Raw genomic sequence first — 57,671 nt, forward strand, 5'->3', positions numbered from 1 at the left:
TTCGGGCTGTCCCAGCATTGTCATTGGTGGTGCGGACTCTCAAGCGTGAGGTAAGGGCAATTCGTGGATGCCTTGGCGCATACAGGCGATGAAGGACGTGGCACGCTGCGATAAGCTGCGGTGAGGTGTGAGCAACCTTTGACCCGCAGATTTCCGAATGGGGAAACCCACCTATCCCGTTTAACTTCGTATCGAGGCAACTCGGTACGACGCTAAATGGGGCTAGGTATCACATAGCTGAATACATAGGCTTCGTGAAGCGAACCCGGCGAACTGAAACATCTCAGTAGCTGGAGGAAAAGACATCAACCGAGATTCCGTTAGTAGTGGCGAGCGAACGCGGACCAGGCCAGTGCCTGAATTTCAACTAGCAGAAGCCTTTGGAAAGAGGTGCCATAGCGGGTGACAGCCCCGTATGCGAAAGTGAGAATTCAGGACTTGAGTAGGGCGGGACACGTGTAATCCTGTCTGAACATAGGGGGACCACCCTCTAAGCCTAAATACTCGTATGCGACCGATAGTGAACTAGTACCGTGAGGGAAAGGTGAAAAGCACCCCGATGAGGGGAGTGAAACAGTACCTGAAACGGATTGCCTACAAGCAGTTGGAGGGTCCTTGAGGCCTGACAGCGTACCTCTTGCATAATGGGTCTGTGACTTAATGTATCAAGCAAGCTTAAGCCGTTAGGTGTAGGCGCAGCGAAAGCGAGTCTGAATAGGGCGCCAGAGTTTGATGTATTAGACCCGAAACCCGGCGATCTAGGCATGACCAGGATGAAGGTGCGGTAACACGCACTGGAGGTCCGAACCGATTAACGTTGAAAAGTTACCGGATGAGTTGTGTTTAGGGGTGAAAGGCCAATCAAGCCGGGAAATAGCTGGTTCTCCGCGAAAACTATTGAGGTAGTGCCTCGAGCGAATACCGTAGGGGGTAGAGCACTGGATGGATGCGGGGGTCGCGAGACCTACCAACTCTAACCAAACTCCGAATACCTACGAGTACTACTCGGGAGACAGACGGCGGGTGCTAAGGTCCGTCGTCAAAAGGGAAACAGCCCTGACCTACAGCTAAGGTCCCCAAGTCATCACTAAGTGGGAAAGCATGTGGAACTTCCAAAACAACCAGGAGGTTGGCTTAGAAGCAGCCATCCTTTAAAGAAAGCGTAACAGCTCACTGGTCTAAATAAGAGGTTCTGCGGCGAAGATGTAACGGGGCTAAAGTGATGCACCGAAGCTTAGGGTGTGGCGTAAGCCACGCGGTAGCGGAGCGTTCCGTAAGCCTGTGAAGCGATCTGGTAATGGGTCGTGGAGGTATCGGAAGTGCGAATGCAGACATGAGTAGCGATAAAAAGGGTGAGATGCCCTTTCGCCGAAAGACCAAGGGTTCCTGCGCAAGGCTAATCCGCGCAGGGTGAGCCGGCCCCTAAGACGAGCCCGAAGGGGGTAGTCGATGGGAACCACGTTAATATTCGTGGGCCTGGTGGTGTGTGACGGATCTCGTGTGTTGTTCTCCCTTATTGGATTGGGAGGGCTTCGAAGAGGTTCCAGGAAATAGCCCCACCGTATAGACCGTACCCGAAACCGACACAGGTGGTCAGGTAGAGTATACCAAGGCGCTTGAGAGAAGTGTCCTGAAGGAACTCGGCAAATTGCCTCCGTACCTTCGGAAGAAGGAGGCCCTCATCGTGCGCAAGCATTTTGAGGGGGCACAGGCCAGGGGGTAGCGACTGTTTAGCAAAAACACAGGGCTCTGCTAAGTCGGCTTCAAGACGACGTATAGGGCCTGACGCCTGCCCGGTGCCTGAAGGTTAAGTGGAGGGGTGCAAGCTCTGAAATGAAGCCCAGGTAAACGGCGGCCGTAACTATAACGGTCCTAAGGTAGCGAAATTCCTTGTCGGGTAAGTTCCGACCTGCACGAATGGCGTAACGACTTCCCCACTGTCTCCAGGACATGCTCAGCGAAATTGAATTCCCCGTGAAGATGCGGGGTTCCCGCGGTTAGACGGAAAGACCCCGTGCACCTTTACTGCAGCTTCAGAGTGGCATTAGGAAAGAACTGTGTAGCATAGGTGGGAGGCTTTGAAGCGTTGGCGCCAGCTGACGTGGAGCCATAGGTGAAATACCACCCTGTTGTTTTCTGATGTCTAACCTCGATCCATGAAACTGGATCAGGGACCCTCTGTGGCGGGTAGTTTGACTGGGGCGGTCGCCTCCTAAAGAGTAACGGAGGCGCGCAATGGTGGGCTCAGGACGGTTGGAAACCGTCTGTTAGAGTGCAATGGCATAAGCCCGCCTGACTGCGAGACTGACAAGTCGAGCAGAGACGAAAGTCGGTCATAGTGATCCGGTGGTCCCTCGTGGAAGGGCCATCGCTCAACGGATAAAAGGTACGCCGGGGATAACAGGCTGATAACCCCCAAGAGCTCATATCGACGGGGTTGTTTGGCACCTCGATGTCGGCTCATCACATCCTGGGGCTGGAGCAGGTCCCAAGGGTTTGGCTGTTCGCCAATTAAAGTGGTACGTGAGCTGGGTTCAGAACGTCGCGAGACAGTTTGGTCCCTATCTGCCGTGGGCGTCGAAATTTGAGAGGAGTTGACCCTAGTACGAGAGGACCGGGTTGAACATACCTCTGGTGTACCTGTCGTTCTGCCAAGAGCGCAGCAGGGTAGCTATGTATGGACGGGATAACCGCTGAAAGCATCTAAGCGGGAAGCCTCCCTCGAGATAAGATTTCATAGAGCCGTCAGAGACCATGACGTTGATAGATCGGATGTAGAAGCGCGGTAACGCGTGGAGCTAACCGATACTAATTGCTCTATTCGCGCTTGAGAGTCCCACCATCAATGACAATCCTGGGTAAACCAGCATGTCGCAGATGGCGGATGATCAATTGCAACGCCTGATTGAACAAACACCATCATCACACAGGTAAAGCGTGCACCGATTTTAAGATCATAGAACCCCTTTGCTGTTCACCGGCTCCATTGCTTGGTGGCTATAGCGTCAGTGCCCCACCCGATCCCATCCCGAACTCGGCCGTGAAACCTGACTGCGCCGATGGTACTATCACTTAAGTGATGGAAGAGTAGGTCGTCGCCAGGCATTGAAGCCGGTGAGCAGCGTAGCGGTCCCCTGATCCACAAGAACCCATTCACATGTCACCTACCCTTTCGTTCCGCGACCCTGCGGAACTGGCGCGGGGTGGAGCAGCCCGGTAGCTCGTCAGGCTCATAACCTGAAGGTCACAGGTTCAAATCCTGTCCCCGCAACCAAACCCACATACACCAAACCGTCTCAGGTCCGCCCGAGGCGGTTTTCTGTGCCCTTTTTTTGGGGTTGGCGCTCGAGTCGCGAGTGACGTGCCCTCCGTCTTTCATCGAATTGAACTCACCCGTGAACTCGTCGCAGAACTGTGCAAAGAGCGCTGGGTCTATGAGATGAGTGTGCAGGCTTGTGAGCACGCGCTGCTCGAGCACATCGCGGCGAATGTTCACACGATTGGCGCACGTTCCCTTGTTCCGCGCCGTCGAGCAGCCGAGCATATCGGCCGAGATCATCGCATAGCCGCCGCAATACCCGCACCGGGTCAAACCCGACAGCAGGTAGCGTGCGCGCCGCCGCTCATCGATCCGCGGCTTGCCGCCTTGACCGTGCTCGAAAGGCGCGATGCGCTGGGTGTGCTGGCGCTTCTTCGCTGCCACTCACAACGTGTCATCGACTAGGGCTGCGGTTCCGCCGGGGTCGCTTGCTTATCTTGCCTTCTCCTTGCGGCCAGTATGGTCGCTCAAAAGATCGGCAATCCACTTATCCCCTGCTGGTCAAGTTCCTCGAGCCACCTCTGTCACGGCTTGCCGCCTTCGAAGGACCGCTCAGCGCAGGTGTGGACCATGGCCCGTGAACAGCGTCAGCGTCTTGCCGCCGACCCAGACCTGGCCCTGCTCATCCTGCGTCACGGTAATGCGACCGGTCCGGTCCAGGCGCGTTCCCTGGGTGGCGATGTACCTGCCGTGCGCGCGGCCCGTCGCGAACAGCCATTGCCCGACCGAGGCATTGAGGCTGCCGGTCACCGGATCCTCGGACAGCCCACCACCGGGCACGCTGTGGATCGCGCGGAGCTCGAAGGCCGCGTCAGCGCCGCTAGGGTGCGGCCCGACGATGCCGATATTGATGTGGCGATGGTGGGAATGCGTGGGTTCGACGGCGAGTACCGCCGCCGCGGAATCGAGCAGGATGGCGATCCAGCCCGGCCCATTATCAGCCCATGCCGCATCAATGATCGCGGCGCGATCGATGCGCAGCACCGCGGCGACCTCCGCGAGTTCGTGCTCGCTTGGGGGACCGCTGCGGATCAGCGGCGGTGCGGCAAAGGCGAGACCGGCGCCATCCTGTCGCACGGTGACCAGACCCGCCCCGCACTCCTGCACGACGCTGCCGCTGCGCTTCGGCGTGCCACCGGCTTCGAGCCACGCATGGCATGTCCCAAGCGTCGGATGTCCGGCGAACGGTAATTCGTGGCTTCGCGAGAAGATGCGCACGCGGTAATCGGCATGGGGATGCGTCGGCGCGAGCAGGAACGTGGTCTCTGCCAGATTGAGCCAGCGGGTGATGCGCTGCATCTCTTCGGTGGACAAAGGCTCGGCCTGCGCGATGACCGCGAGCGGATTGCCGGTGAACGGATCGGTGCCGAACACGTCGACCAGGGTAAAGGGATGGCTCATGGCAAGACCTCGCGGTTGGTATGACGATGATAGAGCTGCCGCAGCAGCGGATTTTCAGCCTGGGCCAGCGCCCCTGCCATGGCATCGCGCCAGCAGGCCGAACGGCGTTCGGCTTCGATCGCGTCGCGCACGCTGAATTCCGATGCACCACACACCGCAAGGGCGGCGGCATCCAGCCGTTTGAAAACGCGCCGCGCCGCGCCCGGCGTTGCCGGGTTTAGATCGACCGAGCGGACTGTCACCGCGTAGCGGTCTGGGGCGAGTTGAATATCTTGCCCCACGCACGGTGTGGCGAACAGCGCACACGCTGTGGCGGAGAGCGCATAGGGTCGTGTCTTCATCTTTACCTCTTGGGGGAGGGGATGCGCGCTCCGGGCTGGCCATCACAGGAACAGATAGATACGATTGTGAAAAACCGTACTGATAAGGTGAGCATTACAGTGGCGACCATCGATCTTGAACGCACGCGGACCGGACAGGTCGTGCAATTGATCCGCGATCGCATCGACCGGCGCGTGCTCCCGCCCGGCGCACGGCTGCCGTCGGTGCGCGCGATGGCAGAGAGCACCGGCTTTTCGAAGTCGACGGTGGTCGAGGCCTATGATCGGCTCGCGGCGGACGGGGCGATCCGGTCGCGGCCTGGCTCGGGATTCTATGTCGCGGCACCGCTCTCGCCGCTGTCGCTCGACCGGATCGGCGCGAAGAGCGAGCGTGAAGTTGATCCCTTGTGGATGCTGCGCCAATCGCTCAACGAACGCCCGGATGCGGTCCGGCCCGGCTGCGGCTGGTTGCCCGACAGTTGGATGGCGAGCGATTCGATCCGCAAGGCGCTGCGCAGTGCTGCGCGCGGCCAAGGCGATGGGGCGCTGACCGGTTATGCGTCGCTGCTCGGCTCGCCGCCGCTGCGCCTGTTGCTCGCGCGGCGGTTGGAGGAACAAGGCGTCTCGGTCTCGCCCGACCAGATTCTGTTGACCGAAAGCAGCACGCAGGCGCTCGACCTGATCGCGCGCTTCCTGATCGAGCCGGGCGACACCGTGCTGGTCGACGATCCGTGCTACTTCAATTTCCTGGCGCTGCTGCGCGCGCATCGCGCCCGCGTGGTCGGCATTCCGATGACGCCGCACGGCCCCGATATGGCGGCCTTTGCCGCTGCCGTCGCCGAGCATCGTCCGCGCTTCTATCTGACCAATTCGGCGGTGCATAATCCGACCGGCGCCACGCTGACCGCCACGACCGTGCATCGGCTGCTCAAGATCGCCGAGGCGCACGATCTGGTGATCGTCGAGGACGATGTGTTTGGCGATTTCGAGCATGCGCCGTCCCCGCGTCTTGCAGCGTTCGACGGGCTCGATCGAGTGATCCGCATCGGGAGCTTTTCCAAATCGATCAGCGCGGCGATCCGGTGCGGGCATATTGCGGCCCGGCCCGACTGGATCGACGCGCTGGGCGACCTGCGCATCGCCACCTCGATGTCGGGCAATCCGCTCTCGGCGCAGATCCTGCACAGTGTGCTGACCGATGGCAGCTATCGTCGGCAGATCGAAGCGATGCGCGCGCGGATTGCGCGCGCCACCGTGCGGACGTTGCGGCGGTTGCGCGACGCGGGGCTGGAACCGTGGATCGAACCGACCGCCGGCTTGTTCGTGTGGGCGCGCTTGCCCGGTGGCCTGGATGCGGCGGCGCTGGCGCGCACCGCGCTGTCCGACAATATCGTGCTCGCGCCGGGCAATGTGTTCAGCACCAGCGGCATGTGGGGCGATTATGTGCGCTTCAACGTGGTGACCAGCGATGACGACCGCCTGAGCGCGTTTCTCGCCACTGCCTGCCAGGCGCGCGCCGAAGGGTTATGACACTTTGGGGCGGTACGTGCGGCTGCGCGCATCGATCGCCGCTTGCCAGACGCGCAGCACATTGCCGCTCCACAGCGCGGCGATCTGCGGCGGGGTGTAGCCGCGCTTGCGCAGCTCGGCGGTGACGCCGCCGGTCTCGCCGACATGGGACCAGCCGACCACGCCGCCGCCATGGTTGAAATCGGACGAGATGGCGACATGCGCGATGCCGATCCGCTTGACCGCATAGTCGATCGCATCGACCAGTTCGGCGACCGTCGCGCGTTGCTCGGGCGGCGCAGCACCGTCGGCAGCGGCGGGGGCGGCGTTATGGAGATAATGGCTGAAAGCGTTGATCGCGATCACGCCGCCTTTGGCCTTGAGCGCGTCGAGTTGCGCGTCTGAGAGGTTGCGGCCGTTGGGCACGATCGCGCGGATATCGGAATGGCTTGCGATCACTGGCGCGCGACTGAGCGCCAGGACTTGGTCGAACGCCGCGTCCGACAATTGCGATACGTCGATCAGCACGCCGAGATCGTTGAGCCGCGCTACCGCTTTTTTGCCGAGCGGGGTAAGCCCGCCATTCTCGTCCGGCCGATCGCCGCGTTTGAGCGCGGGGCGTGAGGAATCGGCCCATTGATTGTTGCCGGCGTGGACGAAGCCGACGATGCGCACGCCGCGTCCATACCAATGGTCGAGCGCATCGACGTTGTCGCCCAGCGGCCAGGTGTTGAGCAAGCTTTCGACCACCGAAAAGCGATGCGTCGCGGCATTGTGCAGCACGTCGGCGGGCGACAAAGCGCGCGCGGCAATGGTCGGGTTCTGTTCGTAAATCGCGTGGATCGCGGCATCGCGGGCAACGATCTCGCTCTGGGCGCGGGCGAAGGACGCGGCGTCGCGCGTGCCCTGGGGCACGAACAGGGCGATCGCCGCCGCGGAAAGGCCGCCGCCGCGTGCGCGATCGAGGTCGAAAAGCGAACTTGGGTCGCTCTTGCCGGTCCATCCCGGCGTCAGCGCGTCGCTCGGCAGATCGAGGTGCGGGTCGAAGGTGATCTGCGCGGACAGCGGCGTGGCGATCAGGCTTGCGGTCACGGCAAGCAGGATATGGCGCATGGTCATGCAGAACTGTCCTTTCGGGATGGATGCCCGGCATTCGGCCGTCCGCCAGCATCGGGCGCTATTTCCCATTAATCGAGTATGGATTACTTCAGGCGTCAAAAGATAATCCATACTCGACGAGTAGGATATGCGCGTCCTAGGCCCATGACAGGGTTGGGGGGCAGCGGAGTTCGCACCAAGTGCTGATCGTTCGAGAGCGTATTACATCGGAACGCCGCCCTGCGCTTGCGATCGTGGGACTGGTGCTATGGTTGCTGAGCGCGGCCGTCCTCATCGGCGTGCTTCTTGTGGAAACCGCATCTGCGGCGGACAAGCCGACCCGCAGCATCCAGACGGTGATGGACTCGGTCGTCGATCCCTCGGCCGACGCGCTGTGGGCCGCGGTCGGCACGGTCGAAACGCAGCGCGGCGAAGTGCGCCGTGCCCCGCGCTCGGCTGTCGACTGGAGCAAACTCCAGGCGCATGCGCAGAGGCTGATCGCCGGCGCGCGCCAATTGCAGCAACCCGGCCTCGCGGTCGGCGGCGATGGGCATAGCGCGCTCGCCGACGCGTCGGTGCCAGGGACCCGCACGGCGGCGCAGATCCGCGCCGATATCGATCGCGACCCCGCCCGGTTTCACCGCGCGGCGCAGCGGCTGGGGCTTGGTGCCCAGCAGGCTTTGGCCGCGATTACCGCGCGCAGTCCGGATCGTTTGATCGCGGCTGGCGCTGCGATCGATGCGGCCTGTGAGGCCTGTCATGCCGCGTATTGGTATCCGCGCGGCAAGCCGCTGGCCTTGCCGCCGGTCGATCGCTTCGCCGCGACCGCGCATCGCCCCTAAACCCATTTTTCCCGGAGGCTTCCATGATCCTGTCGAAGACACGCTTCTCTCTCGCCACGGCGCTGCTGCTCGCAGCGGTGCCGGTGAGCGCACACCATTCCTTCTCGGCGGAGTTTGACGGTGCCAAGCCGGTGCGCCTGACCGGCAAGATCACCAAGATCGAGTGGACCAATCCGCATTCCTATTTCTATCTCGAAGTGAAGGGCCGCAACGGCGTGGTGTCGACCTGGGCCTGTGAGGGCGGCGGGCCTGGCGCGCTGTCGCGGCGCGGGTGGAAGAAGGGTGATGTCAAGATCGGCGATACGCTGGTCGTTGACGGCTATCTCGCCAAGGACGGGTCGCACACGATCGACGCGCGGCGCGTGCTGCTGCCGAGCGGGCGCTCGATTTATGGCGGCACGCCGGGAGATGGCGGCCCCGGCGACGGCGATCCGCGCAACGGCTGAAGCGATGCCCTTTGTTATCGCGTTTTGCCAATGGCTCAACGATCTCCCCTTTTCGCAAGCGTTGAGCGAGTCCGACTGGGCGTTCCCGATCGTCGAGAGCGTGCATGTACTCGCGCTCACGCTGATGGTCGGGACGGTCGCCTTGGTCGATTTGCGGCTGCTCGGTGTCGCCTTCACGCGCATACGCGTCTCGGACGTCACCGGGCAGTTGTTGCCGCTGACCTGGATCGGTTTTGCCGTCATGGCGGCAAGCGGGCTCGCACTGTTCGCATCGGAAGCGGTGCGGCTCGCCGGCAATGCGGCGTTTCAGGTGAAGCTGGTGCTGCTGGTGCTGGCGGGGCTCAACCCGCTGATCTTCCATGTCGCGATCTACCGCCATGTCGCTACGTGGGAGGACGCGCCGGTGATCCCCTTGCGCGCGAAAATCTCGGCCCTTGCGTCCCTGGTCTTGTGGGCCGGGATCATCGTGTGCGGTCGCATGATCGCCTACTTCCATTGAGCGGGGCAGCGCGATGATTCACGGTCTTTTCCAGTGGCTCGGCCAGACCGGCCTGGGCGTGTTCATGCGCGAATCGACCTGGGCGTTTGCGATCGTCGAGACGATCCATCTGCTCGGGCTCGCGGTGCTGGGTGGTGTCGTGCTGGTGGTCAACCTCACGGCTGGCCGTGTTCTGTTTCGCCGCAACGATGGTGCGGCGATCATCGCCGCCGCGCGCCCGGCCTGGCTGGCATCGCTCGCGGTGATGCTGCTGTCGGGGGGCTTGCTCGTCGCGTCCAAGCCGATCCGCTATTATCTCGACGGGACGTTCCGTACGAAAATCGCGCTGCTGGCGCTCGCCATCGTCGCGTCGTTCCTCGTCCAGCATATCGCGACGCAGCCGCGCCAATCGCCCGCGCTGATCCGCACGCTCGCCGTCCTGGCCCTGCTGCTGTGGCTCGGCGTCGGTGTCTGCGGCCGCATCATCGGCTTTCTCTAATTGCGTTGTCTTACAGGGGGTAATCCATGAACCGTATCGTTCGCAGCCTGCCGTATCTGGCGCTGCTCGCCAGTCTCGCCTCGCCGTTGCTCGCGCAGGATGCCAGGCGCAGCGCGCCGTCGCCTGAAGTCGAAGGGGACGGCGCATCGTTGCGCGGCGAGGAACCGACTGGGGCACCGCAGCCGACGCCGCGCGATGCAGCGGGCCATCCCGACCTGACCGGTTATTGGAAACCGGTCCGCGAACCGGGCAAGCCCGGCGGCAATATCGGCAAGGACTTGCCCGGCTTCAAACTGCCGCTGACCGCAGCCGGACAGGCGGCGTTGCAGCACAACCTGACCAAGACGATCGATCCCGAGGCGCTGTGCATCCTTGGCGGCATCCCGCGCCACGATGCGAGCGGCCTGCCATTCGAGATCCTGCAGACGCCCAAGCGCCTTGCCTTCCTCTATCTCTATTCGACGCATCGTTTCATTCCGACCGACGGGCGCACCCACGACCCCGATCCTGAGCCACGCTTCTTCGGCAATCCGGTGGGCACGTGGCAAGGCGACACGCTCGTCATCGATTCGATCGGCTTCAAGGACGAGAAGATCTGGATCGACGAAAACGCCAATCCGGCCAGCGGTGAGATGCACGCGGTCGAAAAATGGACCCGGCCCGACCTGCACCATATCCACCTCGAACTGCTCGTCGATGACAAGAAATATTACACGCGCCCCTTCACCTTCAGCCGCACCTGGGTGCTCGGCAAGCCGGGCGAGGGGCTGACCGAATATTCGTGCGCCGAGAACAATGTCGATGCGGCGCATATCGGGCCGGGGCCGGGGGCGATCGGTGCGGATGGTAATCGCGGCGCAGATATCCCAAAACAGTTGCCGGATAACCCGCCGCCACCGGAATTTTACGAGGATCACAAAAAATGACCATCGCTCGACGCTGGCTGGACGGGACGATCGCAGGGCTCGCCCTGACATTGCTGGCGACCAGCGCGCTCGCTGCCCCGAAGCACGCCGCGTCGGCCAAAGACACCGCGCGGGCGGTGCATGAGAAACTGGTCGTGCTCGACACGCATTTCGACACGCCCGCCAATCTCGGCCGTCCCGGGTGGAGCATCATGGATCGCCACAGCGCCCGCGTGGACGGCGACCAGGTCGATTATCCGCGGATGGTGGAAGGCGGGGTCGATGGCGGCTTTTTCGCGATCTACACCCCCTCGGGGCCCGCCACCCCCGAGGGCGACCGCGCGGCGCGCGACTTCGGCATCACCCGCGCGGTGCAGATCCGCGAGATGGTGGCCAAGCATGCCGACGTGTTCACGCTCGCGCTGACCGCCGACGATGCGCTCAGCGCCGTCGCGCACGGCAAGCGCTTCGTCTTTCTCAGCATGGAGAATGGCTACCCGTTCGAGGGCGACCTTTCGCTGATGAAGACCTTTCGCGCGCTCGGCGTGACGATGATGGGGATCACCCATTTCAAGAACAATGCGCTCGGCGACAGCGCGACCGATACGCCGAAATGGCACGGCCTGTCCCCGCTCGGCCGCGAGGCGGTCGCCGAGGCAAACCGGCTGGGGGTGGTGATCGACTGTTCGCACGCGTCGGACGAGGTGCTGCGCCAGACCGTCGCGCTGTCAAAGGCACCGATCATCCTGTCGCATTCGGGGATGCGCGCGGTGCATGATCATCCGCGCAACGTTTCCGATGCCGATGCCCTGCTCGTCGCGTCGAAGGGCGGTGTGATCCAGATCAACGCCTACAGCGGCTATATGGTTGCGGCTCCCGCCCCCAACCCGGCACGCGAGGCAGCAACCAAGGAGCTCATGTCCGGCTATATGCGGATGGACGCGATGACCGGTGCCGAAAAGCGCGCGCTCGTCGCCAAACGCAAGGCGATCGAGGCGCAATTCCCCGCACCGCGCGCGAATTTCGATATGTTCATGGCGCATTTGCTGCACGCGATCAAACTCGTCGGGATCGACCATGTCGGCATCAGTGGCGATTTCGACGGTGGCGGCGGGGTCGATGGCCTGGACGACGTTACCGCTTATCCCAAGGTGACGGCGGCCTTGCTCAAGGCGGGATACTCGCCGGCTGACATCGGCAAGGTGTGGGGCGGCAATGCGCTGCGCGTGCTGCGCGAAGCGCAAGCGCTGGGCGATGCGAACACTGTGCCGAAGGTGCCGTTTACGCGCTAGATCGCCGTAGGCGGGGCCGACATCAGGTCCACTGGGCCAGCCAGTCGGCGAGCGCTTGTGGGGTCATGTGGCGTGCGTCGCGCAGGGCCAGCGTGTGTCCCGCATTGATCAGCTTTCCGCTCTTGGGATCGACCACCAGCACAGCGGGCGCGCCCTTATCATAATGCGCGCCGAAGCGATCGGCGATGTCGAGATTCTTGTCGTAATGCCCGATATCGACCTCGACGGTGACGAAGTGGCGTTCGAGGAACGGCTTCAGTTCGGGCAAAGCGAAGATGCCCGCCAATACCCGGCAATCCGGGCACCAATTGCCCCCCATGTCGATCAGCACGCGCTTATGTTCGCGTTTGGCACGCTTGATGGCGGCGGCGACCTCGGCGTGCGCGTCGGCCTTCTCGTCATAGGGCAGCGGTAGCGGCTTGGCCAAGGCGTCGATCGAGTCGACCGCAACGCGCGGTGCCGGCGACGACGCTAACGCCCCGCCAGCGGTGGCAAAGGTCGCCAGGGCGATGAGTGCGAGGTTTTTCATCGGGTGCTCCAATCGATTGATTTTCTGGGGAATGGGGACGCTTATTCGCCGGAGGCGCGCGGGCGGATGACCGGCACGGCCGCTTCGACCACACTGTCGGGCGGAACGTCGCTGCGCAGCCACACATTGCCCGCGATCCGTGCGCCTGCGCCGACCGTAATCGGGCCGAGCAAAACGGCTCCTGCAAAAATGACGACATCATCGGCGATCGCAGGATGACGGCGAGTCTTGCTTCGCGTTCCGCCGGCATAGGCACCGCCTGCCAGCAAGGGCTCGCCCCCCAGCGTTACGCCTTGGTAGAGCCGCACGCGGTTGCCGATCGTCGCGGTTTCGCCGATCACGATCCCGGTGCCGTGATCGATGAAGAAGCTGTGGCCGATCTGTGCGCCCGGATGGATGTCGATCCCGGTATCGGCATGAGCAATTTCGGCGATCACGCGCGCGACAAGCGGCGCGCCGAGCTCATACAGCCGATGCGCGATCCGGTAATGGATGATCGCCGACAGCGACGGATAGGATAACAGGACCTCGTCGACGCTGCGCGCGGCGGGATCGTTGGCATAGCCCGCTTCGACATCGGCATCGAGCGCACGCCGTATGTCGGGCAGGCTCGCTGCAAACGCACCGATAATTCGGTCGATCTCGACCGCCTCCGCCGCGCTGTCGATGCCGGGCTGCGCGACGCGCAACCCGATCGCGATTTGTGCCGCCAGTTGCGACACGGTCGATTCGAGCGTGGCCTCGACCCACGCATTTTCGTTGGCGGCCGTGAGTTCAGGCGGACCGAGCCGGAGCGGGAAGAGCGCAGTGCCGAGTTCTCTGAGGATTCGCCGAAGCGCCTGCTGCGACGGGAATTGGATGCCGCGCTCGGCATGGCGCGCATGGCTGGCACGCCAGTCGAGCCGCGCTTTTCTCAGCCCCTCGACGACGATGCCCAACTCGCGTGGAAAGTCGATCGTTGTGGAGGGCGTTGGTTCGGCCATTTCAGCTCCTGCTGGGTGAGCACCGCTGGTCATATGGAGCCAGCGATCGTCTGCGTCAGAAATGGTCACGCCGAGCGCCCATTCTGATCGGGCTCAATCGGGGGCTGCCCATTGCCATGTCCTCGGGTCTGTGCGGCGATCCGTTCGGCCAGCACAGCGCGACTGCAATCACTGCGAATGTCGCCGGTGAGGATCGACAGCAAATGCTGGCCCTGTTCCCAGCTACCAAGACGAGAGGCGGCGTTGATATGGCCGAGATCGCCGACATCGACGAGCAGCGCCCCCCACAGATCGGCCATCGCTTTCGCCCGTTCGAACGTCGCATAATGGTCGCTACGGCTGGCCACCAGCAAAGCGGGGAAGGGGAGCGGGGTCGTCGGCGTCGGCTGGAAGCGCGCAAGCCGGGGGGCCACTTCGGGCAGGTCAACGTCCGGCGGCGCGACCAGCAGTGCGCCTTTTACGCGCCCGACACCCGCCGGGCCGACCAGATTGGCCCACCAGGCGACGGCGTGGCAGCCGAGGCTATGCGCCACCAAAACGACATCCCCGCGCGCTTCATGGACGGCTTGATCGACGCGGCTGATCCACACGTTGCGGATCGGATCGTCCCAGCAACCGAGCTCGACGCGGCGACAATCCTGGCGTTCGCGTTCCCACAGGCTTTGCCAATGATCGGGGCCTGAATTCCAAAGGCCGGGAATAGTGAGGACGAGCGGGCGGGGCTGGTCAGACATGGGTCAAGCCTCGCGATGTGGCGAAAATGGCGATTCGGACGGCTGCGCGGCATCCGCCAATCGGCTTCCGCGCGCGACCATCCGTCCTGAGCCCGCAACTCGAAGCTTTCGCACGCCAGTTCCTTTCCGCCGAATGCACACTTCGATACCCTATTTGAACAATGGGAATTTGGAAGAAAAGGTGTCACGGCGCAAAATCTGCCTTGCCCGGACTGGCTCCAGACGCCGGGAGCTGAGGGTCTGACTCTGCCGTTTCTTCCATAACAATATATAAAATAGTCATTTTGTGAGGCGCTGTAGCGATATGGCGCAGGGGCAAGGCATGGCCGCATGGCGCATAGAGTGAAGAAAACTTTTGCGCGTTGAAAGGCAGGACGCGCTTGTCGCAGGCTTTTTCCCTATCATTCTAGTAGGAGATAAGGGGGCCGACATGAAGGCATGGGTACGACAAGGATTTCACTCGAGCGCGGCGCTTGCCGCTTTGGTGGCGGGGCTTTCGCGGGCGGACGCGCAGGTTGTGGCGGTCGCGGCGAACACAACGGTGGAGTCGCCCGCGCCAGGTGCGGAGGCACCGGAGCAAGACACTTCGCAAGACATTCTGATCACCGCGCGGCGGCGGAGCGAGCGGCTGCAGGACGTGCCGGCCGCGATCACCGCAGTATCGGGCGACACGCTGCAAACACAGCATCTCGACCGGATCGCCGATTATGCCGCCAAGCTGCCCAATTTCGCCGCAGTCCAGCAGAATACGCGCGTTTCCGGCCTCTATGTGCGCGGGCTTGGCGGCAACGCCAACAATGATGGCGCGGAGGGCGGGGTTGGCCTGATCGTCGACAATGTGTTCTTCACCCATGTCGGTTTCAGCTGGCTCGATTTCGTCGATCTCGACCATATCGAACTGGTGCGCGGGCCGCAGGGCACGCTGCTCGGCAAGAACACCACGATCGGCGCGCTGATCGTCACCACCAAGCGACCGAGCTTTACGCCTGAGCTGAACCTGGAGGCGGGTTACGCCAATTACGGGCGCTACCAGATCCGCGCCAATGCGACGGGGCCGGTGATTGGCGATACGCTGGCCTATCGCCTGACCTATTATCGCGATGCGTCGAATGGCTGGGCGCGCAACGCCTATGACGGGCAGAAATATCTCGATGTCGATCGCTGGGCGGTGCGCGGGCAGTTGCTGTTCAACAGCGGGCCGGTGACCAGCCGCCTGATCGCCGAACATTATGAGACCAGCGAGTTCAACAATTATTATCCGAACTTCGCCGACGCCAAGACCTTTGCCAATGGCGCTGTGCGCGCCGCCAGTTGGGACACGAAGGTGCGCGGGCTGTTCGGCTATACGCCCAACTACGATGTCGGGCGCAATGCGGATGCCAACACGCAGGAGCGCATCGACAGCCGCGTCACCGGCCTTTCCAACGAACTGACCGTCAAGCTCGGCACGCATACGCTGACGGCGGTGTCGGCGTGGCGGCGACTGTGGTTTCGCCCGAAGAACGACAGCGACGGATCGCCCTTTTCGATCCTGCGGGCGGGGTATGATGTCGATGTCGACCAATATTCGCAGGAGGTGCGGCTGGCGTCGCCGACCGGCGGCGCGCTCGACTATCAGGTCGGCGGCTATTTCCTGCGCGAGGATCTGATCAGCAACAACCGTTCGATCTTCCAGTCGGATTCGACCAAATGGTTCCTGACCGGGGCGCTGCCTGCGTCGGCGTTGCTGCCCGCGATCCTCAACGGGGTCGAATATGATCAACTCGGCAAGCTGCAAGTCACCAGCGGCGCGGCCTTCGGACAGGCGACCTGGCATGTCGATGATCGGCTCAGCCTGACGGGTGGCGTGCGCTTCACGCGCGAGACCAAGCGCGCCTCCAATACCGGGCTGAGCTTTGGAGGGGCGGCGTTGCCGGCCGCGCTTGCCCCGGCGCGGGCCGCGATCGTGTCGGCCTTTGGCGGAATCTTTCCGACCTATGCCGATAGCCGCACCACCGACAGTTGGTCGTGGCTGATCAACCCGTCCTACAAGATCAGCGACGCTGTGCTGCTTTATGCTTCGGTCAGCTATGGCGAGAAATCGGGGGCGGCCAATCTGAGCGCGACCCCCAATTTGAGCGCTACGCCGGGGCCGGGCAAACCTCTCATCATCAACCCCGAAAAATCGACCGATTATGAGATTGGGGTGAAGACCAAGCTGTTCGGTGGCCGCGCGATGCTGAACGGCAACCTCTACTGGAACGATATTCGGGACTATCAGGCCGCGCAGATCGATCTGACCCGGCCGACGCTCGGCAACTTCCTGGGCAATGCCGCCAGGGTCCGGCTGCGCGGTGTCGAGCTTGAAGGCGAAGCGAAGCTAGGCGGTGGGTTCAGCGCGTCGCTCAACGGATCGTTCAACGACGCGACCTATCGATCGTACACCAATGCTCCGGCACCGATCGAGTTTAGCAACGTCGTCTCCACGGTCGATCTGTCGGGCAAGCGGGTCATCGGCTCATCGAAATGGACGGGGCAGGCGAGCCTGAATTATGATGCGCCGATCAGCAGTCGCGTCGCGCTCAATGCCTATGTCAACCAGACCTATCGCAGCGCGACCAACCTGCTCAACCCCTACTCGGCCTATGGCAATCAGGGGGCCTATGGCCTGACCAATGGCGGGATCGGCCTGCACGGCACGGACGGGCGCTATTCGCTGCTGTTCTGGGCGCGCAACATTTTCGACAAGCGCTATGCGGTCGGGATAGGGGCGGCAAATGCGGTCAGCCCCTTCATCAAGGTGCTCGGCGACCCGCGCACCTTTGGTGTGACGCTCAAGGGCAAGTTTTGAGCATGGCCGCGCGGCAGATGAAATTGGGTGCCTTTCTCATGGGCGTGGGGCACCACCTCGCCGCGTGGTTGCATCCGGCGGTACATCCGCAGGATTTGACCGAGCTGGCGCATTATACCCGGCTCGCCCAGACGGCGGAGGCGGCGAAGTTCGATGCGCTGTTCCTGGCCGACAATGTCGCGGCCCTTGGTGAGGGGCCGCTCGCCGAGCAGATCGCGCCGGTCTATTATCTTGAACCCTTGACGCTTCTGGCGGCGCTTGCGCCGGTGACGCAGCAGATCGGCCTGGTTGCGACGGTGTCGGCGACCTATTTCCCGCCTTACCATCTCGCCCGCAAATTCGCCTCGCTCGACCAGATCAGCGGCGGGCGTGCCGGATGGAATTGCGTGACCTCCGCGTCCGATCGCGAGGCGCGCAATTTCGGGCTGGACGCGCAGCTCGACCATGCCGACCGCTATGCGCGGGCACATGAATATCTCGATGTCGTGCGCGCGCTGTGGGATAGCTGGGACGACGATGCCCTGCTGTTCGACCAAGGCGGGCGGCGCTTTTTCGATGCGGCAAAGGTGCGCCCGATCGACCATGTCGGCGCGCATTTCCGGGTCGCCGGGCCATCGCAGAGCGGACGACCGGTGCAGGGGCATCCAGTCATCGCCCAGGCTGGCTCGTCGGCGGACGGGATCAAGCTGGCAGGGGCTACCGCCGAAATCGTGTTCACCGCGCAGCAATCGCTGGACGATGCGCTGACCTTTGCCGAAGCTGTCCGCGCGGCAGCGGTCGCGGCGGGCCGCACGCGCGATGCGGTGGTGATCCTGCCCGGCATCATGCCGTTCGTCGCCGAAACGACGGAGCAGGCGCAGGCCCTGCACGACGAATTGCAGGATCTGGTCGATCCGCGCATTGGCCTTGGCCTGGTTTCGGCGCTGATGGGGTGGGACCTGTCGGGCTATCCGCTGGACGGGCCGGTGCCCGAAGCGCCCACCACCAATGGCTGGCAGAGCCGCCAGAAGCTGTTTGTCGATACGGCGCGTGCGGAAGGGCTGAGCATCCGCCAGCTTGTTGCGCGCGTGGCCAGCGCGCGCGGGCACAAGGTGGTGATCGGTACGCCCGCGCAAGTGGCCGACGAGCTGGAAGCGTGGTTCGTGGCCGGGGCGGCGGACGGCTTCAACATTCTGCCGCCGACCTTGCCCGCCGGACTCGACGCCTTTGCCCGGCTCGTCATCCCCGAGCTGCAGCGGCGCGGACTGTTCCGCACCGAATATGAAGGCAGCACGCTGCGCGAGCATCTTGGACTTGAGCGCCCGCCTGCACGGCTGGCCGCGTGACCCATTTCAAACGAGGAGACTTGCCATGACCACGTCTGCCAATGCCTATCTCAACGCACCCGACCCCGACGGTATTCTTGATGTCCATCCGGTCGGTGGCCGGATCGGCGCGGAGGTGCGCGGCCTGCGACTGAGCGCCGACCTCGACGACACCACGCTGGCAGCGGTGCGTGCGGCGCTGGTGCGCCACAAGGTGCTGTTCTTTCGCGGGCAAGACCATCTCGACGATGCGGGCCATGAGGCGTTTGGCAAGCGCTTCGGCAAGCCGGTCGCGCATCCGACGGTGCCGAGCCGGGGCGGCGAATTCCTGTTTGAACTCGATTCCCAGCTCGGTGGCCGCGCCAACCAATGGCATGCCGACGTGACCTTCGTTGATGGCTATCCCTTCGCTTCGATCCTGCGCGCGGTGACGATCCCGGCAGCGGGCGGCGACACGGTGTGGGCGAACACGGCGGCGGCCTATCAAAACCTGCCCGAGGAATTGCGCCTGCTCGCCGACCGGCTGCGCGCGATCCACAGCAATGCCTATGACTATGCCGCCCAGCGGCCCGAGGCGACCGAGCGCGAAATCAACCTGCACAAGCACATTTTCGCCTCGACCGTTTACGAGGTCGAACATCCCGTGGTGCGCGTGCATCCCGAAAGCGGCGAGCGCAATTTGCTGCTCGGTGGGTTCGTCAAGCGCATCCTGGGCGTGTCGGCGACCGAATCGCAGCGGATTTACGACATCCTGCAAAGCTATGTGACGCGGCTGGAAAACACCGTGCGCTGGCGCTGGAGCGAGGGCGATGTGGTGATCTGGGACAATCGCGCGACGCAGCATTATGCGATCGACGATTATGGCGACCAGCACCGCGTGGTGCGCCGCGTCACACTGGATGGCGAAATTCCACGCGGGGTCGATGGGCGTGAGAGCCGGCAGATCCTGCCCGAACCCGCGCCCCTGCTGGAAGCGGCGGAATGATCCGTCGTCAGATCCTGAGCCTGATCGGCGGCAGTGCCGCAACGCTTGCGTTGGGACTGGCGCTGGCGGGCTGTGGCGGTGGCACGAAGCACGACGCATCGCATAAGGGCGTCGTCTTCGCCACGCAGAAGGGCGGCGTTCCGTTTCTTGCCCAGGCGCGCGGCGAGTTTGAGAAGCGGCTCAAGGCGCGCGGGATCGGCCCGGTCAAATGGGTCGAATTCCCCTCCGGCCCGCCGATGATCGAGGCGATCCGCGCGGGCGCGGTCGACATCGGCATCGTTGGGGATACGCCGGTGGTTTATGCGCAGGCGGCAGGGACCGATCTCTATTATGTCGCCGCGCAAAGCCTGCCCGGCCTGGTTGGCAGCGGGCTGGTGGTGCCCAAGGGATCGCCGGTCAAAACCTTTGCCGATCTGAAGGGCAAAAAGGTCGCTTATACCAAGGGTTCGGCCTCGGAATATGCGATCGCCTCGGCGCTCGGTCGGATCGGGTTGACGCTGGCGGACATCGTGTCGGTCAACCTGACCCCCGGCGACGCGCAGACGGCGCTGGCCAATGGCTCGATCGATGCGTGGCTGACCTGGGACCCTTATTTCACGCTGGCGCTTGCCCGTAGCAGCGCCCGCGAGATTGCCCTGCCGCCGAGCGACCTGCGCACGGTTGCATTCTATGTCGCCTCCGGCACGTTTACGCGCGATCGGACCGATGTGTTGAAAGCGACGCTCGACGAATTGCGCACCGAAGCGGCGTGGGGCAACGCGCATCGCGACTTCTATCGCGAGACCTTTGCCAAAGCGACGCGCCTGCCACTGCCGGTGCTCGACGGGATGCTGGCCCGCTATAAGGGCGTGCTGTTCGCGGTGGACCCGATCACGCCCGCCGATATCGCGACGCAGCAACGTGTGGCCGACTATCTTCTGGCGGCCAAGGTCATTCCGCACAAAGTCGATGCCGCAAAGGCGGCGTGGACCGGTTGGACACCCGTGAAATGAGCAGGGTTCGGCGCTGGACTCTGGCGAACAGCGCCGTCACCCCGGTGATCGTGCCGGCGGGGTTGCTGCTTGCCTGGCAACTTGCCTCAAGCCTTGGGGTGCTGCCGTCCAACATCCTGCCCGCGCCCACGGCGGTGGTGGTGGCGGCGGGGGAATTGATCGCCAACGGGCAACTCGTCGCCAATCTCGCGGTCAGCACGGCGCGTGCGCTGACCGGGCTGGTGGCGGGCGGCGCGATCAGTTTCCTGCTCGGGCTGCTGTGCGGCGTATCGCCGACCGCGCGGCGGCTGCTCGACCCGACCTTGCAGATGGTGCGCACCATCCCGCATCTGGCGTTGTTGCCGCTGGTCATTCTGTGGTTCGGCATTGGCGAACAGGCCAAGGTACTGCTGGTCGCCTGGGGCATCTTCTTTCCGATCTACCTCAACACCTATCACGGTGTCGTTTCGACCGACCCGCAGTTGATCGAGATGGGGCGGATTTATGGGATGAGCCGCTGGGATCTGTTCCGCCGGGTGATCTTTCCGGGGGCCTTGCCGTCGATCCTGGTCGGTTTGCGCTTCGGCCTTGGCATCATGTGGCTGACGCTGATCGTCGCCGAGACGATCGCCGCCAATTCGGGCATTGGCTATATGGCGATGCAGGCGCGCGAGTTCAGCCAGACCGATATCATTGTGCTGTCGATCTTTGTTTATGCCGCGCTCGGCAAGCTGGCCGATAGTCTGACCCGCTTGCTTGAACGTCGCCTGCTGCGTTGGAACCCCGCTTATGCCTCGGCTTGATCGATGAACGCGCCCCTGCTTCGCGTCGTCCCCGCCACCGTCAGGCCGCGCACCGGTGCGCCGGTGGTGGTGCGCGGCCTGACGGTCGAATTCGGGGAGAACCGGGTGCTCGACCGGCTCGATCTCGATCTGGCGGCGGGCGAGTTCATCTCGATTGTCGGGCGATCCGGGTGCGGCAAAAGCACCTTGCTGCGCGCGATCCTCGGGCTGTTGAAGCCGAGCGCTGGCGGGATTGAGACCGATGTCGCCGCCGCGCGCGTGGTTTTTCAGGAGCCGCGTCTGCTCCCCTGGGCAAGCGTGCGCGACAATGTCGCGGTCGGCGCGCGTGGCATTGCCGATGGTGCCGATCAGGCCGAGCGCGACCGGTTGATCGATGCGCGGCTGGCGGAGGTGGGGCTGGCCGACAAGGCCAATGCCTGGCCCGCCACTCTGTCAGGTGGCCAGCGGCAGCGCGTGTCGCTGGCGCGCGCGCTGATCAGCCGACCGCGCCTGTTGGTGCTCGATGAGCCGCTCGGCGCGCTTGATGCGCTGACGCGGATCGAGATGCAGGGACTGTTGGAGCGCGTCTGGACGAGCGAGCGCTTTTCCGCGCTGCTGGTGACGCATGACGTGGCCGAAGCGGTGGCGCTGGGCGACCGGGTGATCGTGCTGGAAGGGGGGCGCATCGCGCTCGACATCCGCATCGACGTGCCGCGTCCGCGCCGACACGGTGATGCCGAGCTGGCGCGGGTGGAAGGGCTGATCCTGGATCGTCTGCTGGGGCGGTAGCGGGGCCTGCCGGTTACGTCACGCGCCCGGCGGCAGTCTGGCCTGCAATCGGTGCCCATAGCGGGCGAACCGGCGGCAGCGTCTCGACCGGGCGGTTGGGCAGGTTGAGCTTGGGGAAGAGCAGTTCGGCGACGCGGTAGGCTTCCTCGATATGCGGGTAGCCCGAGCCGATCACCGTATCGATCCCGATATCGGCATAGTCTTGCAAGCGCTCGGCGATGCTGGCGGGGCTGCCGACCAAAGCGGTGCCCGCGCCCGTGCGGATCGGCCCGATCCCCGCCCACAAATTGGGGGCTAGTTCGAGATTGTCGCGCCTGCCCTTGTACAACGCCTGCATCCGCGCCTGGCCGACCGAATCCGACCCCTTGCTCAGCAACGCCTGGAACTGTTCGATCTGGGTGTCGGAGACATGCCCGATAAGATCATGCGCGTTCCGCCCGCTGGAGCCGCGAACCGTACAACTCACCCTGTCGATCGGTATCTGATGTCACAGATCGGTCGGCCTACGGAGGCCTTTGAGCCAAGTTAAATGTCTAAAAATACGTGATTTAATTTAACGCCTATCAAATCAGTAGGATTTAAAAGATTTTCTATCCGGCATTGCGATGAAGCGTCCTGTAGCCTGCTCGCAGGAGCATCGGTGAGCCCGGACCTCGGCAGGGACCGAAGCACGTGTTTGTCTGACTGGAGGCGATTTGGGTGGCGGGGATGGAACAGAGTCTTTCAAGGGTGGGCCAAGGTTTTCGCCGGATGCGCGCATGGTCGCCTCGGGTCGGATTGGTTTTTCTGGCGCTGTCCGGGGCGGCAATCGTCCAGGCCCAAAACGCGCCGTCCAATGGCACCGGCGAGACGGTGACGTGGACGCTTGATCCTGTTGCAGCGCCCGGCAAAGGCAGTCGCGCGATTTTGAATGTGCGCGGCGTGATCCGCGAGGGGTGGCATGTCTATGCGTTGAAGCAGTCCGCCACCGGACCCACGCCGCTTGTGGTCTCGGTCGAGCAGAACGCGGTGGCAACGGTCGCTGGCCCCGTCGTCGGCAGCACGCCCATTGTCGCGCATGATCCGGCCTTTGGTTTCGTGACGCCCTATTACGCCCGCAATTTCAGTGTGACGGTGCCAGTGCGGTTGCGCTCGCCCCTGACGCCGGGGCGGCAGGTCGTTCCACTGAGCATCCGCTACCAATCCTGCGATGGCCGGATCTGCCTGCCGCCCAAAACGGTCCATCTGACCGTGCCGATCACCATTTCGGCGAAGGCCTGATCATGATCCGCCCGATCCGACCTCAATCCGACACCCCCACGGCGCGCGGCTTGGCGTTGCATGGGGCGGGGGGCTGGGCGCTTGGCCTGAGTGCGCTGGTCTTGGGCGGCGCGATCGTGTCGCGCTCCTTCGTGGACCCGGCCAGTGCGCAGATCGCGGTGCAGAACCAGGGCTATGTTCCGTATAGCGACGCGCCGATCCGGTATCGCGATCCGGTCAATGATCCGGTGGCGGTCGCGCAGCGTGCGCTGGACGAAGGCCGCGCCAAGCTCTCGTACGACAAGGATCGCGGCTATCTGCCATCGGTTCTGAAGTTGCTCAACATTCCGGTGAGTTCGCAGACCCTGGTCTTTTCGAAGACGAGCTTTCAGTTCACCAAGATCTCCGCGGATCACCCGCGGGCGCTTTATTATAACGATGACGTCTATGTCGGGTCGGTCCATCAGGGAAAGACCGTCGAACTGGTCTCGTTCGATCCGATGCAAGGCGCGATCTTCTATCTGCTCGACGATGTGCAGTCGGACAAACCGACCTTCAAGCGCGCCGAGCTTGATTGCACGCAATGCCATATCGCAGCCGGTACGCGCGGCGTGCCCGGCGTGTTGGTGCGCTCGGTCTACCCCTCGCAGACCGGCACTCTGACCCCGCGCGCGCCGCAATATATCACCGACCAGAAGAGCCCGCTCAAGGAGCGTTGGGGCGGCTGGTACGTCACCGGCGCGCTGGCCCCGGTAACGATGGCCAATGCCGCAACCGTTGCCCAGCCTGCCAGCCTCAGCGTGGCGGCGGATAAGCCGCTGCCGACGCTCGGGCCGCTGGAAAAGCCGCTGGATGCATCCGCGTATCTGACCCGTACCAGCGATCAGGTCGCGCTGCTCGTGCTCGGGCACCAGACGCAAATGCACAATCTGATCACGCTGACCAACTATCAGACGCGGATCGCGCTATATGCGCTTGCTCCGGGTGGTGGGGCAGCGACCGCATCGCTCGACGCATTGCCATCCCCCACTCAGGACAAGATCCGGCGCCCGGCCGAGCAACTCGTCCGGTATCTGCTCTTCGCCGGAGAAACGCCGCTGGGTGGACTCGATCGTCGCAAGGTGATCGCGTCCTCTGCCTTCGCGCGAGACTTTGCGGCGCAGGGCGCGCGCGATTCAAAGGGGCGCTCGCTGCGCGACTTCGATCTGCACGATCGGATCTTCCGTTACCCGTGCAGCTACCTGATCTATTCGTCGGCGTTCGACTCGATCCCTGAACCGGCCAAGGGCTATGTCTATCATCGCCTGTTCGAGGTGCTGACCGGTCAGGACCAGGGCGAAGATTTCGCGAACCTTTCCCAGCAGGATCGCCGCGAAACTCTCTCCATTCTTCTGGAAACCAAGCCGGGTCTGCCGGCTGAGTGGCAGGCCTATGCCAAATCCAACCGGCTGCGTGTGGCGCAAGCGGCGGTCCCCAAACGAAAATCCACGACCTGACCTAGCGTATCAATCCCTAACCAACAGCGGAGTGTGCCATGAAGAAGACGTTTAAGGCTGCAGCATTTGCGGCCACCTTTCTTGCCAGCGTCGCGGCGACGGCCGTAGCGGCCGATACCGGCAACGGTGCCATTGTCGGGCGTTGGGACGCCACGCTTTCGCGCGATGGCATCGACATTCCGTTCCGGCTCGACATCGCGGCCGATGGATCGGCGATCAAGGGCGTCTTCTATGACGGGTTCAAGCCCTATGACGGAACCACCAGCGCCACATTCCAGAACGGCAATCTCGTCCTGAACGTCGATCATTACCTTACCACCATCAACGCGAAGCTCGAAGGCGGACAGCTGAACGGCACGGTCGTGGCCCAGAATCGCGAGACCAGCAGCGATTACAGCTTCCGCGCCGTCCGGCATGTTGACACGCCGTCGCCCACCGCATCGGCGGTGCCGCAAGTCGCGGGGCTTTGGGAGATCCCGCTCGCCTCGCCCTCGTCCAAGGGAGAAAAGTCGTTCCGCTTTGTCGTCCAGCAGCGCGGTGACGAACTTGCCGCCTCGATCCTGCGCATCGACGGCGACACCGGTGCCTATACCGGCGCTTTCAAGGACGGAAAGTGGGTGCTCAGCCATTTCGACGGCAGCCGCCCGGGCGTGATCGTCGTGACGCCGAAGGCCGATGGGACGCTGGACGTCCAGCAGCAGATTGCCGGGGCCAAGGCCGTGGCGGCCACTGCGACCAAGTCCGTCGGCAATGACTATGCCGCCGACGCGGCACCCGATGGGCGCTATGCCAAGGCACTCGTCGCCTATCGGCCGGATATCGCGCGCGCGAAGGGCTTTGCTGAGCCCGACAGCTTCCTCACGCACACCACCGTCGTCAATCCGAACGAGACCTTCAAGTTCGCCTTCCCGGACAATGCCGGCAAGATCGTCACGCAGGACGATCCGCGCTTCAAGAACAAGGTCATCGTCGCGGTTGTGACCGGCACGTGGTGCCCGAACTGCCACGATGAGGCGCAATATCTCGTCAAGCTCGACAAGAAGTATCGCGACAAGGGCCTTGCCATCGTTGCGCTCAATTTCGAGGAGCCTGAACAGCAAGAGACGCTGAAGCGCCAGAAGGCGTTCGTGAAGCAATATGGCGTCAAATACACCTATCTCGAGGCCGGTTCGCCGGCGCAGATGTGGGAAAAGGTGCCGCAGCTCGCGCATCTCGACACCTGGCCCGCGACCGTCTTCATCGGACGTGACGGCAAGGTGCGGGCGGTCCATTCGGGCTTCGCCTCGCCCGCAAGCGGCGAATACCACACCCAGTTGCAGCAGGACTTCACCACCCGGATCGAGCAACTGCTGGCGGAGCAACCGGCGGCGGTTGCGCAGACCGACAGCACTCCGGCGCGTCAGGTGGCACTCCGCTAACCCCGATTTGGGGCGAAGCCTCGGGCTTCGCCCCAAATCGCCGATACGTTCGCCAGGGCAAATGCGGGGAGGGGGATGCGTCGGTGAGCGCTTGGAAGCACGGCGGTCGAATTCGGAGTGGGTGTGTGCGTTGGAGCGTTTTCGGTCTTGCTGGTGTCTCGACGCTTTTCCTGATCGCCGCGGCCGGTTCGGATCCGGTCGATACACGACTGCACGGGGCGGCGTTGTTCGAAAATCGGTGCGCGCGTTGCCATGGCCTGAACGGCGATGGCGATGGTGGGCTTGGTCCGTCGCTGGTCGGTGTGTTGGGCAAACCAGCGGCAAGCCGGTCGGATTTTCTCTATTCGGCTGCACTGAAGGCGAAAGGGGGCGTTTGGACGCCGGAGGTGCTGGACCGATACCTTGCCGATCCACAAGCGTTCGCACCCGGTGCCGATATGGACGTTCCTTCGCCCGACCCGGCGGAGCGAGCGGCTATCATCGAACATCTCAAGACACTGAAATAGTGGGGCGGAGCGCAATTTCGCGATGATATGGAAAGCAGAACAGGTGGCAAGCATCAGCGACGAGCCTTTTCCCGCATCGGACACGGTGGTGGTGTGGGATGGCTGGGTGCGCGGCGTGCACTGGTTGATCGCCATCCTCTTCGGTGTGTCCTGGTATACGCATCGCGCCAATCTGGAGTGGCATCGCTACGCCGGCTATGCGCTGCTAACGCTCGTCCTGTTTCGTATCTATTGGGGCTTCGCGGGCAGCACGACCGCGCGCTTCGCCCATTTCGTCAAAGGGCCCGCTGCGATCGTCCGCTATGGACGCACGCTCTTGGGCCATGGGCAAGCGTCGCCGGTCGGGCACAATCCGATCGGCGCGATTTCGGTTCTGCTCCTGCTCGGCCTGCTGCTGGCGCAATGCCTGCTCGGTCTGTTCGTCACCGATGTCGATGGGCTGGAATCGGGGCCGCTCTCGGGCCTGGTCAGTTTCGATACCAGCCGGTTGCTCGCCGAATGGCATGGACGCCTGTTCACCGCGTTACAGGTCCTCGTTGCGATCCATGTCGTCGCTGTGCTGTTTTACCTGTTCGCCAAGCGCGATAATCTGATCCGGCCGATGGTAACGGGCCGGAAACGCATTGTCGGAGCTTTGCCGCCGCTCCGGATCGGCAAAGGGTGGCACGCGGCCTCGGCGCTGATCGTCTTTGCCCTGCTGATCTGGGCGGTGGTGCGCAATGGCTAAGCCGTCTCACGCCTTCGCCGCGGAAACATTCGTCAGGTCTATCTGATTGCTAATTGGAGAAAGAATATGCGCTACACACGCCTTCCGCACCTCGTGCCGGCCCTTGCCCTGGCGCTCGCCGGCACCGCCGCGCTTGCCGCCACCGCCAGCGATGTGATCGCAGCACGCCAAGCGCATTACAAGGATATCGGCAGGGCCTTTAAAGGGATCAACGACCAGCTCAAATCGGCGACCCCCGATCTCGCCGTGATCAAAGCCAACGCCGCGATCGTGACCAGCCTCGGGCAGCAGCAGAACAAGGAGAATTGGTTCCCGGCGGGTACCCAGTCCGGTCAGGGCCTGCAGACAGCTGCGAAACCGGCGATCTGGCAAAACCCTGCCGACTTTACCGCCAAGCGCGCGGATTTTGCGAAAGCATCGTCACCCTACGCTGCGATCGCCGCAAAGGGTAATATCGATGCGATCAAGGCTGCGACGGCGGATGTCGGAAAGACTTGCAAAGGGTGTCATGAGACCTATCGCGACCAGGACAAGAGTTGACTGTTAAATCAGTCCGCCGTTGGCTGAAGTAATGGAAAAGAAGTAAACTCAGGCGGGCGGGACTCTGAGCCTGCCCGCGCACCGCGAACAGCTAGTCTTCGTCATTAGGTATTTTGACGATGTGATGGATCATGCCAACAATTGATTAAAAACTTTTGATTTTAAACAAGCAAGATTTGCTCCTTTATATCCCATCAAACGAGTAGGATATCGTCGCTGCTGCGGACCGAAGGTGCCGCACTCCCAGGAACGGGTCGCAACCCGAATGCCACGGTCGACGAACGGTCGAACAGAAGGCGCTCGCCAGAATGAGCTTGGGAGACAGTGAAAGGGAACAGATATGAAATCCGTCAAAGCTTTGCGTGCTGCTCTTTTGGTATCGGCATTCTCTCCCTTTACCGCTCATGCCGCAGACCCGGCCAGCGCGGTGCCGCCACCCGCGCAGTCCACCGATTCCGACCAGGACGTTATCGTCACGGGCACGCGCCTGACGGGAGTGCGGGCCGTCGACAGCGCCGCCCCGATCGAGGTGATCGACGCCAACAGCTTGGCGCGCACCGGCAAACCCGATCTCAACCAGGCCCTGAACACGACGGTCCCGTCCTACACTGCCCAATCCTTCGGTGGGGATGCCGGCAATCTGAAGCTGTCGGCGCGTTTGCGCGGGCTAAGCCCCAATCACGCGCTGATCCTCGTCAATGGAAAGCGGCGACATGGCTCGTCGAATCTCACGGTCGGGAGCACCGGTGGTTTCGGCGGGGCCGCATCCGCCGATTTGGCGTTCATTCCCACCGCTGCGATCGATCATGTCGAGGTCCTGACCGACGGGGCTGCTGCGCAATATGGCACCGATGCGATCGCCGGTGTTATCAACATCATCCTCAAGAGCACCTATAAGGGCGGGCAACTGGTCGCATCCGGTGGTGCCTATGGCGAAGGGGACGGGGCCACGGTTGCGGTGGCGGGCAATTACGGAATCGGGTCGAAGGACGCCTATCTGAACGTTTCGGCCGAATACCGGTATCACGACTATAGCGATCGCGGCGGCCCCGATCAGCGGGTGTTCTCGGCGGCCAATCGTGCAAACCCGGCCTTGCCGCTCCTGCCCGGTTACCCTCATCTCAATCTGATCTACGGCGACGCCAAATACAAATTGACCACCGTCTTCTACAATGCGGGCGTGAAGCTGGGCGGTGCCGAGGTTTATTCGTCGGGCAGCTATGGTCATCGCTACGGCCAGTCTAGGCAGAACTATCGGTTCCCCAGCATCGCGCCGACGATCTGGCCGCAGGGTTTCACCCCCGTGCTGACCGACGAGGAGGATGATTATGCGGTGACGGGCGGCATCAAGGGGGATCTGTCCGATTGGCATTGGGATCTGTCGTCCACCTACGGACGGGACATCAACCGCATCCATAACAACAATTCGGTGAACACGTCGCTGGTTGCCGATACCGGCACCAGCCCGACCAACTTTCACGTTGGGGATTTCGTCGGGAGCCAGTGGACCAACACGCTCGACATTGCCCGTGGGTTCGATGTCGGCCTCGCCAGCCCGCTCAACATCGCTTTTGGTGGGGAATTTCGGCGCGAAACCTATGAAATTCACGAAGGGGATCCCGCATCGCGTTACAAGGTCGGCGTCGCTGCCTATCCCGGTTTCGCGCTGACCGATGCGGGAAAGCATTCGCGCAATAACGTCGCCGGTTATGTCGATCTGGCGGTCAAGCCGGTCGAGAAACTCCAGCTCGATGCCGCCGGACGCTTCGAGCATTTCAACGATTTCGGCAATACCCTGGTCGGCAAGCTGACCGGACGCTATGATTTTTCTCCCGTTGTCGCGCTACGGGGGACGGTGTCGACCGGGTTCCGCGCGCCCACGCTGGCCGAGCAATATTATTCCGCCACGAGCGTATCGCCAACGACGGCGAGCGTTCGCTTGCCTGCGAACAGCGCGGCCGCGCGCCTGCTCGGTTTCACTGGCCTCAAGCCCGAAAAATCGACAAACTTGAGTGCGGGCATTGCCTTGCATCCAGCGGGCAGGCTGAGTGCCACGCTCGACGTCTATCAGATTTCGATCCGGGACCGGATCGTCAGCACCGGCAGCATCTTCGGGTTGCAAACGATCGGTGGCGTTCGCGTCATCAAATCGCAGGCGGTGACGGATGCGATCACGGCGAATGGCAACACGATCGATTCTACCGTAACCTCAACGTCGATCTCAACCTACGTCAACGGTGCCAATAGCCGCACGCGCGGTGTCGAACTGGTCGTGAACTACGGCGTAGCGCTGGCTGGGGGCGCGTCGCTCGACTGGACGCTGACCGGTAATTACAACGATACCAAGCTGACCAAGATTGCCGCAACCTCGACGCAGATCGCCGCTTCGGGGCAGAAATATCTCGATCAGGGCGCGATTTCCTATCTCGAAACGGTATCGCCCAAGCTGAAAGCCTCGCTCGATACGCTGTTCCGCAAGGACAAATGGACGATCGACTTGCGCGGCACGCTGTTCGGTCGCTCTTCGGTCTATGTCGATGGTGGAAGCACCGGTGCCTTTGTCAACAATGTGTTCGGCACGCGCGCGATCGTCGATCTCGATATCCATTATGATATCACGCCCCGGGTCGGTCTGTCGGTCGGCGGGAGCAACTTGCTCAACACCTATCCCGAAAAGATCAATCCGATCACCTATGCGGCGGGCCTGGCGGCGGGCGGCAACGGTGTTGCGACCACCGACAGTTGGTCACCCTACGGCATCAATGGCGGCTATTATTATAGCAGGTTCACGATCAAGCTCTGAAGGCCGCGCTTCAGCCGGGATACGCGTTCGCGAGTGGCGAAACGTGTATCCCGGCAATGGCAGAGGAGGGGGCATCGGGCGGGGTGTCGGGGATTATCTCTCCGGATCCATCCTGGCTCCTTCACAGTACGGTCATCGGCCAGGTAAGACCAAATAGGTCATTTTTGCGACCGAACCGGTCGACAGCGAGTGAGCGTATTTCAGGAAATCGTGGTCCGTTGCAACGACCGAGATTGAGAGCGCCTTGCTACCGACCTTGCATAAAATATCCTCGTATTTGATAGGATATTGGATGATACGAAAGCCACAGGGCGGTCACGAGTTGCGGTTTCGTGGGCATTGCGATTGGAACGACCTGCCAAAAGGATAGCTGCCGGCTTGGCCGCGAGATCGTGGCCTCCGTCCTAACCTTGTCGGCACGCCAGAGCAGTTACGCGAGCGGATCGCCGAATTTGAGGCCGCGGGTGTTGATTTGCTGCTGTTGCAGATGAGCCCGCAGGCCGAGGAAATGGAGCGCTTCGCTGCGCAGGTGATAGCGTTGTGATCGATTTCGCTGACGTTCGCAAAATTTTCACTGGGTCTGGGGGTGCGGCACTGGACGGCGTTTCGCTGACGGTGGCGCGCGGTGAAGTGTTTGGCGTGATCGGGCAGTCGGGCGCGGGAAAATCGACGCTGATCCGCGTGATCAATGCGCTGGAGACACCGAGTTCGGGACGCGTGAGCGTCGAGGGCGTCGATGTCGCGCATCTGTCGGCTGGGGATCTGCGCGCGCTGCGGCGACGCGTCGGCATGATCTTCCAGAACTTTGGCTTGCTGTCGTCGCGCACCGTTTCCGATAATGTCGCGTTTCCGATGAAACTTGCCGGCGTGGCGCGCGCAGAACGCCAAGCCAAAGTTACCGAACTGCTCGCGCGCGTCGGTCTTACCGACCATGCCGCCAAATACCCCGCGCAACTGTCCGGCGGGCAAAAGCAGCGCGTCGGTATCGCCCGTGCGCTCGCCAACGGGCCGGATGTGCTGCTGTGCGACGAAGCGACCAGCGCGCTCGATCCCGATACGACACGCAGCGTGCTCGCCCTGCTACGGGCGCTCAACCAGGAATTGGGGCTGACGATCGTGCTGATCACGCATGAAATGGACGTGGTGCGCGCGGTGTGTGACCGCGTTGCCGTGCTCGAACGCGGGCGGGTGGTGGAAACCGGCCGCGTTGCCGATGTCTTTGCCGGTGCCGCCCATGCCGCCACGCAACGGCTGCTCGCCGGGCTTTCCGCATGAGCGGCTGGTTTACCAATGTCGACTGGGCAGATATCGGGCGCGCCTGCCTTGATACGCTGGCGATGCTCGGCGGGTCGCTGCTGCTAACCATCCTGCTTGGCCTTCCGCTCGGTGTCTTGCTCTATCTCACGGCGGAACGGCAGATCGCACAGAACCGTCTGGTCAACGCTGTGGTCGGTGTGATCGTCAATATCCTGCGCTCGGTGCCGTTCGTCATTCTGCTGATCGTGATGATCCCGCTGACCGTTGCCCTGGTCGGGACGTCGCTTGGTGTCGTCGGCGCGATCCCGCCGCTGGTCGTCGGTGCAGCGCCATTCTACGCGCGACTGGTTGAGGGTGCCTTGCGCGAAGTCGATCGGACCACGATCGAGGCGACGCAGGCGCTTGGTGCCACGACGCGCCAGATCGTCACCGGCGCGCTGATCCCCGAGGCGCTGCCCGGGCTGATCTCCGGTGCGACCGTAACCGCCGTTGCGCTCGTGTCGTTCACCGCGATGGCGGGTGTCGTCGGGGCAGGGGGGCTGGGGGATCTGGCGATCCGCTTTGGCTATCAACGTTTTCAGACCGACGTAATGATCGTCACCGTCACGCTATTGGTGTTGCTCGTCCAGGCGATTCAGTTCGCGGGCGACCGCCTGACGCGCCATTTCACGCGCCGCTAATCCAAGGAATATCACCATGAACCGCCGCTTGCTCCTGTCCGCTTTGCCTCTCTTCGTGCTCGCCGCCTGCGCGCGCGGCGGTGCCTCGGGTGACGGCGGCAAAACCCTTACTGTCGCGGCGACGGCAGTGCCGCATGCCGAGATTCTTGAATCGGTCAAGCCGTTGCTGGCGCAAGAAGGCGTCGATCTGCAGATCCGCGTCTTCAACGATTATGTGCAGCCCAACCTCCAGGTCGACCAGAAGCAGATCGACGTGAACTACTTCCAGACCAAGCCATATCTTGACGAATTCAACGCCTCACGCAGCACCAAGCTGGTCGCATATGCGGGCATCCACGTCGAACCGCTCGGTGGCTATTCGCGCAAAACCAAAAGCCTGGCGGCCTTGCCGCAAGGGGCGACGGTCGCCATTCCGAACGAACCCAGCAATGGCGGACGCGCGCTGCTGCTGCTCCAGAAGGCGGGACTGATCCGCTTGCGCGATCCGGCCAATCCGCTTTCCACGCTGCGCGATGTGGTGGCCAACCCCAAGGCTTTGCAGTTCAAGGAACTGGAGGCGGCCACGCTGCCGCGCGTCCTCGATCAGGTCGATCTGGCGCTCATCAACACCAATTACGCGCTCGACGCCAAGCTCAATCCGGTGCGCGATGCGCTGGTGATCGAGGATGCGAACTCGCCTTATGTCAATTTCCTGGTCGGCCGCGCGGGTGGTGACAAGGACCCGCGCGTCGTCAAGCTGATCGCGGCTTTGCGCAGCCCGGCGACGCGGACCTTTATCAACAACAGATATCACGGTGCGGTGTTACCGGCTTTCTGAGGTCTCCGGTCCTGGACTCCGCTGCAACGCCATTGCGTCGCTTATCAACCAGCCGACCACCCGCCTTGGGAACAGGTCGATCACCGCAGCGGCGTACAGCCATCCTTTGGCGGTCCAGATGGAGAGCCTGCCCCCGCGCAGGCGGGGGTGAAGTCGGCCACCCACGTCTGGTTGGGCGCGTCGGCGCTGAACTGCCGATCGAGCACATTGCCGGCGATCACCGAACGCACACCATCGTCCTTGGGAAGGCCCCGGCGAACGGGGGCGTCTCGGTCGCTGACTAGGCTCGAACGCGATGCGTTCCCTGCGTTCAGGTGCCGCGATCTGCACGGAACCCAAACCAATTGTTGGACGATCGCGACGCATATTCGGACGCGACAGCATGGAGCATCGGCTGAGCGGACCTATAGGCGTCGATACCAAGCGGTTGGCCGACCTAAAGCCCATCCCCGCAACTGGAGTTTCGAATGATGCAGATCGCCGCTCCGACACGGTCCCCGCCGCTCCGCATTGTCGTTATCGGCGCGGGGCAGATCGGCAGCACCTTTGCGTCTCGGCTCGCGCGCAACGGCGGCCATGATGTTACCGTGGTGGCGCGTCCCGGCTCGCCTCGCCTGGCGCAACTGCACCGTGATGGGGCCATCGTTGATGTAGACGGCACGCGTGCAGACGTTCGTGTGCTCGACGAACTTGACGCAGACGCGGCTTACGATCTGGTCATTGTGACGCTGCTGGCCCATCAGGTCGATACCATATTGCCGGCCCTGTCCCGCAGTGCCGCGACCAGCATCCAGTTTATGTTCAACACGTTTGATCCGATGCGCCTCGAAGACGCCGTCGGTGCGACGCGCTGCACGTTTGGCATGCCGTTCGTGCAGGCGCGGCTCGACGCTGACGGAAGGCTCAAGGCGACGATCGGTGCCGGGGGACAAAGAACGTTGATGGGGTGCCAGCAGTGGGTCGATCTGTTCAACGCAGCTGGACTTCCAGCCGCGCTCGAGCCCGACATGCCGCTGTGGTTACGCTGCCACGCGCCTCTGTGCGTCGCCTTTGAAAGCGTGTCGATCGCGGCCATGGAGCGAGGCAACGGCGCATCGTGGAGAGAAGCCATCGTCCTTTCGAGAGGCGTTCGCGCCAGTTTCGATCTCATCAAGGCGATGGGATACCCGATTTATCCCCGCTCAAAGACAGTGCTCGACCGCACTCCGGTGACGGTGTTGGCCGGAACGCTGTGGTTCCTTTCGCGCATCCGCAGTTTTCGGGAGTTGTTGGCGACGGGCCGGACGGAATGCGAAGCCATCATCGACGCGATGCTTGACGCTGCGCGCCGAAATCAGTGTCACGTCGACGGCCGTATAGAGGCGATGCGCCCCTCCAACTATGGCACCCATGGTGCCAACCGCGATCAACAAGGATCCAAGACCAGCCTGCATAGCTGAGTCGAACACTGACAGATCGCCGGCAGCGACGATCTGTCAGTGTTCGTCAAACGGGACACCTCGAAAAAGTCCGGCCTTTGAGGGGCAGATTTGATTCACCTCGCCGCGGTTGCCACGGAGGCGGCGAACGCAGGGCAGCCGGGTTTTTTCGATCTTTCGGACCGTTATGAAGCGTTGAGTGCAGCGGGCGATCCCTCGAGCGGTTGTCGGCGGTGGTGGATTTCGACGTTTTGCGGGCCGCTGGTGGTGGCGCTCGGGTTCCGTGATCGCGGTAAGGGCAGGCGGCCGCGGTTCGACGCTGTGCTGATGGTTTCGAAGTGTCCAACTTCGAGCGGCAGGCGCAGATAGCGTAACCTTGTGTCCATCGGACCAGCCGCAGCTCAGGCCACTCTTTCTGAGGGTAAGAGCGCGGAGGCAGAAGGTTGCTACCTCCATCGAAAATCACGAAGGCGTGGTGGTCGAACGCTCAGAAGCCCGCCTCACGCCCGGTGTGTTCGCCCCGAGACGTTTCAGGCGCGCAGGATGGACTGATAGAGCACTGTGCCCCCGAAATCGCGGAACTCGAAGGACAGTGCATTCTCGCCAACGCTGACTGCGGCGAAACCCGATCGCGCCTGACAAAACTTTGTGCCCGCCACCGCCGATACCGGGCGCACCTCGGATCCCGCACCGCAGCCAACATAATGCAGCCCGTCCCGCTCAATATGCTGCAGGTCGTGATCATGACCGAACAGATAGGCCGCCACGCCGCGCCGTTTCAGGATCGGCATCACCATCTCGACCATCTCGCGGGTCTCGCCATGTCCGCTGCCGCCGGAGCGGATCGTGTGGTGCCCCGCGACTACTTTCCAGCGTGCAGTCGACGCCGCAAGCCCCTGGTCAAGCCAGGCCAGTTGCGCCGCCACGTCCTGCGATGCAACATTGTGCGCGATCACGCTTTCCACCTTGTCGCGATATTGGTGGACCGTCGGGGACGTATCGATGACGAACAGGTCGATCTGCGGCATCTCCAGCGCTGCGCCCTGTACCTTGTAATATCGGCGCGGCATGCGCCAGCGCTTGCTGGTGGCAGCGTAATCGACCTGAGCCTGCGGGTTGCCGCGATAATCGTGATTGCCGAGCGCAACGTACCACGGCACCTGTAGCGCCGGATCGGTATAAACCTTCTCGAACGAACTCTGCCACTGCGGATCGTCGGCCGACTGGACGCCGTTTTCGTAAAAATTATCGCCGACAGACACCACGAAGCGGCTACCCAAGGTGGTGGCGGTCTTGCCCATCTGTACTGCAACGTCGCGCTGGTGCTGGGCACCATCCCGACCCCAATCGCCGACCACCAGGAAACTTCCCGGGCGCGTTTTGGCGGTCAGCGGCACTATGGGAAGCGCTGCCGCCGCAGCCATCCCGGCCATCGCGGTGCGGCGGTCGATTGCGAATTCGGTCATGGCACACTCCTCATTCGTCACGGTCAAAGCTTGAACTTGACGCCGCCTTCATAGGTTTCATCGTAGAATTCGCGTTGGATCGGACGGCTGGAGTCCCGCTCATAAATACGCAATGGCGCGTTGGTCAGATTCTTTACGTTAAAATACAGTCGGATACCTTTGAGGATCTCCAGCGAGCTGGTCAGATCTAACGTCGTGCGCGGGCTCTGGAACACGTCACCCGCAGCGGTGTCGCCAATACCGAACAGGTTTGAGCCGACATATTGCGCGGCGAGCCGCACTTGCACGCCGTGCGCCTCGTAATAGGCGGCCGCGTTCCATGTCCACTTGGATGTGGCCGGTAGCGGGCGTTTCTCCCCGGTCCGTAGCTCGATCTGGCTGTCGACATAGGTGACGTTCGCACCAACACCGAAGCCGTCGAATGGCGTGGGCAGAAAGGCGAAGCGCTGGTCGTAGGCCGCCTCAATACCGCGCGCATAAGCGGAGGGTACATTCTGATAGGTCACGAACTTGACCACGGAGACACCCGGGAAGTTGACGGTGTCGGTGCCGTTCCGGGTGCGGGAGACGACATAATTGTCGAATTCCTTATCGAAGACCCCGAGTGATAGAATGCCGCTGTGCGGCAGATAATATTCCAGCGATAGGTCGAAGCTGTTCCCGGTAGTCGGCTGCAGATCGGGGTTGCCGGTCGTAAAGATATTATTGTCCCGATCGATCGTGATCGGCTTGGCCACTTGCGAAAAACCGGGGCGACCGATGCCGGTCGAATAGGTCGATCGGACAACAAAGTGCGGCGTGAAGTCATAGCGCAGCTGCACCGTGGGAAACACGTTGGTATACGTACGATTGCGCACCCGCAGGCCAAGGTTGACGGCGTTTTGGTCAAATGCATACGAACTGTAGGTCGCTTGGGTATTCTCTAGCCGGACCCCGGCCAGGGCACCGAATTTACCGAGCGTGGTCGCGTACATCGCATAGCCGGCATAGATATTTTCCTCCGCCGCGAAGAAGCCGGTCAGATTGTCGGCAAAGCCGGTCGTGGTCGATTGGCCAGCGATCGCCTGGATCGCCGCAGGGTCGACTTGCGGGCCATTGGTATAGCGATTGTCATAAAAGGTGGTGATAGCGCTGCCGAGCAAGGGCAACCCCGAGGCGGGCAGCTTGAAAGATTGTGCCGCCGGCGTATCGATTTTGTCGCGCAACCGCACTTGTCCGCCAAACGTCAAGTGATCGCCACTGCCGATCCAGTTGGTGGTGAGCGTGGCGTTGATCGCTCCCGACCATTCCTTGTCGACCGCCCGTTCCTGCGCGTTGCTCAGCTTGGTTAGCTTGTAGAGCGACGGATCGTTGACATTGGTGCCATTGGTAACCGCCAGCACAGGAAATTCGGCGTTGGTGATGTTATCATAGGTAAAGGGAACAGTTTTCGGCCCGGTATAGGTGGCACCGAAGTTGCGCCCAACCTTGAACGTAGCGCGTGAATAGGCCCCGTGATAATCGAGTGTCAGATCGCCAAAAGTATCGCGCCCGCCGACCACGAACACCTGATTGCGATGTGTTTCCTCTTCGTCGGTGCTCTTTATGGTAAGCGCGGTGGTGGTCGCATAACCCGCCGGATTGGCCGGATCGACCCGCAGCGCCGAGCCGTCGAGCTTGTCATAGGTCAAGCGGTTCTTGAGTACCGACTCGGTGTAGCCGGCGATCGCGGCGCGGATATAATATTGGTGATCATCATTGGGGGTGTAAGCAAATTCTCCGCCATAGCCGAACCGTCGGCGGTTATAATTGTACCGGCGCAACTGGATATCGGACAAAGCCTTGTCGATTTGCAACGCCGTGAAAGGCGTGCCCGAGGCGGCAGTCAGGCCCGAATCGTCGACATAATCGGCCTCGATATCGTCGAAACCCCGACGATCTTCACGATAAGACCCCGTCACCACGAAGGAGAACGGCTTGCTCCCGCCCCCGAAGCGTCCGCCGACCGCGAGGTCGAGATTGAGCGGGCCACCATGATCGTGCGCGGGCTCATATCCATAACCAACCGCGCCATCGACGAACGGCTTGGTCAGTCGCGCGGCGGAACGCGGGGTCAGTTCGATTGAGCCGCCAAGCCCTTCGGCATCGTGATTTGGCAGGCCGGTCTTTGTGACGATGATGCCGTCGATCGCGCCCGTCGGGATGGTGTCGAACTCAACCGCGCGACCGCTGCCAAATACGGTGCCGCCGGGATTGGTGTTGAGCAGCACGACGCCGCCGTACGTGGCACCGTTCAGGTTTCCGTCGATGCCCCGGATGTTGACGAAGCGGCCCTCGCCAGTGTCGCTCGACAGCGAAATGCCAGGAATGCGGCTCAACGACTCGGCCGCGTTGAAATCGGGATACTTGTCGATCGCTTCGGCGGACTGGACGTTGACAATGTTGGGCGCACTCTGCTGCTTCTCCCGTGCCTTGTCCTGTGCGCGCGGCGCGGTGACGACGATGTCCTGCTGAGCAGATGCCGCGTCGGAGCTTTTGGCGCGCTCTGCGGCCAGCGCGCCCGACGTCGCCGAGCAAGCGAGCATCGTCGAGACAAGCGCCATCGATCGAATTTTCATGACGAAAAGTCCCCCGGGGTTTCATTGCACTATCGTCGATGGGCGTCCCTATTGGGTCCTGCCGCCGGGGACTGATGCTGCCGCAAGGTTACAGGTGAGCGACGCGTGATGCATTGAGGACGAAGGTTGGGAAGTTTTAATTTGAGCGATCGACGATCCGCGTACTGGCGCGACAGCGCCGCAATGTGAAAGGAGCCGGGAAACGCGACCGGTTTTTCAGCGAATTGCAAGCTTCTGGGTCGGCGAACCCCGGTGGAGGCCAATCGGCGGATCGGGCAATCAGATGTTGCGGGGCATGTCCCCCAGCATCTGATGACCAAAATGGCGGCATGAACGACAACCCGGCGTAACTTAACTCAGCCGCAAACCTGTCCAAGAAGGAGAAACCACCTCAGTAACCTCTGCCATCGACGCCTCCTTCAGTGGTGTTCAACACCTCCACTATTGTACATCGACGAAGTCGGGGACGTCACCTCTGCTACAATCATCAGGCGGTCGCGCCTTCATGCGGCCGCTCGGAAAAGTGCGCTATAGCTCGCTTTGTCCGCCACAGTATTGACCACTTGCCCGCAATTGATCGGCGCTTGCAAGTTAAGATGGAAGCGGGTCCCCGCAACCAACGGTATCACAAAAGCCCCGACCCTCACCGGTCGGGGCTTTTGTGCGTTTGGGGCACAAGCACCCTGCGCAAATTCCAGCATTCGGTACAGGTCGCCGTAAAGCTGGATCGGGCGACGTTTCCCGCCGCGCGCGCTGCCGGGCTGCACGACGATCTTCTCGATGAGCGGTCGGATCGCTTGCCGAGCGACCGCGCCATCGCTTGAGGACAGATGTGTCGCGAGCTCGGCGACCGCCCGGCTATAGACGGCTTCATAGTTCACCGGCAGCCGCACGACCGTCGGCTCAGGTGCCTTGACCAGAGCAATCTCCAGACCTGCCTCGATCGTCTCCAGTTCCTTCAAACGGACGGTCAATGCGCGCGGCGCATTGTCGTCTTCCTCGATCCGCGACACGAGCTTGGCGATGCGCCGACGCGTCTCGACGAGCTCGCTTTCTACGTGATGACGATCTGCATGGTTGGCGAGATGCATCGCCTCGAGCTCCGTCTGGAGCTTCGCAGCGAAGCGACCAATGATTTCCGGGGTCAGAAGCCGGTCGCGGATGCCGGCCAATGCGCGGTCCTCAAGTTCCCGAGTTGTGATAGACCCGTTGGTGCAGGTCCCGGTGCGATGACCCTTGCAGCGCCAACGGCCGGCACCGGTCGCGAGGAAGGGCGCCTCGCAAGCTCCGCATGTGACGAGCCCGGACAGTAGGTGGGCAGGGCGCTTTGCGCCCGCCAGCGGATTACCCGTCAGCTTGTACTTCGCGTCGCGCGCGGCGCGCGCTTCTTTCTGACGGACCTTCACCGCATCCCACAGTGCCTGGTCGATGATGCGCAACTCTGGCTGATCATTGATGATCCACTCCGTTTCGGGGTTGACGCGTGGGCGGCGCGAAAAGCCGCGATTGTCATTGGGGACCTCGACCCACATCCGACGGTTAAAGATGCGGCGCCCAATATAAATCTCGTTGTTGAGGATGCCCTCGCCGAGGCTCGGGTCTCCCGAAAGAGTCGTCGGGTTCCAGACGCCGGCGTTGTATTTTCCACGCTCTCGGGCGCGAGGGGAGGGGATGCCATCCCGGTTCAAGATCGCGCAGATCTGCTTCAGGCTCTGTCCCTCGGAATAAAGGTTGAAGATGCGCTGTACCAGCTCGGACTGCGGATCGTCGATCGCCAGCCGGTCAACGTCGCGCCCGCCTGCGTCCTGTCCGGTGATCTCACGTCGGTAACCCAGAACTTTCCCGCCGGTCACACCGCCGCGGCGCGCCTTGCCCTTTAGGCCGCGGCGTGTCGTATAGGCGATGCGCATTCGCTGCTGTTCGCCGATAATGGCTTTGAAGGCGAACACGAGGTCGTCGATGCGACCGGTTGAAACCGTATGGACGGTCACCTGATACAGCCGGAACAGCTTCACCATGTGGTGGATATGCTCCGCGTCGCGCCCGAGCCGGTCGACGTCTTCGATGATGAGGATCCTGATCTTCCCCGAAGCGAGCACCTTGAGCGCCGCCTGCAGGCCCGGCCGCTCCATCGTCGCGCCCGTGATCCCGTCATCGCCGTAGAAGCCGAGCAGGTCGAAGCCATGCGAGCGCGCATATGCTTCGGCGAAGAGGTGCTGGTCATCGACCGAAGACGTGCGCTCGTCCGGGTCATCGAAGCTCTTGCGGCCATAGGCGATGGCTGGTTCGCTCACGATAGTCTCCTCCTAGGTGCTGCGCCGCTGGGTACCGACGGGATGATCCTGACGACTCTTCGGGGAATCAACCGCTGGTCACTCGGTTCCCTGATGTCAGTCGGCTGCTAAAATCGCTAATCGTCGATGCGCTCATCTGAATTTACGACATTGAGCGGTTCGTCACTGCGATCCTGATCGAGCATGAGTGCGCGGGCTAAGCGTTTCGCAAGCAATGTCAGTAACAGATCGTCGATGTTAGCCAGCCGAATTGATGTGACTCCCTCGGACACCCGTGCAGGATCAGGTACGGTTGTTGCGGCTTGATGCTGGAGCATTCATCGGTTTTAGGAACTCGCAGTCGCCTCACGCAAAAAGCCGACAAAGTATTTGTGTCCGACCATGAGAAATGTCAAAATGCTGATATGTCGCGCCGCCGCGCCCCGTTAGCCCGGATGCTCCTACCAAGGGGTGCAGGACGGTTGCGTGACGATCTTGGCAAATTTCTGAAGGATCGACGCCAAGGGAGGCTTGGCGACGATCAGTACGGCACCCAAGCTCAGATCGCGGCCAAGGTCGGTGTCAGCCGGCAGACACTCTCCGACATTGAGCGTGGTGCGGCGTGGCCCGGGCCCACGACACTAGACCTGTTGCTTAACGCCCTTGAGCTCGGTTGGGAGCACGTCGCACATCCGGCCGGGCCCCAATGGGAAGGGCGGTTCTTCATCGACGAGATGCCGGGGGTCGAACAACTGCTGCCGGTCACTCCGGAGCAGGTGCCTGACCGAATTCGGGAATTCGTCGAGGGTGTCGAAGGGAGTTTGATCATTGCGTTTGGAGAGCGGATGAGAGCTATCCGCTTGGCATCGGGACTTACCTTAAAAGAGGTCGCAAGGGCCGCCGGCGTCTCGATCGCGTTGCTGTCCAGGCTCGAGCGCGCGCAGGCGCCACGATCCCGCCTGTTCCGCTTCGAGCAGCGAACGGTGGATGGGGAGCAAGTGCCAGTGCTGGTAGTCCGCAACTCGTACCTGCAGGCGATATGGCCCGCCGCGCCGGGATCGACGCGGCTGACGCCCGCCTGGTCGAGAGCGACGGCGACGCGATCGCGCTAATCCGGCGGTTTGATCGACCCGCAGGGGGCGGGCGGTTGATGTACGTTTCGGCGGCGACGATGATCGGTGCGGAGCCCGGCGACGCACAGGAGCACGCCTATACCGAGATCGTTGATGCGCTACGTGTGCACGGGAGTGCTCCTACGGCCGATATCGAAGAGCTATGGCGGAGGATCGCTTTCTCGATCCTGATCACCAACGTCGACGATCATCTGATGAACCACGGCTTCCTCCACGTTGATCGTGGCCTGTGGCGGCTGGCGCCGGCGTTCGATATCACCCCGTTTCCAGAGCGACTGCGCGAATTAAAAACCTGGGTTTCGGAAGAGGTTGGCCCCGAGGCGACTATCGACGCTTTAATGTCGGTGTTGCCGTACTTTCGCATTACGCTTCCGCCCGCCATGGAAATGCTGGCGCCGATTGAGCAGGCTGTCGCGGGCTGGAAGGATGAGGGGCGTGCGCTTGGCATGACCGGTGCCGACCTAGAAAGTTTTGCGGAGGCCTTCGAGCACGGGGAGCGGGCGGCCGCGCGAGCGGTACTGGCATGACTTAGCGTTGGTTGAGGTGTAAAAGGTTTGTATTGTGTGAGATCGATGGAGATAGCTGAGCAGCCTTTTTTTAGCTTAAATTGATTGTCGCAGATTTATATTTTTCACGCACTTGGCACCAATGATGCTCAGGGTGAATTTACGAAGTACGCGCTAAAAGCCCGCTTGGAAGGAAATCCGCATTGACTGATGAAACTGCAAACACCGTTAAACTCGCTACCGAATTAACGATGGCATGGCTGTCCAACCCGAATACCCGCACGTCGGCGGATGATGTCCCAGCATTCTTGAAGTCGATGCATGACGCATTGATCGGCCTCTCATCCGCACCGGCGGAAGCTTTTGCCGAGGAAGCCGCTCCGGAATTTACCGGCGCAGTCACTTCACGAAAGTCGCTGGCAAATCCTGATGTCATTATTTCAATGATCGACGGCAAGCCCTATAAGACGCTGACGCGGCATCTCTCCACCAACGGTCTCACGCCCGCCGAATATCGAACGCGGTATGGCTTAAAGACCGATTATCCCATGACTGCACCGTCCTACTCGGCAATGCGCCGTGACATGGCGAAGAAGATCGGTCTTGGCCGAAAGCCGGGTCAGAAAGCTCCCGCCAAGGCCGCTGACCTCGCACCAGTACCGAAGCGTGGTCGGCCCGCGAAAGTCGTCGAGCCGGATTGAAGCGGCAGGCGGCGAGCGTGCCGGTCATGTTCGCCATCGTCCAAGCTATCTTCCGAACCGTTCATCGCCCGGGGAATCCGCCGCGCACTAAAGATCGTGAAAGATGGCAAATTCTGGGTGGGAAGCGGCTTGGCCGCTTTTTGGCGAAGAGCGGCATAGCCGGACGTTCAGTCATCTAGGTTGCGAGGTCTCAAACGCTTGTTGCCAGCGCACGTTCATTAAGCGCTACCCCAGTAACGTTATCCGAAGAGTCCGATCGCACGTGGCGATTGGAGATACAAATTGCACAGTGGCGCTTGCGTGCCGGATTTTTACGAGTGTTCCAAATTTCAACGATCATAAGTGCGTCAACGCCCAATCCCCATGCGCGCAAGCGCCCGCTGGCGATCGACCCATTGATGCTTCAATGCTCCCGCCACGTGTAGAAGGAGCAGTGCTAGCATGACCCAGCCACCGAATCGGTGGAACGTCGCGATCCGCGCGCGCAATTCGCGCTGCGCAGGTACGCCTTGCGAGGTCCGCCCGATCGCACTGATCTGCGACAGCAAGGGAAGCGGAGCCACCCCCCACACCATCGTCGGACCGCGAGGACGTTGAGCGCTCGATGCTTCGCCGACAGGATGCTCTGCATTCCATGCCGCTCCCGCTGAACCCATGGGGGGCTTAGCCGAGACGAGTGCCCATCCTGAAAAGGGGAGGATCAAGATCGCGGCGTAGAGCAGGGCATGGACCCCGTGAGCCGTGCGTCGTTCCCACGCTTGGACCGCCAGCAAGGGCGGCGGGCGATGGGTCAGCCGCCAGAGGAGGCGGGCGACGCTCAAGACCAGGATCGTTATGCCGGCCGAGACATGGAACCGGAAAACGGCGCCGGGCAGCACGTCGTGCAGAAGTCCTGATGTCAGATTATAGGCGAGAAGGAGCGCGATCGCCCAATGCAGCACAATTGCTACGGTCGAATAGCGCATCCGCACACATGCGCTCGGATCCGATGGTGCCATCTCTGTCCGCCTTTCACACTGCCGCCAGTTCTGGGGCCGGCTGCCCATCTGTTCACAATCGAAGCCGCATGCTCAATGAGACCGAGCGCGGCGCGCCCGGCGCATAGAAAGTCGAGGATACCAATGGCCGCTCGTCGTCAATCATCGGTGCAGCGAACGGACGGGCGACGAACCGACCGCTGCCGTCGAACGCTGTCGCGGCGAGCTGAGCTGCGGTGGCGTAGGCCTTGTCGAACAGATTATTGAGCTGGACGGTGAGCGTAGCAACTTTCGTCACGCGCCATTCGGCGCCTAGATTGAAGACCCCATAAGGCCGCGTGCGGCCGGCACCCAAATAATAGACGCCGTCAGGCGCATGCGCACCGTTCTCGTTGCCGCGCGCTATAACGCCCGACACCGCGATCATGTCGATGTCGAGCGTCACGCGTCTGATCGGATCCCAGCCAACCGCCGCCTTGGCGATTGAACGCGGGATCAACGGGATGCGGTCACCTTTGGCGATCGCGATCGTCCCATCGAAGCCCGCGGCGGCGCCATTGTTGCTGCTGTTGCCCGATCCGCCGACACGCTCGCTGCTGCGGTAGGTCGCGTCAAGCCAAGTGTAGTGACCCGATAGCCGGACCGTGCCGAGCGTAGCGGTCGCGTCCAGATCCAAGCCTTGCCGTCGCGTGCGTCCAAAATTGCGGAAATAGCCGAAGCCGGAAGCATCGTTCGCGACGAACAGGATATCCTTGCGGCTGTCGGTACGAAAGGTGCCGATCCGCCAGGTGACGGATCGGCGCGCGCCGCCCTGTATGCTACCATGAACGCCTGCCTCGAAGGTGGTCGCACTAACCTGGTCAAGCGGCGGGTCGCCCGCCAGCGCATTGGGCAAGCGGCACGGGCTCGCGGGATCGGAGCAGCCGAGCTCGATCGCCGAGGGCGCGCGGCTGCTCTGCGCGATAGCGGCGTCGAAGCCGAGCCGTGTCGACGGCATCCATGCGATTGCGACCGCAGGATTGAAAGCAGCGAAACGGTGGTTGCCTGTCAGCGAGCCGGTACCCGCAAGTGGCGTAATCCGATCGCGGTTGCCGACACGGGTGCGATCGTAGCGCGCCGACAGATCGACCCTCAGCGTGCGCGCCAGCATCAGCGAGTCGGTACCATAAAGCCCGAGATTGGTGGTTCGGCCGTGGAGATCAACCCTCGCGTCGAACGCATTTTCGGATTGCTGGCTTCCGTCGGCATAGGCTCCCGGCCCAGTGGCGCCGACCACGCCACGGTCGGCGGTGAGATACGCGAATTGCGCGGATTGCGCGAAATTGGCCTGGCTGTCTGAATAGCTCGCGCCGAGCGTGAGCGTCTGGTGAAGCCCCAGCAAGGGCGCGATGAGTGTCGCCTCAGCGCTCGCGCCCCACTCGCGCTGGTCGGTCGTCGAGCGGTTGATCAGCGCGTTGCATTTCTCGTTGGGCTCGGTGTCGAGAAGTGCCTCGGCAATGCATCGATAGCGCGGGAAGGGGGTGTTGGCCTGCGTCTCGCCGCTAAGAGGAAAGCCGGTAACGCCTGCCGCGGTCAGGGCGGCGCGTTCCGCGGTACTGGGTTGGTAGAGGTTCTCGCCGAGCGCAGTGTCGTTGACGTCGCCATTATAGGTTCTGGTCTTGATCCGCCGCCAATAGGCGTTGCCCGACAGCGATAGTGCAGACGATAGGCTGTGCTTTGCAGTGAGATTGACCAGTGCCGAGCGATTCCGCGTCGTGTCGGGCTGGGTGTAGACGCTGCGCCGATCGGCGGCGAGAAGCCGCTGCTCCTGCAAGCCGTTGCCGTTGAGATCGGTGTCGGCATAGCTGGCCGAAAGGTGTGCCTGCGTGGTCGCATTCGACCAGCCCAGCTTGCCGAAACCCTGATAGGCGCGCGACGCCGAAAAGGCCCGCCACCCGCGCTCGCGAAAGGCGTCGCCGCTGACGAACCAATCAAACCCGCCGCGGATCGCGCCGCCGGCCTGTGCCTCGAGCGTGCGCCGGGCGAATGACCCGGTGCCGATCTCGAGCAGATAGCCTGGGTCGGAGGTGCCGTCCTTGGTGCGGATCGACAGCGCGCCGCCGAGCGCGTTGCGTCCGAACAACGGGTTCGACCCCGGCACGAGGCTGACCGAGCGGATCGCCGATTTCGGGATGAGGTCCCAGCTGACGATATCGCCGAACGGCTGGTTGAGCCGAACGCCGTCCATGAAGACCGACAGCCCCTGCGGTGTGCCAAGCAGCGGAGAGGCGGTGAAGCCGCGATAATTGATGTCGGGTTGGAGTGGGTTACCCTGCGTCTCGTTGACGAACACCCCGCCGCTGACTCTTTTGAGATATTCTGTGAGGTCAGTGGCGTGCGCGTGCTGGAGTTGTTCGTCGCTGACGGTCTGCGCCGGATAGCGCAGCGCGCCCTCGCCGACATCAAGCAGCGGGGTGGCGGTGACGACAATGTCGGGGCCGCTCTGCTCCTGCGCCGAGGCGGCGAGCGGCAGGACGAGCGCAGCACTCGCCACACCCGCCCGCCAGAAGAGCTGCGCCACTTGCATGTCTCCCGCCGCTATGCTGCGCGGCGCGACCGAGGGCGATCGGCGCCGCTTGATCTAGTGACTGGCCGGTCGATCACCGGGCGGTGCAGCGGAGCGGCACGGGGGCGATGTCGGTGAATTTGGCGACGTCGCCGAACACCGCGCCCGCCTCGGGCGAGGCCAGCGCGGCGTCGAGCGCCGCGCCGTCGCTGAATTCAAGCATTGCGACCGCTGCATAGGCCGGGGCCGGTTCTTCCGGGATGAGGGCGGTCGCGCTGGTCAATCCGTAGCGCACCCAGCTTTCGCGCACGAGCGGCAGGTGCGCGCCGAGATAATAGTCGACGTCGAAGGTCGCGCCTTCGGCGCGGGGATAGGTGACGAGCAAGGTGGTCATGTCAGCGCGCCTTCGCGAGATAGCCCGCCATCCGCTTCATTGCGAAGGGCGGCAGTTTGGCCGCGCGTGCGGCGGCCAGATTGACGGACGGACCATCGCCGGCCTGCACTACGGCGACCATTCCCATTGAATAGTGTGGGGCGCATTTGATCCCGTAGATGCCGGGCGTGGTGACCATGAGGTCGAACTGCTTGCCCATCGCCCCCTTACTCGGCGAGACACCGGTCGGCAGCATTGCCGGGATCAGCTCGGCATTGTGCGCCAAGCTGGTCGGCACGAAGCGGACCGTGTCGCCTAGATTAGCCTTAATAAAGGCGGGGACAAACACCATCGCGCCCTCCGTGCCGCTATCCTTCATTTCGACGACAATCGTCTTGGCGGGCGTCTTGGCGGGATTAGTCTTGGGCGCGCCGGCGATCGCGCCGGTTCCCCCGAGGACTGCTGTCAGACACAAAGCGGCGGCGATCACTCTCGACATCATCTTCTCCTCGCATCGTCCCGCGCGGGCGCTCGGCCTCGGCAGCGGACACTTTGGTATCGGAGGCGAGCATGGAAGCAGACCGATCGACCGCAAATAGCCCTTTGGTGCAATGGCGCGTCCTCGGATTTTGGGCACAGTCAGCGCTGACAAGCCCGCGCAGGCGCCGGCCACCGGGCTCACATCCAGGAGAGAGACAATGCTGCACCAGGCGCTCGAAGGTTTGACAGGCAAGGTCGCGATTCGCGCGACCTACGAAAATTACATCGGGGGCCAGTGGGTCGCGCCGGTGCAGGGCCGCTATTTCGATAATCCCTCGCCGGTGACCGGCCAGACGGTGTGCCAGGTCGCGCGCGGGACCAAAGAAGATATCGATCTCGCGCTAGACGCCGCGCACAAGGCGAAGGACGCCTGGGGCCAAACCTCCTATGCCGAGCGCGCGGTGATCCTCAACAAGATCGCCGACCGGATCGAGGCAAATCTCCCGCTGATCGCGATGGTCGAGACGATCGACAACGGCAAGCCGATCCGCGAGACGACCGCCGCCGACATTCCGCTGGCGATCGACCATTTCCGCTATTTCGCCGGCTGTATTCGTGCCCAGGAAGGCGGCATTTCCGAGATCGATCACGATACGGTTGCCTACCATTATCACGAGCCGCTGGGCGTGGTGGGACAGATCATTCCGTGGAACTTCCCGATCCTGATGGCGGTGTGGAAGCTCGCCCCCGCGCTCGCCGCGGGCAATTGCATCGTGCTCAAGCCCGCCGAGCAAACGCCGATGTCAATTATGGTGCTAATGGACGTGATTGGCGACCTGCTGCCGCCGGGCGTGCTCAATGTCGTCAACGGTTTCGGCGTCGAGGCGGGCAAGCCGCTCGCGCAATCCCCCCGCATCGCCAAGATTGCCTTTACCGGCGAAACCACGACCGGTCGGCTGATCATGCAATATGCGACCGAGAACCTCATCCCCGTCACGCTCGAACTTGGCGGCAAATCGCCCAACATCTTCTTTGCCGACGTGATGGATCAGGACGACGATTTCCTCGACAAGGCGCTCGAGGGCTTTGCGATGTTCGCGCTCAACCAGGGTGAGGTGTGCACCTGCCCGAGCCGGGCGCTGGTGCACGAGAGCATCTATGACCGCTTCATGGAGAAGGCGGTCGCGCGCGTCGAGAAGATCGTCATGGGCAACCCGCTCGATCCCTCGACGATGATCGGTGCGCAGGCATCGAACGACCAGCTTGAGAAGATCCTGTCCTATTTCGACATCGCGCGCGGCGAAGGTGCCAAGATCCTGACCGGCGGCGAACGAGCGCAGCATGGCGACGAACTGGGTGGCGGCTATTACGTCAAGCCGACGATCATTTCGGGCAACAATAAGATGCGCGTATTCCAGGAGGAGATTTTCGGCCCGGTCGTCGCGGTGACGCCGTTCAAGGACGATGCCGATGCGCTCGCGATTGCCAACGATACGCTCTACGGCCTCGGCGCCGGCGTGTGGACGCGCGATGGGACGCGGGCCTATCGCATGGGCCGCGGGATTCAGGCGGGACGGGTGTGGACCAATTGCTATCACCTCTATCCGGCGCATGCGGCGTTCGGCGGGTACAAGCAGTCGGGCATAGGGCGCGAAAACCACCGCATGATGCTCGATCATTACCAGCAGACCAAGAATTTGCTTGTGAGCTATAGCGCGAAGCCGATGGGATTTTTCTAATATCTCATACAAATCTCGGCGGTTGGCCCCCTTTGCCGTCGGTCGCGGCGGGTCTTCGGACCCGCCGGCTTTTGCGTTTCAGGAGCCCGTCGTGCCCCCACCCGCCCGCATCCTCGCGACCGACGCCGCGATCGCCATGATCGATCGGCTGAGCGCGATCCACGGGCCGTTGATGTTCCACCAATCAGGCGGATGCTGCGATGGCTCGGCGCCCATGTGCTACCCCGCGGACGAGTTTCACGTCGGCACGCAGGACATCCTGCTCGGGCGGATCGCGGACAACGTGCCGGTGTGGATCGGTGCCGCGCAGTTCGCCTATTGGCGGCATACGCAGGTGACGATCGACGTCGTGCTCGGTCGTGGCGCCGGCTTTTCGCTCGAAGGCCCCGAGGGCGTGCGCTTCATCATCCGCAGCCGGGTGTTCAGCGACGCCGAGGTCGATGCGCTCGACGCGGCGGGCGAGCCGGTGCGGGGCGTCGGATGATCCGTGACAATCGACGCGTCGGTGCAGGCATGGCATGATGCCGCTTATGCTCGATGCCCCTTTGCCTGTACGGTCTCGTTCCCCGGTCCGTACCGCCGCGACGCGGCTGGCCGATCCCGACGCGGCCGCGCAGGCGTTGTTCGCCGACCTCGATCCGACCACGCTGGCCGGCGTGCTGATCTTCAGTTCGAGCTGCTATGCACTCGACGCGCTGGCCGAGGCGATCAATCGGCGCAGCGAAGGCCTGTGCGTGGTGGGATGCACCTCGTCGGGCGAAATCACGCCCGAGGGTAGCGCGGAGGGGACGATCACCGCGATCGGCTTCCCGGCGAGCGATTTCACGCTTACCGCGGTCCGCTTCGACCATCTTGATACCTTCGATGCGAGGAGCGCGCAGAGCGTGGTGCGCGAGCTCGTCGCCGCGTCAGTCGCGGCTTCGGACACGTTCGGCTCGATCGTGTCGCGCGCCGCGATCTTTCTCGTCGACGGGTTGTCGCATCGCGAGGAGATGCTCACCGTCACCGTGCAGGACGCGCTCGGCGACATTCCGCTGATAGGCGGCTCGTCGGGCGACGGGCTCGACTTCAAGGAGACGTTCATTTTCCAGGACGGCGCGTTCCGCCGCGATGCTGCGCTTGTCGCGATCCTGTCGTCGGCCCGGCCGATGCAGGTGTTCCGATCGCAACATTACGCCCCTGGACAGGTCAAGATGGTGATCACCGGCGCCGATCCGGTCGGGCGCGTCGTCACCGAGATCAACGCCGAGCCGGCGGCGGAGGAGTATGCGCGGCTGACCGGGACGACCGTGGACCAGCTCGGCCCCTCTGTCTTTGCCTCGCACCCGCTAATGGTGCGCGCGGGCGGCGAATACTACGTCCGCTCGATCCAGTCGGCCAACCCGGACGGAAGCCTGACCTTCTATTGCGCGATCGACGAGGGCGTCGTGCTGACGCTGGGCGAGGCCCGCAATATCCTGGACGGCCTCGACAGCCTGTTCGATGGGCTCGAAAGCGCCGTCGGCGGGATCGACCGGATCGTCGGGTTCGATTGCGTGCTCAACAAGATCGAGGCCGAGCAGCGGCAGTTGACGCGCGAGGTCTCGCGCATGTTCGTCGAACATCGCGTGACCGGCTTCAACACCTATGGCGAGCAGTTCCATGCGCTTCACGTAAACCAGACCTTCAGCGGTCTGGCGATTGGCTGGGGCCGGTGATGGCGACGCGCATCGCCTTGCCCGACAGCCACGATGCCGGACAGATCGCCGCGCTCGAAGCCGAGATCGTCAAACTCAAGCGCATCAACACCGCGCTGATCGACCGTGTCGAGCGCTCGACCGATCTCCAGGGCAACGCCTTCTCGCTGTTCGAGACCGCGATCTCGCTCGAAGGCAAGGTGCGCGAGCGCACCGCCGACCTCGAACAGGCGCTGGGTGCGCTTGCGCGCAGCAACGCCGCACTCGGCATTGCCAAGGAAACGGCAGACGATGCGCAACGCCGCCTGCGCGACGCGATCGAGAGCATCAACGAAGGCTTCGCGATCTTCGACGCCGATGACCGGCTGGTGCTGTGCAACCAGACCTATCTCGGACTGTGGCCCAAGATCGCCGACCGGATCGTGCCCGGCATCAGCTTCTCCGCGATCACCGACATGATCGGCAAGGACGGCACGACGCTCGGCGCGATGGTCGCGCGCGACCGATGGGTGTCTGAGCGGATGGCGCAGCGCATGGTGGCCAGCGGCGGGCACGTCCACGCGCTTGCCGACGGACGCTGGATCCAGATCAACGAACTGCGCACCAGCGAGGGCGGCATAGTCGGCGTCTATACCGACATCACCGAGGTGAAAGCCGAGGATGCACGGCTTCGCGCGCGCGAACTCGCGCAGAAGAGCGCGATCCTACAGGCGACGCTCGATACGATCCCGCAGGGCGTGTGCGTCTATGATGCCGATCGCCGGCTGGTCGCATGGAACAATCCCCTGCTCGCGGTGATCGGCCTGCCCGCCGACGGGATCGCGATTGTCGCCACGCATGATGGTCTGGTCGCCGGTTGCGCCGAGCTCAACGGGCCGATGGAGCCGGACGAGCCGCTCGCCTGGCTCGAGAGCGGTATTCGCGATGCAGTGTCGCGCCGCCACCACCGCAGCGGCAAGGTCGTCGAGGTCCACCGCGCGCGCATGCCCGATGGCGGGATGGTGATGAGCTTTGGCGACATCACCGAAAGCCTGCGCGCCGCCGACCGGCTGCGCGAGACCAATGAGACGCTCGAACGCCGTGTCGAGGAACGCACCGCCGACATCAACGCGGTAAATCGTGAGCTCAGCCGCGAGAATGCCGAGCGCCTCGCGGTCGAGGCGGCGTTGCGCGACGCCAAGACCGCGGCCGAGCAGGCCAATATTTCCAAGACCCGCTTCCTCGCGGCGGCGAGCCACGATCTTCTGCAGCCGCTCAACGCGGCGCGGCTATTTGTCGCAGCGCTCGGCGACCGGCGGCTCGCGCTGCCGACCCGCGCGCTCGTCCGGCAGGCCGGGTCGGCGCTCGACTCGGTCGAGGATCTGCTCGAATCGCTGCTCGAAATCTCCCGCCTCGATGCCGGCGCGATCGTTGCCGAACCGGTCGATTTTGCGCTCGACGAGATGCTGCGAAGCATGAAGGCCGAATTCGCACCCGTTGCGCGTGAACGGCGGCTCGTGCTGCGAATCGACGACGGCGCATTCTGGGTGCGCTCCGACCCGCGCCTCCTGCGGCGGATCCTGCAGAATTTGATCGGCAACGCACTGCGCTACACCCACGCTGGTTCGGTCGACGTAGCGGTGCGTGCCGAGGGGGAGATGCTGCACGTCGAAGTGATCGACACCGGACCCGGCATCGCGCCCGAGCATCATGTCGAAATCTTCGAGGAGTTCCGGCGGATTGGTGACCACGGGCGCGATCGCGGGATGGGTCTGGGGCTCGCGATCGTCCAGCGCGCGGCGCGCATGCTCGGACATGCGCTTAGCGTCCGCTCGGCGCTCGGCGAAGGGTCGCGCTTCGGCGTGTGTGTGCCGGTCGGCACGTCAACGCCGCGCGTGTCGCACGCCGCTGCGCCGTCGCGTAGTGGGCCGCTCACCGATCAGGTCGTACTGGTGATCGACAATGAGACGCTGATCCTCGAGGGTATGGCCGTTTTGCTCGAAGGCTGGGGCTGCACCGTGCTCAGCGCGCGCGATCTCGGTGCGGGCCAGGCGCAGGCGAACACACTGCGGCCGAACCTCATCATCGCGGATTATCATCTTGACGACGGGCAGACCGGCATCGACGCGATCGCCGGAGTGCGTGCCGCGACCGGCGCGTCGATCCCCGCGATTGTCATTACCGCCGACCGCACCCCCGAGCTGCGTGATCTTCTCGCGGCGGCCGGCTTCCACGTGCTGCAGAAACCGGTGAAGCCCGCGCAGCTGCGCGCGCTGATCACGCGGCTCACGCAGTAGCGTCAGGCGTCGGTGCCGAATTTCACCTTGTTGACGAGGATCACCGCCTGCGTACGGCTGAACACCTTGAGCTTGCCGAGGACCGCGGAGACGTGCGCCTTGACCGTCGTCATCGAGACATCGAGCTCATAGGCGATCTGCTTGTTGAGCTTGCCGGCGACGACGAGTCGCAGCACGACCTTCTGCTGCGGCGTCAGGCTGTCGATGCGGTGCTGGATGTCGGCATCCTCGAGCGTCTCGGCCGACTCGACCTCGTCCATCTCGGGCGCGTAGAAATTGCCCGCGAGTACGGTCTTGAGCGCATCGACGATCGCGCTGCGCCGCAGTGACTTGGGAATGAATCCGGCAGCGCCGGCCGCCAGCGCGCTGCGCGCGAGCCCGCGCTCCTGCGCCGCCGAGACGATCACCACGGGCACCGAGGGAAAGCGTTCGCGCAACGCGATCAGCCCGGAAAAGCCGACTGCGCCGGGCATGTTGAGATCGAGCAGCACCAGATCGAAATCGCCTTCGCGCGCGATCACCGCGCTAGCTTCGTCGAGCGACGAGGCCTCGAACAGTTCGCATTGATCGAACGCCACCGCGATGACGGTACGCAGGCCATCGCGCACCATCGGATGGTCGTCGGCGATGAGCACGCGTTCCACGTAATCCAGATCCCCCTGTTGCGCCGTTCCGCTCGCGGAGCGTAGCCCCAAAGCCCGCGAAAGCGAAACGGGGGCGGCAATCGCCACCCCCGCCGCACGGCTCCCGTCGATCGTCGATAGAGCCGGCCCGCTCACGATTTGGGCAGCTTGAATACCCAGAGCGCACCACCCTGATTGATGTGCTGCACGGCCTTGGCGACTTCGCCGCCCCACAGCGGCACCGCGCCGCCCCAGCCTGACATCACCGCGACATATTGCTCGCCATCGGTCTCCCAGGTGATCGGCGTGCCGACAACGCCGGAGCCGGTGTTGAACTTCCACAGCTCCTTGCCAGTCTTGGCGTCGAACGCCTTGAGATACCCCTCGGGTGTGCCAGTGAAGACGAGGTTGCCCGCGGTGCTCAGCACGCCGCCCCACAAGGGCGCCTTGTTATTATATTCCCAGGCGATCTTGCCGGTCGCCGGGTCGATCGCGCGGAGCACGCCGATATGATCCTCGTAGAGCGGCTTGATCGTGAAGCCGGCGCCGAGGAACGCTGCACCCTTCTTATAGGCGATCGGCTCATTCCAGATGTCCATGCCCCATTCGTTGCTCGGCACGTAGAACATGCCTGTCTGCTGGCTGTACGACATCGGCATCCAGTTCTTGGCTCCGAGGAAGGCCGGGGCCGAGAAAACCGTCGTGCCCTTTTCCGCACTCGGCGCGCCGGGACGGTTGGCGTCGACGAAATTGGGCCGACCGGTCTTCAGATTGTACCCGGTCGCCCACGTGGTCTTCGAGACAAACGGCGTCGCCTGCAGCATTTTGCCATTGGTGCGGTCAAGAATGAAGAAATAGCCGTTGCGGTCTGCCTTGGCGCCCAGCTTCATCATCTTGCCGCCGCGCATCGCGTCGAACGGGATCAGCTCGTTGACGCCGTCAAAATCCCACCCGTCGTGCGGCGTCGTCTGATAGTGCCATTTGATCTGACCGGTGTCGGGATCGATGCCGAGCGTCGAGGCGGTGTAGAGATTGTCGCCGGGGCGCAAATGGCTGTTCCACGGCGCGGGGTTGCCGGTGCCCATGTAGATCAGGTTGGTGTCGGGATCGTAGGTCCCGCCAAGCCAGGTCGCGCCGCCGCCCTGCTTGTACTGGTCGCCCTGCCAACTCGCATTGAGCTTGCCGGTCATCCCGCTGTCCTTGCCGTTGAGGGTACCCATGTTCCCCTCGATCGTCGGGCGCGTCCAGACCAGCTCGCCGGTGTTGACGTCGCGTGCCTGGATCTCGCCGATCACGCCGAATTCGCCACCCGAATTGCCGACGATGATCTTGCCGTGGACGATCATCGGCGCGGCGGTGAAGCTGTAGCCTGCCTTGTAGTCTGCGATCTGCTTATTCCAGATCACCTTGCCGGTGTTGCGGTTGAGCGCGACGAGCCGCGCGTCGAGTGTACCGAAGATGATCTTGTCGCCATAGATCGCCGCGCCGCGATTGACGACGTCGCAGCACGGCACGATCGCGTCGGGCAGCCGCGCGTCATATTCCCACTTTTCCTCGCCGGTCTTGGCATCGTAGGCGAAAACGCGCGAATAGGAGCCAGTGACGTAGATCGTCCCGTCATAGACCAGCGGCTGCGATTCCTGGCCGCGCTGTTTCTCGCCTCCGAGCGAGGCGGAGAAAGCGGGTACGAGCTTTGCGACGTTGCCGGCATTGATCGTGGTAATCGTGCTGAAGCGCTGCGCCCGCGGCCCCATGCCATAAGTGAGGACGTCGCCCGGAGTATTGGCATCGTTCATTAGGTCTGCGTCGGTTGGCCCGGCCGCCGTGCCGGTCGCAGCAGGCGCTGCCGGTACGGCGTCGGGTGCAGCAACGAGCGGCGCCGCGAGCAGCGCGCTCCCCATCGCGAAAATCGACGTCTGTCGCAAAATGCGCTTCATCATCTTCTCCCCTGGTTGTTCTTTTGCGGTCGCCGTCTGCGGCGCGCTCGGCTGCTGGTGCAGTTCGATCGCTTCACGCTATCACGGCGTTTGCGCACGCCAATTGGACCTTGGACCTAGCCGGCTGCGGCATCACGATGCGAGCGGCGCACGCAGCGTCACGCCGTAGCGCGCGAAGATCGCCGGAACGGTCTTGTCGGTGATCATTTCGGGCAGCAGGGTCTCGAGCCGATCGCCGAGATCGCGGCTGTCGTCCTTCACTGCCAGGCCGATGTCCCAGCCGGGGCTGGTCAGCGCGGGGATCGGGCCCTTGCGCGCGACGAGCACATCGCCGCCCTTCGACAGCGCATGCTCGACCTGCGCGCGCGTCGCCATCGCCAAGTCGCTCTTGCCGTCGCGAACCGAGTCGAGCGCGACCATGCCACTCGTCATATGGACGACGTCGCTGCGCAGCGCGCCACCGAATTGGCCGCTCATATAGAAATCGGGGATGCTGTTGAGCTCGACAGCGATCTTGTGCCCCTTGAACTGGACCGGCGGGTCCTCGCAGTCGAGGTCGCGGCTGCAGCCGATCGCGAAGCTCTCGCGATAGTAAGGCGCGACGATCACGACGCGATCGTTGCGCAGTGCAAAGGTGCGGTCGAACGGCGCGTGCATCATGATGTCGGACAGCATTCCGCCGGTGGCAGGTCCCTTCCACACCATGTTGCGCAGGTCGTCGTCGACATCGTCGCCCGCCAGGAAATCGCGGAATTCGGCCTTCACGCCCAGCTTCTGCGCGATCGCGGTGCCGAGCTCGACGTCGATCCCGCGCAGCGTCCCGCCGTCATCCCACGCCCATGGCGCAAAATCGCGATACACCGCGATGCGCAGTACGCCGGCGCTCCGGATCTTCTCGAGCGAGGCGGCGCGCAGCGCTCCCATCGGCAGAGTGGCCGCTGCTCCGATGCCACCAAGGATAGCGCGTCGCGTGAACCCTGCGGGCATCGCTCAATCCTGATGCTTGGTGTCGAGCCACGAGCGGATCGCCCAGCCGGCTTTCTGCCCGAGCACGTCGCCGAGCGGCGGCATGTAGACTTTGCCGTCGCGCGCCGAGCCATGCTGGTAGCGATCGATGAACCACTCGTCGCCCGCCTCGGCGACGTCGAGATACCGCAGGTCGGGCGCGATCCCGCCCGACATCGCTTCCAGACCGTGGCAGCGCGCGCAGTTCTGGCCGTAGGCGGATTCCCCGATCTTGATCGCCGTCGCATTGCCGCGATAGGGGTTCTTGACGAGCCATGCCTCGCCAATGTCAGGCAAGGCGGTGGTGTCGACCGGTTGCGGCAGGACATTGCCATGCGCGAAGACCGCATTGCCGATCGAAGCGGCGGCGAGTCCGGTCGCCGCGAACAAGGCGAGCATCGACAGGTTTGGGGTTTTCATCGGCTTACTCTCCACGACACTCGCGGT

General features: G+C 63.0%; 50 protein-coding genes, 1 tRNA gene, 2 rRNA genes and 2 pseudogenes. 35 read left to right on the top strand and 20 right to left on the bottom strand.

The features are described from left to right. Positions 1-40: 40 nt before the first annotated feature. The 3 genes from H4W01_RS06350 to H4W01_RS06360 all read left to right on the top strand — a co-directional run bounded on the left by H4W01_RS06350 (position 41) and on the right by H4W01_RS06360 (position 3,274). Positions 41-2,832: ribosomal RNA gene (locus H4W01_RS06350) — 23S ribosomal RNA — on the top strand. A gap of 157 nt (positions 2,833-2,989) precedes the next feature. Then, positions 2,990-3,104: ribosomal RNA gene (gene rrf, locus H4W01_RS06355) — 5S ribosomal RNA — on the top strand. 93 nt (positions 3,105-3,197) lie between these two features. Further along, positions 3,198-3,274, top strand: a tRNA-Met gene (locus H4W01_RS06360). On the opposite strand, the gene H4W01_RS06365 is transcribed toward H4W01_RS06360, so the two are convergent. From H4W01_RS06365 to H4W01_RS06375, 3 genes are all read right to left on the bottom strand, one after another. Continuing rightward, the gene (locus H4W01_RS06365) at positions 3,245-3,703 is read right to left on the bottom strand and encodes a zinc ribbon domain-containing protein (RefSeq protein ID WP_209610346.1); all 459 of its coding nucleotides are present in this window, start codon (positions 3,701-3,703) and stop codon (positions 3,245-3,247) included. The two genes, H4W01_RS06360 and H4W01_RS06365, sit on opposite strands and share 30 nt — an antisense overlap. Before the next feature lie 168 nt (positions 3,704-3,871). Next, positions 3,872-4,720 carry a PhzF family phenazine biosynthesis protein gene (locus H4W01_RS06370; protein WP_209610347.1) on the bottom strand — a complete coding sequence of 283 codons (849 nt, stop codon included), beginning with the start codon at positions 4,718-4,720 and terminating at the stop codon, positions 3,872-3,874. Next, on the bottom strand, positions 4,717-5,061 hold the full coding sequence (locus H4W01_RS06375; protein ID WP_209610348.1) for a UrcA family protein: 345 nt from the start codon (positions 5,059-5,061) through the stop codon (positions 4,717-4,719). Before H4W01_RS06375 ends, H4W01_RS06370 begins: the two co-directional genes overlap by 4 nt. A gap of 99 nt (positions 5,062-5,160) precedes the next feature. Here H4W01_RS06375 and H4W01_RS06380 point away from each other — a divergent pair, with 99 nt between their 5' ends. After that, positions 5,161-6,570: an aminotransferase-like domain-containing protein gene (locus H4W01_RS06380; protein ID WP_334685176.1), complete on the top strand. Its 1,410-nt coding sequence runs from the start codon at positions 5,161-5,163 to the stop codon at positions 6,568-6,570. Here the strand turns inward: H4W01_RS06380 and H4W01_RS06385 are convergent. After that, positions 6,565-7,668, bottom strand: a complete 1,104-nt coding sequence (locus H4W01_RS06385; protein ID WP_209610350.1) for a dipeptidase — start codon at positions 7,666-7,668, stop codon at positions 6,565-6,567. The genes H4W01_RS06380 and H4W01_RS06385 overlap by 6 nt on opposite strands. Before the next feature lie 179 nt (positions 7,669-7,847). Between H4W01_RS06385 and H4W01_RS06390 the strand changes: the two genes are divergently transcribed. Genes H4W01_RS06390 through H4W01_RS06415 form a run of 6 tightly spaced genes read left to right on the top strand, consistent with a single transcriptional unit; the run spans position 7,848 to position 12,109 of the window. After that, complete coding sequence (locus H4W01_RS06390; RefSeq protein WP_209610351.1) at positions 7,848-8,489, top strand: hypothetical protein; 642 nt, start codon at positions 7,848-7,850, stop codon at positions 8,487-8,489. 23 nt (positions 8,490-8,512) lie between these two features. Beyond that, positions 8,513-8,935: a DUF6152 family protein gene (locus H4W01_RS06395; RefSeq protein WP_209610352.1), complete on the top strand. Its 423-nt coding sequence runs from the start codon at positions 8,513-8,515 to the stop codon at positions 8,933-8,935. Next, on the top strand, positions 8,880-9,434 hold the full coding sequence (locus H4W01_RS06400) for a DUF6644 family protein (protein ID WP_209610353.1): 555 nt from the start codon (positions 8,880-8,882) through the stop codon (positions 9,432-9,434). The genes H4W01_RS06395 and H4W01_RS06400 overlap by 56 nt, the downstream gene beginning before the upstream one ends. A 13-nt stretch (positions 9,435-9,447) precedes the next feature. After that, entirely contained in the window at positions 9,448-9,912 is a 465-nt protein-coding gene (locus H4W01_RS06405) for a DUF6644 family protein (RefSeq protein ID WP_209610354.1), read from the top strand. 26 nt (positions 9,913-9,938) lie between these two features. Then, complete coding sequence (locus tag H4W01_RS06410; protein ID WP_209610355.1) at positions 9,939-10,838, top strand: hypothetical protein; 900 nt, start codon at positions 9,939-9,941, stop codon at positions 10,836-10,838. Next, complete coding sequence (locus H4W01_RS06415) at positions 10,835-12,109, top strand: dipeptidase (protein ID WP_209610356.1); 1,275 nt, start codon at positions 10,835-10,837, stop codon at positions 12,107-12,109. Before H4W01_RS06410 ends, H4W01_RS06415 begins: the two co-directional genes overlap by 4 nt. 22 nt (positions 12,110-12,131) lie before the next feature. Here the strand turns inward: H4W01_RS06415 and H4W01_RS06420 are convergent, their stop codons facing one another. From H4W01_RS06420 to H4W01_RS06430, 3 genes are all read right to left on the bottom strand, one after another. Beyond that, positions 12,132-12,638: a thioredoxin family protein gene (locus H4W01_RS06420; protein ID WP_209610357.1), complete on the bottom strand. Its 507-nt coding sequence runs from the start codon at positions 12,636-12,638 to the stop codon at positions 12,132-12,134. 41 nt (positions 12,639-12,679) lie between these two features. After that, positions 12,680-13,621 (bottom strand): serine O-acetyltransferase EpsC, encoded by a 942-nt coding sequence (epsC, locus tag H4W01_RS06425; protein WP_209610358.1) that lies wholly within the window; start codon positions 13,619-13,621, stop codon positions 12,680-12,682. 65 nt (positions 13,622-13,686) lie between these two features. Then, positions 13,687-14,355, bottom strand: a complete 669-nt coding sequence (locus tag H4W01_RS06430; RefSeq protein ID WP_209610359.1) for an RBBP9/YdeN family alpha/beta hydrolase — start codon at positions 14,353-14,355, stop codon at positions 13,687-13,689. Positions 14,356-14,785: 430 nt separating this feature from the next. Here H4W01_RS06430 and H4W01_RS06435 point away from each other — a divergent pair, with 430 nt between their 5' ends. Genes H4W01_RS06435 through H4W01_RS06460 form a run of 6 tightly spaced genes read left to right on the top strand, consistent with a single transcriptional unit; the run spans position 14,786 to position 22,016 of the window. Further along, the gene (locus H4W01_RS06435) at positions 14,786-17,185 is read left to right on the top strand and encodes a TonB-dependent receptor (RefSeq protein ID WP_209610360.1); all 2,400 of its coding nucleotides are present in this window, start codon (positions 14,786-14,788) and stop codon (positions 17,183-17,185) included. A 2-nt stretch (positions 17,186-17,187) separates the two neighbouring features. Next, entirely contained in the window at positions 17,188-18,510 is a 1,323-nt protein-coding gene (locus tag H4W01_RS06440) for an LLM class flavin-dependent oxidoreductase (protein ID WP_334685414.1), read from the top strand. Positions 18,511-18,535: 25 nt separating this feature from the next. Continuing rightward, positions 18,536-19,474 (top strand): TauD/TfdA dioxygenase family protein, encoded by a 939-nt coding sequence (locus H4W01_RS06445; protein WP_209610361.1) that lies wholly within the window; start codon positions 18,536-18,538, stop codon positions 19,472-19,474. Then, positions 19,471-20,466 carry an aliphatic sulfonate ABC transporter substrate-binding protein gene (locus H4W01_RS06450; RefSeq protein ID WP_209610362.1) on the top strand — a complete coding sequence of 332 codons (996 nt, stop codon included), beginning with the start codon at positions 19,471-19,473 and terminating at the stop codon, positions 20,464-20,466. The genes H4W01_RS06445 and H4W01_RS06450 overlap by 4 nt, the downstream gene beginning before the upstream one ends. Beyond that, positions 20,463-21,248 carry an ABC transporter permease subunit gene (locus H4W01_RS06455; protein WP_209610363.1) on the top strand — a complete coding sequence of 262 codons (786 nt, stop codon included), beginning with the start codon at positions 20,463-20,465 and terminating at the stop codon, positions 21,246-21,248. The genes H4W01_RS06450 and H4W01_RS06455 overlap by 4 nt, the downstream gene beginning before the upstream one ends. A 3-nt stretch (positions 21,249-21,251) precedes the next feature. Beyond that, a complete protein-coding gene (locus H4W01_RS06460) occupies positions 21,252-22,016 on the top strand; it encodes an ABC transporter ATP-binding protein (RefSeq protein WP_209610364.1) in 765 nt (254 codons plus the stop codon). A 13-nt stretch (positions 22,017-22,029) separates the two neighbouring features. On the opposite strand, the gene H4W01_RS06465 is transcribed toward H4W01_RS06460, so the two are convergent. Then, entirely contained in the window at positions 22,030-22,482 is a 453-nt protein-coding gene (locus H4W01_RS06465) for a hypothetical protein (protein WP_334685177.1), read from the bottom strand. Positions 22,483-22,766: 284 nt separating this feature from the next. Here H4W01_RS06465 and H4W01_RS06470 point away from each other — a divergent pair, with 284 nt between their 5' ends. The 10 genes from H4W01_RS06470 (at position 22,767) to H4W01_RS06515 (ending at position 33,499) form a co-directional block, all read left to right on the top strand. Beyond that, positions 22,767-23,276, top strand: coding sequence for a protein-disulfide reductase DsbD domain-containing protein (locus H4W01_RS06470; RefSeq protein ID WP_209610365.1), 510 nt, complete (start codon positions 22,767-22,769; stop codon positions 23,274-23,276). Positions 23,277-23,278: 2 nt separating this feature from the next. Then, positions 23,279-24,751, top strand: a complete 1,473-nt coding sequence (locus tag H4W01_RS06475) for a hypothetical protein (protein WP_209610366.1) — start codon at positions 23,279-23,281, stop codon at positions 24,749-24,751. Between the two features lie 38 nt (positions 24,752-24,789). After that, positions 24,790-26,169, top strand: a complete 1,380-nt coding sequence (locus tag H4W01_RS06480; protein WP_209610367.1) for a redoxin family protein — start codon at positions 24,790-24,792, stop codon at positions 26,167-26,169. Between the two features lie 125 nt (positions 26,170-26,294). Continuing rightward, a complete protein-coding gene (locus tag H4W01_RS06485) occupies positions 26,295-26,675 on the top strand; it encodes a c-type cytochrome (RefSeq protein ID WP_209610368.1) in 381 nt (126 codons plus the stop codon). A gap of 43 nt (positions 26,676-26,718) precedes the next feature. Beyond that, positions 26,719-27,402: a cytochrome b/b6 domain-containing protein gene (locus H4W01_RS06490; RefSeq protein WP_209610369.1), complete on the top strand. Its 684-nt coding sequence runs from the start codon at positions 26,719-26,721 to the stop codon at positions 27,400-27,402. 66 nt (positions 27,403-27,468) lie between these two features. Then, positions 27,469-27,942, top strand: a complete 474-nt coding sequence (locus H4W01_RS06495; RefSeq protein ID WP_209610370.1) for a c-type cytochrome — start codon at positions 27,469-27,471, stop codon at positions 27,940-27,942. A gap of 340 nt (positions 27,943-28,282) precedes the next feature. After that, complete coding sequence (locus H4W01_RS06500) at positions 28,283-30,745, top strand: TonB-dependent receptor plug domain-containing protein (RefSeq protein ID WP_209610371.1); 2,463 nt, start codon at positions 28,283-28,285, stop codon at positions 30,743-30,745. A gap of 540 nt (positions 30,746-31,285) precedes the next feature. After that, entirely contained in the window at positions 31,286-32,020 is a 735-nt protein-coding gene (locus tag H4W01_RS06505; protein WP_209610372.1) for a methionine ABC transporter ATP-binding protein, read from the top strand. Then, positions 32,017-32,682, top strand: a complete 666-nt coding sequence (locus tag H4W01_RS06510; protein ID WP_209610373.1) for a methionine ABC transporter permease — start codon at positions 32,017-32,019, stop codon at positions 32,680-32,682. The genes H4W01_RS06505 and H4W01_RS06510 overlap by 4 nt, the downstream gene beginning before the upstream one ends. A 16-nt stretch (positions 32,683-32,698) precedes the next feature. Continuing rightward, positions 32,699-33,499: a MetQ/NlpA family ABC transporter substrate-binding protein gene (locus H4W01_RS06515; RefSeq protein WP_209610374.1), complete on the top strand. Its 801-nt coding sequence runs from the start codon at positions 32,699-32,701 to the stop codon at positions 33,497-33,499. Positions 33,500-33,520: 21 nt separating this feature from the next. Here the strand turns inward: H4W01_RS06515 and H4W01_RS06520 are convergent. Further along, positions 33,521-33,771: pseudogene (locus H4W01_RS06520) on the bottom strand (IS3 family transposase); the annotation flags it as partial. A 195-nt stretch (positions 33,772-33,966) separates the two neighbouring features. Here H4W01_RS06520 and H4W01_RS06525 point away from each other — a divergent pair. Next, entirely contained in the window at positions 33,967-34,938 is a 972-nt protein-coding gene (locus tag H4W01_RS06525; protein WP_209610375.1) for a ketopantoate reductase family protein, read from the top strand. Positions 34,939-35,031: 93 nt separating this feature from the next. Continuing rightward, a pseudogene (locus H4W01_RS22805) lies at positions 35,032-35,247 on the top strand (hypothetical protein); the annotation flags it as partial. 200 nt (positions 35,248-35,447) lie between these two features. Here H4W01_RS22805 and H4W01_RS06530 read toward each other — a convergent pair. The 3 genes from H4W01_RS06530 to H4W01_RS06540 form a co-directional block, all read right to left on the bottom strand. Beyond that, positions 35,448-36,383, bottom strand: coding sequence for a purple acid phosphatase family protein (locus tag H4W01_RS06530; protein WP_209610376.1), 936 nt, complete (start codon positions 36,381-36,383; stop codon positions 35,448-35,450). A gap of 23 nt (positions 36,384-36,406) precedes the next feature. Then, a complete protein-coding gene (locus H4W01_RS06535) occupies positions 36,407-38,980 on the bottom strand; it encodes a TonB-dependent receptor (protein ID WP_209610377.1) in 2,574 nt (857 codons plus the stop codon). A 503-nt stretch (positions 38,981-39,483) separates the two neighbouring features. Beyond that, positions 39,484-41,274: a recombinase family protein gene (locus H4W01_RS06540; protein ID WP_209610378.1), complete on the bottom strand. Its 1,791-nt coding sequence runs from the start codon at positions 41,272-41,274 to the stop codon at positions 39,484-39,486. 461 nt (positions 41,275-41,735) lie between these two features. Here H4W01_RS06540 and H4W01_RS06545 point away from each other — a divergent pair, with 461 nt between their 5' ends. The 3 genes from H4W01_RS06545 to H4W01_RS06555 all read left to right on the top strand — a co-directional run bounded on the left by H4W01_RS06545 (position 41,736) and on the right by H4W01_RS06555 (position 43,593). Beyond that, positions 41,736-42,365: a helix-turn-helix domain-containing protein gene (locus H4W01_RS06545; RefSeq protein ID WP_209610379.1), complete on the top strand. Its 630-nt coding sequence runs from the start codon at positions 41,736-41,738 to the stop codon at positions 42,363-42,365. Continuing rightward, positions 42,293-42,913, top strand: a complete 621-nt coding sequence (locus H4W01_RS06550) for a type II toxin-antitoxin system HipA family toxin (protein ID WP_010406353.1) — start codon at positions 42,293-42,295, stop codon at positions 42,911-42,913. Before H4W01_RS06545 ends, H4W01_RS06550 begins: the two co-directional genes overlap by 73 nt. A 182-nt stretch (positions 42,914-43,095) precedes the next feature. Beyond that, on the top strand, positions 43,096-43,593 hold the full coding sequence (locus tag H4W01_RS06555; protein WP_209610380.1) for a MucR family transcriptional regulator: 498 nt from the start codon (positions 43,096-43,098) through the stop codon (positions 43,591-43,593). A 347-nt stretch (positions 43,594-43,940) separates the two neighbouring features. Here the strand turns inward: H4W01_RS06555 and H4W01_RS06560 are convergent, their stop codons facing one another. The 4 genes from H4W01_RS06560 to H4W01_RS06575 form a co-directional block, all read right to left on the bottom strand. Continuing rightward, positions 43,941-44,591, bottom strand: coding sequence for a cytochrome b (locus tag H4W01_RS06560; protein ID WP_209610381.1), 651 nt, complete (start codon positions 44,589-44,591; stop codon positions 43,941-43,943). A gap of 52 nt (positions 44,592-44,643) precedes the next feature. After that, entirely contained in the window at positions 44,644-47,136 is a 2,493-nt protein-coding gene (locus H4W01_RS06565; RefSeq protein WP_010406360.1) for a TonB-dependent receptor, read from the bottom strand. A gap of 73 nt (positions 47,137-47,209) precedes the next feature. After that, positions 47,210-47,509, bottom strand: coding sequence for an EthD family reductase (locus tag H4W01_RS06570; protein WP_010406364.1), 300 nt, complete (start codon positions 47,507-47,509; stop codon positions 47,210-47,212). 1 nt (position 47,510) lies between these two features. After that, on the bottom strand, positions 47,511-47,990 hold the full coding sequence (locus tag H4W01_RS06575; RefSeq protein ID WP_010406366.1) for a pseudoazurin: 480 nt from the start codon (positions 47,988-47,990) through the stop codon (positions 47,511-47,513). Positions 47,991-48,186: 196 nt separating this feature from the next. Here H4W01_RS06575 and adh point away from each other — a divergent pair, with 196 nt between their 5' ends. The 4 genes from adh to H4W01_RS06595 all read left to right on the top strand — a co-directional run bounded on the left by adh (position 48,187) and on the right by H4W01_RS06595 (position 53,659). After that, on the top strand, positions 48,187-49,707 hold the full coding sequence (gene adh / locus H4W01_RS06580; RefSeq protein ID WP_010406369.1) for an aldehyde dehydrogenase: 1,521 nt from the start codon (positions 48,187-48,189) through the stop codon (positions 49,705-49,707). A 136-nt stretch (positions 49,708-49,843) separates the two neighbouring features. After that, positions 49,844-50,191, top strand: coding sequence for a DUF779 domain-containing protein (locus H4W01_RS06585; protein WP_050810992.1), 348 nt, complete (start codon positions 49,844-49,846; stop codon positions 50,189-50,191). 34 nt (positions 50,192-50,225) lie between these two features. Next, entirely contained in the window at positions 50,226-51,404 is a 1,179-nt protein-coding gene (locus tag H4W01_RS06590) for an FIST N-terminal domain-containing protein (protein WP_010406373.1), read from the top strand. Then, positions 51,404-53,659, top strand: coding sequence for a hybrid sensor histidine kinase/response regulator (locus H4W01_RS06595; protein ID WP_133187599.1), 2,256 nt, complete (start codon positions 51,404-51,406; stop codon positions 53,657-53,659). Before H4W01_RS06590 ends, H4W01_RS06595 begins: the two co-directional genes overlap by 1 nt. Positions 53,660-53,661: 2 nt before the next feature. Here H4W01_RS06595 and H4W01_RS06600 read toward each other — a convergent pair whose 3' ends face one another. The 4 genes from H4W01_RS06600 to pedF all read right to left on the bottom strand — a co-directional run bounded on the left by H4W01_RS06600 (position 53,662) and on the right by pedF (position 57,623). Beyond that, positions 53,662-54,354: a response regulator gene (locus H4W01_RS06600; RefSeq protein ID WP_405053320.1), complete on the bottom strand. Its 693-nt coding sequence runs from the start codon at positions 54,352-54,354 to the stop codon at positions 53,662-53,664. 80 nt (positions 54,355-54,434) lie between these two features. Beyond that, entirely contained in the window at positions 54,435-56,183 is a 1,749-nt protein-coding gene (locus H4W01_RS06605) for a methanol/ethanol family PQQ-dependent dehydrogenase (protein ID WP_040602088.1), read from the bottom strand. Positions 56,184-56,351: 168 nt separating this feature from the next. After that, on the bottom strand, positions 56,352-57,143 hold the full coding sequence (locus H4W01_RS06610; RefSeq protein WP_209613268.1) for a substrate-binding periplasmic protein: 792 nt from the start codon (positions 57,141-57,143) through the stop codon (positions 56,352-56,354). A 66-nt stretch (positions 57,144-57,209) separates the two neighbouring features. Then, positions 57,210-57,623, bottom strand: coding sequence for a cytochrome c-550 PedF (pedF, locus tag H4W01_RS06615; RefSeq protein ID WP_133191926.1), 414 nt, complete (start codon positions 57,621-57,623; stop codon positions 57,210-57,212). Between the last annotated feature and the right edge of the window lie 48 nt (positions 57,624-57,671).

Origin of the sequence: Sphingomonas sp. PL20, from assembly GCF_017875905.1 — a bacterium.
GTDB classification, from domain to species: Bacteria; Pseudomonadota; Alphaproteobacteria; order Sphingomonadales; family Sphingomonadaceae; genus Sphingomonas; species Sphingomonas echinoides.

Excerpts from the sequence above, each read along its gene's own strand:
- H4W01_RS06595 (WP_133187599.1), top strand. The coding sequence starts at position 51,404 with ATGGCGACGCGCATCGCCTTGCCCGACAGCCACGATGCCGGACAGATC.
- H4W01_RS06460 (WP_209610364.1), top strand. The coding sequence starts at position 21,252 with ATGAACGCGCCCCTGCTTCGCGTCGTCCCCGCCACCGTCAGGCCGCGC.
- H4W01_RS06480 (WP_209610367.1), top strand. The coding sequence starts at position 24,790 with ATGAAGAAGACGTTTAAGGCTGCAGCATTTGCGGCCACCTTTCTTGCC.
- H4W01_RS06455 (WP_209610363.1), top strand. The coding sequence starts at position 20,463 with ATGAGCAGGGTTCGGCGCTGGACTCTGGCGAACAGCGCCGTCACCCCG.
- H4W01_RS06475 (WP_209610366.1), top strand. The coding sequence starts at position 23,279 with ATGATCCGCCCGATCCGACCTCAATCCGACACCCCCACGGCGCGCGGC.
- epsC (WP_209610358.1), bottom strand. The coding sequence starts at position 13,621 with ATGGCCGAACCAACGCCCTCCACAACGATCGACTTTCCACGCGAGTTG.
- H4W01_RS06440 (WP_334685414.1), top strand. The coding sequence starts at position 17,188 with ATGGCCGCGCGGCAGATGAAATTGGGTGCCTTTCTCATGGGCGTGGGG.
- adh (WP_010406369.1), top strand. The coding sequence starts at position 48,187 with ATGCTGCACCAGGCGCTCGAAGGTTTGACAGGCAAGGTCGCGATTCGC.
- H4W01_RS06400 (WP_209610353.1), top strand. The coding sequence starts at position 8,880 with ATGGCGGCACGCCGGGAGATGGCGGCCCCGGCGACGGCGATCCGCGCA.
- H4W01_RS06420 (WP_209610357.1), bottom strand. The coding sequence starts at position 12,638 with ATGAAAAACCTCGCACTCATCGCCCTGGCGACCTTTGCCACCGCTGGC.
- H4W01_RS06605 (WP_040602088.1), bottom strand. The coding sequence starts at position 56,183 with ATGGGGAGCGCGCTGCTCGCGGCGCCGCTCGTTGCTGCACCCGACGCC.
- H4W01_RS06415 (WP_209610356.1), top strand. The coding sequence starts at position 10,835 with ATGACCATCGCTCGACGCTGGCTGGACGGGACGATCGCAGGGCTCGCC.
- H4W01_RS06395 (WP_209610352.1), top strand. The coding sequence starts at position 8,513 with ATGATCCTGTCGAAGACACGCTTCTCTCTCGCCACGGCGCTGCTGCTC.
- H4W01_RS06410 (WP_209610355.1), top strand. The coding sequence starts at position 9,939 with ATGAACCGTATCGTTCGCAGCCTGCCGTATCTGGCGCTGCTCGCCAGT.
- H4W01_RS06370 (WP_209610347.1), bottom strand. The coding sequence starts at position 4,720 with ATGAGCCATCCCTTTACCCTGGTCGACGTGTTCGGCACCGATCCGTTC.
- H4W01_RS06510 (WP_209610373.1), top strand. The coding sequence starts at position 32,017 with ATGAGCGGCTGGTTTACCAATGTCGACTGGGCAGATATCGGGCGCGCC.
- H4W01_RS06570 (WP_010406364.1), bottom strand. The coding sequence starts at position 47,509 with ATGACCACCTTGCTCGTCACCTATCCCCGCGCCGAAGGCGCGACCTTC.
- H4W01_RS06515 (WP_209610374.1), top strand. The coding sequence starts at position 32,699 with ATGAACCGCCGCTTGCTCCTGTCCGCTTTGCCTCTCTTCGTGCTCGCC.
- H4W01_RS06450 (WP_209610362.1), top strand. The coding sequence starts at position 19,471 with ATGATCCGTCGTCAGATCCTGAGCCTGATCGGCGGCAGTGCCGCAACG.
- H4W01_RS06585 (WP_050810992.1), top strand. The coding sequence starts at position 49,844 with ATGATCGATCGGCTGAGCGCGATCCACGGGCCGTTGATGTTCCACCAA.
- pedF (WP_133191926.1), bottom strand. The coding sequence starts at position 57,623 with ATGCTCGCCTTGTTCGCGGCGACCGGACTCGCCGCCGCTTCGATCGGC.
- H4W01_RS06445 (WP_209610361.1), top strand. The coding sequence starts at position 18,536 with ATGACCACGTCTGCCAATGCCTATCTCAACGCACCCGACCCCGACGGT.
- H4W01_RS06530 (WP_209610376.1), bottom strand. The coding sequence starts at position 36,383 with ATGACCGAATTCGCAATCGACCGCCGCACCGCGATGGCCGGGATGGCT.
- H4W01_RS06560 (WP_209610381.1), bottom strand. The coding sequence starts at position 44,591 with ATGGCACCATCGGATCCGAGCGCATGTGTGCGGATGCGCTATTCGACC.
- H4W01_RS06535 (WP_209610377.1), bottom strand. The coding sequence starts at position 38,980 with ATGAAAATTCGATCGATGGCGCTTGTCTCGACGATGCTCGCTTGCTCG.
- H4W01_RS06500 (WP_209610371.1), top strand. The coding sequence starts at position 28,283 with ATGAAATCCGTCAAAGCTTTGCGTGCTGCTCTTTTGGTATCGGCATTC.
- H4W01_RS06435 (WP_209610360.1), top strand. The coding sequence starts at position 14,786 with ATGAAGGCATGGGTACGACAAGGATTTCACTCGAGCGCGGCGCTTGCC.
- H4W01_RS06430 (WP_209610359.1), bottom strand. The coding sequence starts at position 14,355 with ATGTCTGACCAGCCCCGCCCGCTCGTCCTCACTATTCCCGGCCTTTGG.
- H4W01_RS06375 (WP_209610348.1), bottom strand. The coding sequence starts at position 5,061 with ATGAAGACACGACCCTATGCGCTCTCCGCCACAGCGTGTGCGCTGTTC.
- H4W01_RS06565 (WP_010406360.1), bottom strand. The coding sequence starts at position 47,136 with ATGCAAGTGGCGCAGCTCTTCTGGCGGGCGGGTGTGGCGAGTGCTGCG.
- H4W01_RS06470 (WP_209610365.1), top strand. The coding sequence starts at position 22,767 with ATGCGCGCATGGTCGCCTCGGGTCGGATTGGTTTTTCTGGCGCTGTCC.
- H4W01_RS06590 (WP_010406373.1), top strand. The coding sequence starts at position 50,226 with ATGATGCCGCTTATGCTCGATGCCCCTTTGCCTGTACGGTCTCGTTCC.
- H4W01_RS06495 (WP_209610370.1), top strand. The coding sequence starts at position 27,469 with ATGCGCTACACACGCCTTCCGCACCTCGTGCCGGCCCTTGCCCTGGCG.
- H4W01_RS06405 (WP_209610354.1), top strand. The coding sequence starts at position 9,448 with ATGATTCACGGTCTTTTCCAGTGGCTCGGCCAGACCGGCCTGGGCGTG.
- H4W01_RS06610 (WP_209613268.1), bottom strand. The coding sequence starts at position 57,143 with ATGGGAGCGCTGCGCGCCGCCTCGCTCGAGAAGATCCGGAGCGCCGGC.
- H4W01_RS06525 (WP_209610375.1), top strand. The coding sequence starts at position 33,967 with ATGATGCAGATCGCCGCTCCGACACGGTCCCCGCCGCTCCGCATTGTC.
- H4W01_RS06550 (WP_010406353.1), top strand. The coding sequence starts at position 42,293 with ATGGCCCGCCGCGCCGGGATCGACGCGGCTGACGCCCGCCTGGTCGAG.
- H4W01_RS06385 (WP_209610350.1), bottom strand. The coding sequence starts at position 7,668 with ATGACCATGCGCCATATCCTGCTTGCCGTGACCGCAAGCCTGATCGCC.
- H4W01_RS06575 (WP_010406366.1), bottom strand. The coding sequence starts at position 47,990 with ATGATGTCGAGAGTGATCGCCGCCGCTTTGTGTCTGACAGCAGTCCTC.